The sequence below is a fragment of the Agrobacterium sp. LR_9 genome, from assembly GCF_041954855.1.
In the GTDB taxonomy this organism is placed as follows: Bacteria; Pseudomonadota; Alphaproteobacteria; order Rhizobiales; family Rhizobiaceae; genus Agrobacterium; species Agrobacterium leguminum.
Genome location: NZ_JAVAYA010000007.1, coordinates 1 through 56,752, shown reverse-complemented (window position 1 = coordinate 56,752; position 56,752 = coordinate 1). Strand labels below are relative to the sequence as shown.

The window sequence follows — 56,752 nt, the reverse complement described above, 5'->3', positions numbered from 1 at the left end:
ATTAGAAAAATAACCTAAAATGATTATGCAAGGGGATCGACATGAAATTCTTACGTAAAAAATGGAGAAGTGTCGCAGAACTGTGCCAGAGTGCGGCAGATTGTCATTTGCTGCGAAGCGCTTCACTCTTTTGATGATCACATTGCCTTGATTGGGGAGAGAGATGGCAAAAACTGCAATTTTTCGCGGCGCGGTATGTTTCGCAGTCAGCATCGCGGCGGTAACGCCCTCATTGGCTGGCGGCCTTGAGCGCGGCGGTTACAATATCGACCTGCTGTTCGATCCGTCCGATTATGTTCTCGACAGTTCTGCAACCTTCGTCGCGCCGCAGCGCAAGGTGGAAAATGCGCGGGACAATCCGCTGAAGAGCGGCCCGCTGCCTGCGGCCTGGTCAAGGAGCGCAGATGACTCTGAAAACTTCTGGTCGACCCGGATCGGCGCCAAAGCGGCAATCGGTGATTTCGGCGACTGCATGTTCGACTATTCGCAGCCCTGGGGCGCGCATCTCAATCCCGGTATCTGGCAGGGATCGAGCTACAATATCGAAACCAAGGTCAAGTCGCACAATTACGCTACTACCTGCCGGGTGAAGTTCGATCTTGGCAAAGGCGACTTCTCGATTATAGGCGGTGGTTTCTATCAGGAACTCAGCGGTTATAAATACCGTCAGGTTCTCGGGCCGGCCGTTCTGGGCCTCAATCCGGCCTGGTCCAGCTTCAGCGGCGTTGGCAAACTTGAGATGGAAGGTGACGGCTGGGGCTGGCGCGTCGGCATGGCCTATGAGATTCCCGAGATCGCCTTCCGTGCGAGCCTCGTTTACAACAGCGCCGTCGATCACGACCTGACCGGTTTCGCCGACGTCAGGGCGATCCCGCAGACGCCGCCCTCCATTTCTCCGACGCTTGCGAAATACGGTGGCAAGCTCGTGCCAATCTATGGCTCTGTTTCCATGCCTGACAGTATCGAACTCAAGGTGCAATCCGGTATCGCGCCGGACTGGCTTGCTTTCGGTTCGGTGAAGTGGACGGACTGGAGCCAGATTCAGGTCATTCCTTTCTGCGCGGTCGGCACGTCGCCGTGCGTTCCGAGCGGAGCTGACACGCTCAACACGCTTGACCTGTTTTATCGCGACGGCTGGACGATTTCGGGTGGCGTCGGTCACAAGTTCAACGAACAGTGGAGCGGTGCTGTGAGCCTGACCTGGGATCGCGGTACGTCGACTGTCATCGGCACCCAGACCGACACCTGGACACTGGGCACGCAGATCGTCTACTCCCCGAACAAGAACATCGAGTTCAAGATTGCCGGCGCTCTCGGCCTCCTGACCTCCGGTAGCTCGTCCATCAATGGCGGACCGTGCGGTGCAGGCTTCACCTGCGGCAACGAGGCGGGCTACGACTTCGGCAACGACCTCGTCGCAGCCATCTCGACCGGTGTGAAGGTCAAGTTCTGACATCATCCTTCCGTAGATGCTAAAATAAAGGTCCGGTTTACCAACCGGGCCTTTTTTCATGCGCGACTATGATTCCTGCTCGATAAAATTTTCTAGCCCGAAAGTTTTGTGACGATTTGGCAACACTTTTCTGCAAGCGTGTGGGCGCGTTGGAATGTGAGCATATCTGTCCATTTCCCGCCACAAACAGGGTGCTTGGCTTATGTTTAAAGGCGCGGGAATGAAAGAACATGCAGGCGTTTGATGTGGGCCTGCGGAGTTGCAGAAAGTGAAAACGGGTTTGGATTCAGCGTTTAAGCAAGTAATACGGGAATTTCGCCCGGCTTTCTTGTCTGGCGCTGACCGGCGGATGACGGAATGCCGTTATGTTGCCGGAAATTATGCCTATATCTGTCTCACTGGAAAATTAGGGCAATTGCCGCAAAAGACCACCGGTGGTGCGCTGGAAAGTGCTGCCGGAAAGACGCAGTGTGTTCGAAAAATCGCGACCCGGCGGGGTTCGGCTTTGCAGTATTCCGCAAGTATTGGCTATATGCCGGGAAGAGTTGAGAGAAGTTCGCTGAAATGCTGAAATGTGAAGCCAACGTTTTAAAGCCGCTCCTTATGGGCATGTTGCTTGCGTCGCTCGCAATGCCTGCTGCGGCTTTTGACATCAATGCGGGCGTGACCAAGGAATCCGGCCCCTTCGACCTGTTCAAGTTCGGCTTCAAGGCCTACAAGAACGGCAACAAGGGCGAAGCCGTCGAGGCCTATCGCTACGCGGCTGAAAAGGGCCATACCGGCTCGCGCTGGGCGCTTGCCAATATGTATGCCTATGGCGATGGCGTCGCCAAGAACGACTTCGAAGCTTTCAAGATCTACAGCGAAATCGCCAATCAGGGCGTGGAGCCGGGTTCGGAAGATACCGGCTTTTTCGTCAATGCGCTGCTTTCCCTTGCCGATTATTACCGTCACGGCATTCCCGGCAGCCCGGTGAAGATGGACTTGTCGCAGGCCCGCCAGCTTTATTTCCAGGTTGCTTCCACGTTTGGCGTCGCTGAGGCGCAGTTCCGTCTGGCTGAGATGATTCTCGCCGGCGAGGGCGGCCGCGCCGATGTGCAGCAGGCCAAGAAGTGGCTCAACCAGGCCCGCAAGCACGGCCATGCCGGCGCCATGTCGATTTTCGGCAACCTGATCTTCCAGGAAGGCCAGACGACGCAGGGGCTGGCCTTCATGACGGCGGCGCTCGACAAATGCACGGCGGCGGACTGTACCTGGATACAGAACCTGCAGGAGCAGGCTTTTTCGCTCGCCGGTGAGAACGATCGCCGCGCCGCCATCGCCATGGCGCAGAACATGCAGTTCAACGATCCGGATTGAGGGTGCTGATCGGGGTGGTTTTATCCACCCGCCCGGAGTGGCTCAGCCGATCGGACTGAAATCGAAATAACCGCAGACCGGCACATGGTCGGACGGTTTTTCCCAGGCTCGCACATGTTTTTCGATGCTGACGGATTGCAGCCTGTCGGCCGCTTCCGCTGACAGCATCAGATGATCGATGCGGATGCCATTGTTTTTCGGCCATGCCCCGGCCTGATAATCCCAGAAGGAATAAAGTCCTGCTTCATCCGTCGTCGCACGCGCGGCATCGGTGAAGCCCAGATTCTCCAGCTTGCGGAAGGCCGCACGGGTCTTCGGCAGGAACAATGCGTCGCCTTCCCACACGCGTGGGTCGTGACAATCGAAGGGCTCGGGAATGACGTTGTAGTCGCCCGCAAGGATCAGCGGCTCCTCGAGCGCAAGGCGATCTTCGGCAAAATGCCGCAGCCGTTCCATCCAGGCAAGCTTATAGGGATATTTCACCGGATCGTCCGGCGGATTGCCGTTCGGCAGGTAAAGCGAGCAGACGCGGATGGCGCCGCCATCGACGGAAAAAACGCCTTCGATGAAACGCGCCTGTTCATCGGCATCGTCACCCGGCAGGCCGCGATTGACCTCGTCGGGCTTGACCTTCGACAGCAGCGCGACACCGTTGAAGCCCTTCTGGCCATGGGTCTCGACGTGATAGCCGAGCGCCTCCAGCTCCAGCCGGGGGAAACCCTCGTCGACGGATTTGATTTCCTGAAGGCACACGATATCGGGCGACGAATCCTTCAGCCACTGGCAGAGGTTTTCGATACGCGCCTTGACGCCGTTGATGTTCCAGGTGGCAATCTTCATCGGAGTTTCCCTTTTGCGAGGGTACTTTTACCCGATGCAAAAGCGATTGCCACCGTTTTTGGAAAACGGCCCTGTGGATGTGGTGGAAAGACGATGTCAGATCGAGAAGCTGGTGCCACAGCCGCAGCTTGCCACAGCATTCGGGTTCTTGATCTGGAAGGACTGGCCGAGCAGATTGTCGACGAAGTCGATTTCGGAGCCGGCCATATAGACGACCGAGAGGCTGTCGATCAGCACTTTCGCGTCGCCGCGGGCGATCACGATGTCGTCATCGGCTTTGTCTTCGGCCAGATCGAACTTGTAGGAGAAGCCCGAGCAGCCGCCGCCTTCCACCGAGACGCGCAGCGCCTGTTTGCCGGTTTCGGCGGCGACGATCTGAGCGATTCGCTTTGCCGCAGCTTCAGAAAGGGTAATGTCGCTGTTTTCCATGTCGTTTCTCCTGCCGGGGTCAAGAACCGGAGAGCAATAATCTCGTTGTCACCATTATAAACCGGTCAAATTAACGGTCTATAGCCTGTGTGAAGGCGGTCTGCGCGGCGATGATGCTTTGCGCCGACCTCTGCGATAGGTATGAAGGGTGAATGAAAAGGTCAATGGCCGAGACCAAAAGGAAGTCCCGGCTGGAGAAGACAACAGGTGGATGCATGATCATAGACCAGCGCGCATTGGGTTTCGGAAGCGGCGAGAGGGCGGTTTTCGCCTCGGATCCATGGACCACGCGCGGGCGTCTTTTTCCCGAAACCGGAAGCCTGACGCGCTCGGAGTTCCAGCGCGACCGCGACCGCATTGTCCACACGACAGCCTTTCGCCGCCTGAAGCACAAGACGCAGGTGTTCATCAGCCCTGACGGCGACCACTATCGCACGCGTCTTACCCACACCATCGAGGTGGCGCAGATCGCCCGGGCGCTCGCCCGCGCGCTGAAGCTCGATGAGGATCTCGCCGAAGGCGTGGCGCTGGTGCATGATTTCGGCCACACGCCTTTCGGCCATACCGGCGAGGACGCGCTGGATGCGGTGCTGCTGCCCTATGGCGGCTTCGATCATAACGCCCAGTCGCTGCGTATCGTCACCAAGCTTGAGCGCCGTTACGCCGAATATGACGGCATCAACCTGACCTGGGAGACGCTCGAAGGGCTGGTCAAGCACAATGGACCGCTGGTGAATGCGAAGGGCGAGGGGATCAAGGGACCGGTTCCGCTGCCCATCCTCGAATATTGCGAGCTGCAGGATCTGGAAATCGGCAGCTATGCCAGTCTCGAGGCGCAGGTGGCGGCGATTGCCGATGACATCGCCTATAATACCCACGACATCGATGACGGGTTGCGCGCCGGTTATCTCACCTTCGAGATGCTGGAGGAGGTGCCGTTCCTCGGCGGCCTGATGGCCGAGGTGCGGGCGAAATATCCGGTCCTCGACAAGGAGCGTTTCGCCAATGAGATCATGCGTCGGCAGATCACCCATATGGTGGAAGACGTGATTGGCGTTGCGCAGCAGAATCTCGCCCGTCTGAAGCCGAAGAGTGCGGCGGATATCCGCGCTGCCGATTTCACCGTTGCGACCTTCTCGCCGGAAATGGCCGAGACCGACCGGCAGATCAAGAAACTGCTGTTCGGCCATATCTACCGGCATCCGGAAATCATGCGCATCCGCGCCGGCGCCACACAGATCGTCACCGATCTTTTCCACCGTTATATGGAAACGCCGGCGGAAATGCAGAGCCACTACTGGGTGGACAGCATTTCCGGCATGAGCGTGGCCGCAAAAGCCCGGCATGTGGGCGACTATCTGGCCGGCATGACCGACAGTTATGCACTGCGCGCCCACCAGCGGCTGTTTGACCACACCCCCGATTTGCGATAGGGCAGCGGGCGATCGCGAAGCCGACCCGGTTAAACGGCCGGATATAAACAGAAGCCCTTCGCGCAGGTTGGAACGATGAACATTTTTGCTGATTTCGATACCAGGATCAAAAACGCGCTCGAGACCCTCGATCTCGTGAAAGAGAACCGCGAAAAGGTCGATTTCAGTCGAATTACCGTCGAATCCCCGCGCGATCTGAGCCACGGCGATGTCGCAACCAATGCCGCCATGGTGCTGGCGAAGCCGCTCGGCACCAATCCGCGCGCGCTGGCCGAACTCATCGTGCCGGCTCTTCAGGCCGATGGCGATGTGGACAGCGTCAATGTCGCGGGTCCGGGCTTCATCAATCTCAAGGTTTCGGTCGGTTACTGGCAGCGTCTTCTCGCCGACATGATCGCGCAGGGCGTCGATTTCGGCCGCTCCACCATCGGTGCGGGCCAGAAAATTAACGTCGAATATGTTTCCGCCAATCCGACAGGCCCGATGCATGTCGGCCATTGCCGTGGCGCCGTCGTCGGCGACACGCTGGCGAACCTGCTCGCTTTTGCCGGTTATGGCGTTACCAAGGAATATTACATCAACGATGCCGGCTCGCAGATCGATGTGCTGGCCCGTTCCGTGTTCCTGCGTTACCGCGAGGCGCTCGGCGAAGATATCGGCACCATTCCGTCCGGCCTTTATCCCGGCGACTATCTCGTTCCCGTTGGCCAGGCGCTGGCGGATGAATATGGCATCAAGCTGCGCGCCATGCCCGAGGAAAAGTGGATGCCGATCGTCAAGGACAACGCGATCGACGCGATGATGGCGATGATCCGCGAGGATCTGGCGCTGCTCAACGTTCGGCACGACGTGTTCTTCTCGGAGCGCACGCTGCATGAGGGCAATGGCGGTCCGATCCTCTCGGCTATCAACGATCTCACCTTCAAGGGCCATGTCTACAAGGGCACCCTGCCGCCGCCGAAGGGCGAATTGCCGGAAGACTGGGAAGACCGCGAACAGACGCTGTTCCGCTCCACCGAGGTGGGCGACGACATGGACCGTGCGCTGATGAAGTCGGACGGTTCCTACACCTATTTCGCCGCCGACGTTGCCTATTTCAAGAACAAGTTCGACCGTGGTTTTTCCGAGATGATCTATGTGCTCGGCGCCGACCATGGCGGTTACGTGAAGCGGCTGGAAGCGGTTGCGCGCGCCGTCTCCGAAGGCAAGTCGAAACTGACGGTGCTTCTTTGCCAGCTCGTCAAGCTGTTCCGTGACGGCGAGCCGGTGAAGATGTCGAAACGCTCCGGCGACTTCGTCACGCTGCGCGATGTTGTCGACGAAGTGGGTCGCGATCCAGTGCGATTCATGATGCTTTATCGGAAGAATTCCGAGCCGCTGGACTTCGATTTCGCGAAAGTGACCGAACAATCTAAGGATAATCCGGTTTTTTACGTGCAATATGCGCATGCCCGTTCCATGTCGATCTTCCGGCAGGCGCAGGAAGCGTTTCCGGGGCTTTCTCCTTCGGCTGAGGAGATGGCGGCTTCTGTTGCTTTGATTAGCGATATCAATGAGTTGCAGCTGGTTGCAAAGCTTGCGGAATATCCGCGCCTGATCGAATCGGCGGCCCTTTCGCATGAGCCGCACCGGCTTGCTTTTTACCTCTACGATCTCGCCAGTTCCTTCCATGGACACTGGAACAAGGGTAAAGACCAGCCGGAATTACGTTTTATTAACGATAAAAACCGAGAATTGAGCATTGCCAGACTTGGGCTGGTGAATGCTGTCGCAAATGTTTTGAGGTCCGGCCTTACGCTTTTAGGAGCGGACGCACCTGCTGAAATGCGATAACATATCACCATTATTTGCTCACAATACGCTGGCAAGAGCTGCAATGCGTAGATGGTGGAACACGTAATGGTCGAAAAAAATGTCGCGTATAACCGGGACGCCCGGTCCGAAGGGTTCGCTGACAACGATCCTCTGGCAGAACTGGCGCGTATCGTCGGCTTCGAAGATCGTCCTTCGCATGCGGGTTCCGAGGCTCAGCCATCGGGGACCCGCCGCGAACCCGAATTCAATCTCGAAGATGAGCTTCTGAGGGAATTCGAGGTTTACGACGCACCGCACGCCGATCCGGTCGTTCTTGATCCGGCAAACGATGTCCGTGCGGGCATCCACCCCAAAGATTTCATGCAGCGTGTCGAATCGGTTTTCGCCCGCCGCGAGCCCGAGCTTGCGCCGGCGGATGAACCCGCGCCGGTGGCCGCATCCACACCGGAGGTGAGGGAAGAGCCGCTTCCGGAAGTCGATCAGGCCTATATTCACAACTACGTCGAAACGACCACACAGGACATTCGTGCGGATTTCCGCGACGATGCCTCCGCGGTGGCGGAAGTTTTCGATGTGCATTCGCGCCAGTCGCGTCCCGCCGAGCCGATGGTTTACCAGCCCGTCGCCCAGCAGGTGGCATGGGAAGAACCGCAGGCCGCAGAACCCGTAGAGCCGGAATGGCACACGATGCCGGAGCTTCCGGCCGATGTTTCGAGCAACATTCACGCCGATGTTCATTCCTATGCGCCGGAGCCGCAGGCTTTCGATCTCGCCGATGAGGTGGAAATAGCTGTCGCCGAGGAGGCGCCCGCACCGGTTTCCGTGCGTCCGCCATCGCATGGCGGCCGTTCTTCGCTGGAATTTTCCAGCCTGCGGCTGCCGCTCGCCAACTTCGGCGCGCGCCGGGATGTTTCGGCCGCCGATCCGAAGCGGGTCGAGCCGCGTTCCGAACAGCAGCCTGCCGCAGCCCGTATCGAGCCGCAGGTCGAAGCCGCGCCTGCCGTCGTGCAGGCGGAAGAGACCGCGCCGTCCTTTACGCCTCCGGTCGCCGAGACCTTTGCGCCTGCCGCAGAGTCTCTGGCGTTCGAGGCCGCCAGGAAGCCGGCAGCAAAACATCTCTCGCCGATGGACGAGCTGATTTACGACGTCGCGAAATATTCCATTCCCGGTCGCGGCGAAACACCGCTGGTGCAGGACGTTCCCGCTGCGCAGGCCGCGAAGGTAGAGCCGCCCGTGGTTGCCGCAGCGCCGGTGAAGGCAGCGCCGATTGTCGCTGCCGCGCCCGCAGCACCCGCTGAAGAACTTGATTTCACGGATTTCGCCGGCTTCAACGATGATGATTTCGAGCTTGCGCTCGACGATCTCGATCTTGATCTGGACCTGTCTGAAATTGCCGAGGCGGAAGTTGCGCCTGCGCCCGCACCGCAGCCCGTTCGTCAGCCGCCAGCCGCTCCGGTTGCCGCTGCTGCCGTTGCGCCGCAGCCGGTGAGGGAACAGCCGGCACCTCAGCCGCGCCCGGCTCCCGTTGCCGTTGTCGCACCCGTGGCCGCTGCTGCGGTTCAGCCGCGTCCGGCCGCCGCAGCACCGCAGCCAGCCGCGCCGCAGACGCTGGAAAGCCTGCCTTTCGATCCTTCGCAGATCGGCGAGACGGAAGAGCATCCGGAAAACATCATCGAGATGGACGTGCCGGAACTGCCGGTCGGGGTTTTCGAACCCAAGCCGACCGCGCGCCGCCACGAGGAAGATCTCGATATCGATACCGAGCTTGCGACGCTGTTTGCGCCTGCGGTTGCCGGCGGTCTCGACCGTCATAAGCACGCGGAAAACCGTGGCGCCGCCCAGGCGCGTCCCGCGCAGGCTCCGGAAGAGGCCGATGAATTCGAACGGGCGCTGGAAGAGGATTTCCGCCGCTCCATGCAGGAGGCTGCGGCTTCCCGTGGCAGCGCCCAGCGCGATGCCGAAAACACCTATGTCGACCATCAGGCGGCCTATCGTGAGGAAGATGAACGCGGCGGTCGCCGCTGGATCATGCCGGTTGCCGCTGCAATCGGTCTGGTGCTGATCGGTGGCGGCGTTTACGCGCTGGTCTCCGGCGGTTCGTCCAGCACCGGTTCCAATGGCGCGCCGGTCATCATCTCCGCCGATAACGATCCGATGAAGGTCGTTCCGGAAAATCCGGGCGGTCGCGTTGTGCCGAACCAGGACAAGGCGGTTTATGACCGCGTGGCGGGCGGCAGCGCTGCCGATCCGAAGCAGCCGGCACTGATTTCCAGCAACGAGCAGCCGGTGGATGTGGTTCAGCGTACGCTGATCCCCGAACAATTGCCGCTTGAAGGCGAAAACGACGCGGATATGGAAGCCGCCGGCACGCCGGTTGGTGAAACGGAAGATCCGCGCCTGCTTTCGCCGGAAGAAAAGGCCGCACAGACCGAAGGTTCGGCTGCAACCGGCGTTTCGCCGCGCAAGGTCCGCACCATGATCGTCAAGCCTGACGGCACGCTGGTTGCCCAGGAAGTCGAGGTGCCGGCAGCCCAGCCGCCGAAGGCCGACAAGGTCGAGGAGCTTGCAGCACCGCAGACCGCAAAGCCGGGTGAGGGCGCTCCCGCCGTCATCGCCGCATCGCGGGTTCCGGTTGCGCCGGAACAGGCTCAGCCCCAGGCAAATACGCCTGCCGCCGCCGCCAAGCCGGCAGCGCAGTCGGCAGCACCGCTTCCTGCGGCGCGTCCGTCCTCGCAGCCCGCCAATGTGGTGGCAACGGTGACCAACCAGGGCAATGTCCGCCCGGCGGCAACTGCTCCTGCGCAGCAGCAGGCCGCGCAGCAGCAGACGGCAGCCGCAACGCCTGCGGCCACCAGCACGCCTTCCGCCGGTGGTTACTACATCCAGATCGCCTCGCTGCCGAGCCAGGCGGAAGCCCAGAAGTCCTACCAGAACATGTCGGCCAAGTTCGGCTCGGTCATCGGTGGACGCGGCGTCGACATCAAGGCCGCCGAAATCGCCGGCAAGGGCACGTTCTACCGCGTCCGCATCCCGGCGGGCGACAAGAACGAAGCCGTGGCGCTGTGCGAAAAGTTCCGCTCGGCCGGCGGTAGCTGCCTCGTGGCGCGGTGATAGAGGCCAATAGGGCTTGTAAGATTGGGGTTGCCGTCTAAGGCAACCCTTCTTTGGGTGGGGAAGGGTTTTCCCCACACGCGACGTCATCCTCGGCCTTGTGCCGAGGATCTGCAACGTTTCGCCAGCCGGTCGGTTGCAGATGCTCGGGACAGGCCCGAGCATGACGGCGGAGAGTTTGACACTCCTCCCCACGCCTTTCGGTACAAGGCCATTTCCCATTCCATTTCCTGCGAGCGTGACACCATGACCGATTGCAAAGCTATGATCCTCGGATGCAGCGGGCTTTCGCTGACTGCCGACGAGATTGCCCTTTACCGCGATGAGCAGCCCTGGGGCTTCATCCTGTTCGGGCGCAATATTGGCGAGCCGCAGCAGATCACCGATCTCGTCGCCGCCATGCGCGATGCCGTCGGGCGGCCAGATGCGCCGGTTCTTATCGATCAGGAGGGCGGACGCGTGCAGCGTATCAAGCCGCCGATCCTGCAGGCCTATCCGAACGCCCGCATTCTCGGCGAAATCTATGAGCGCGACCGGGGGGCGGGTCTGCGTGCTGCCTGGTTGATGTCGCGCCTGCATGCTTTCGACCTCATGAAATTCGGCATCAATGTCGATTGCCTGCCGGTGCTCGATGTGCCGGTGGAAGGCGCCAGCAATGTCATCGGTAATCGCGCTTATGGCTACACGCCGACAATGGTGGCCGAGATGGGGCAGGCGGCGGCCGATGGGCTGAAGGCGGGCGGCATGCTGCCTGTCATGAAACATATGCCGGGCCATGGCCGTGGCATGGTGGATTCGCACCATGAACTGCCGGTCGTCGATGTGCCGCTCGATGAGCTGGACGCGCATGATTTCGTGCCGTTCCGGGCGCTGAACCGCGAATTGATGGCGATGAGCGCGCATCTGGTATTCAACGCCGTCGACCGCGAACGGCCGGCGACGACCTCGCCGAAGGTGATCGAGGAAATCATTCGCGGCCGGATCGGATTTGACGGCCTGCTGATGTCCGACGACAGTTCCATGAATGCGCTGAAGGGCACGCTCGGTGAAAGAGCTGCGAATATTGTTGCGGGCGGCTGCGATATAGTCTTGCATTGCAACGGTGTGATGGGTGAAATGCTTCAGGTCGTGAAGGAGGTTCCCGTTCTTTCCGGCCGTTCGCTGGAACGGGTGCAGGCCGTGGAAGCGGGTTTCCCCGTTGCGGACCCTTCCGATGAAGCGGAGCTGAGAGCCGAATTCAACGCCATGTGGGCCGTTTCCTGACAGTCGGGCGGCGGCCCGTTACTCGGGACGACAGGCCGGACGCCCGGCGGATGGAACAATGGCCGCAGACAAGTCTCGCAATTCGACACCGATGGACAAGCTCTGGCAGGATGTGACGCCGGAGCGGTTGACGGGCGAGGCCGGGCTGGTCATCGATGTCGCGGGTTTCGAAGGCCCGCTCGATCTGCTGCTGCATCTTGCCCGCACGCAGAAGGTCGATCTGTCACGCATTTCTGTGCTGGCGCTTGCCGAACAATATCTGCAATTCGTGGAAAGCGCGCGCCGTGTGCGCATTGAGCTTGCGGCCGATTATCTCGTCATGGCGGCGTGGCTCGCCTTTCTCAAATCCAAGCTCCTCATTCCGCAGCAATCGAAGGATGACGGTCCCTCGGGCGAGGAAATGGCCGCGACGCTGGCGTTCCGGCTGAAACGCCTGGAGGCGATGCGCGAGGCGGCGGAACGCCTCGTCAACCGCGCCCAGCTCGGCCGCGATGTTTTTGCCCGTGGCGCGCCGGAGCATATTCCCCATATCAACCGCTCGGCCTATGAGGCGAACCTCTACGATCTCCTGAGCGCCTATGCCAATCTGCGGCAGCGGCAGGCGATTACCCAGGTCACGATTGAAAAGCGGCAGGTCTGGTCGCTTGTCGAGGCGCGTGAGCTTCTGACCCATCTCCTCGGCGATGTCGGAGAATGGACCGTGCTCGATCAATATCTGCTGCAATATGTGCCTGATCCCGCCATGCGGGTGACGGCAATAGCCAGCGCCTTTGCCGCGTCGCTGGAGCTGGTGCGCGAGGGCTCGCTGCAAATCCAGCAGGAGGGCGCTTTCCAGCCCATTTATATGCGTAAGGGTGGACGAGACGACCGTGCGGTGAATGCCGAAAGGACTGACAATGATGAATGACGATGAAACCGCCGAGGTCACCATCGCGGCCGACGGGGCCGAGCCCAAGCCCACGGTATTTTCCGAGCGCCAGTTGAAGGAGGCCGAGCGGATCGCCGAGGCCCTGGTCTTTGCCTCGTCCGAGCCGGTTTCCGTGGCCTTCATCGCCGAGCGCCTGCCGCGCGGCATAGATGTCGTCGCCATTCTGCAGCATCTCAAGGTTCTTTATGCGGAGCGGGGCGTCAATCTCGTGCAGGTGGGCGGGCAATGGGCCTTCCGCACCGCCGGCGATCTTTCCTTCGTCATCCGCGCCGAGGAAAAGGAGCCGAAGAAGCTGTCGCGCGCGGCGCTGGAAGTTCTGGCGATTATCGCATATCATCAACCGGTGACACGCGCCGAAATCGAGGAAATCCGCGGCGTTCAGACCTCGCGCGGCACGCTTGACGTGCTGATGGAGGCGGGCTGGGTCAGGTTCCGTGGCCGCAGGCGTACCCCCGGCAGGCCGGTGACGATCGGCACCACGGTTGAGTTTCTCGACCATTTCGGCCTTGAAGAATTGCGCGATCTGCCGGGCCTCGAGGAGCTGAAGGGGGCAGGGCTGCTTTCGGGCCGTATTCCCTCCAATTTCGGCGTTCCTCTGCCGATGATGAGCGACGAATTGCGTGAGGACGAAGACCCGATCACGCAGCTCGATCTCGAGGAACTGGGCCTGCTTGCGCCGGGCGGCGGTGATGGCGACGACTGATATCGCCATCCTGTTGGCGGGGCCACGAAAACTTTATGCGCACTCGCTGTTGAAGCGACGATTTGTCGTTTGAAAAAGCCTTTCAAACGTCTTACATCGTCTGAAAGCGAAATTCAGGAGTTTCAGTTATGGGTTCTTTTAGTGTGTGGCATTGGCTCATCGTGCTGGTGATCGTTCTCGTCCTCTTCGGACGCGGCAAGATCCCGGAATTGATGGGCGATGTCGCAAAGGGCATCAAGAGCTTCAAGAAGGGCATGGCTGACGAAGACCAGACGCCGCCGCCGGCCGATGCCAACACGAAGACCGTCGACCACAAGGCTGACGAGATCAAGTAAGCGGCCTGTCGCCGCTTGGTGTGGGACTGGCGCTAGAGCGCCGTGCGTTCTTTCGGACGCACAAGAACGCTCTACCACTTGTATGTTGCGCATCGTTCCGGTCGAAAATCGATTCCGATTTTTGGGGCCGATGCGCTAGGGTCTCGGGAGCATATTGATGTTAGATATCGGCTGGAGCGAGCTTCTGGTGATTGCGGTCGTGTTGATCGTGGTCGTCGGGCCGAAGGACTTGCCGCCCATGATCCGCGCTTTCGGCAAGACGATGGCCGGCCTTCGCAAGATGGCGGGGGATTTCCGCACCCAGTTCGACGAGGCCCTCAAAGAGGCCGACATGGACGATGTGCGCCAGACCATCTCCGATGTCCGCAATCTCAACCCCACCAATTCGCTGCGCGATGCGATGAACCCGCTTCGCCAGCTTGGCAATGAGATCAAGTCCGATCTGCAGAAGGCGACCACCCCGCCGGACGGCCTGTCTTCCACCCAAGCGCCCGTCACAAGCGAGCCGGTTGCGCCGCTGGTGAGCGTGCCCGAGCCGGAGATGAAGCTGCCGTATGCGCCGCCTGTTGTCGCCGCATCCGCCGCGCCGGTCGCCGCAGCCGTCGCTGCGGAGGAGAAGCCGAGGCGCGCGCGGGCGAAATCGATTGCGACCGTGGAGGCCGAAGCGGTTGCCGCCAAGCCCAAACGCGCCGCCCGCAGCAAGGCCGCGGCGGCAACGCCCGAAACCGCCCCGGTCGTTAAAACTGCCGCGAAAACCGGTGAGCCCGCCGTTTCCAATCCCACCGTGAAGGCCGTCGCCAAAAAGGCTGCCGTCAGGAAGTCGGCCGTAGACAAGGCGGTCGTGGCCGAGACCAAGCCGGCGAAAACGGCAAAAACCAAGGCCGCAAAGCCCAAAAAGGATGAAGCATGAGCGGGGATATCGAGGACAAGCCGCAGCCGCTTATCGAGCATCTCATGGAGTTGCGCACGCGGCTGATCTGGGCGCTCGGCGCGTTCTTCGTCGCCTTCATCGCCTGTTTCGCCGTTGCCAAGCACCTGTTCAACCTGCTCGTCATTCCTTACAAATGGGCGGTTCTGTGGGCGGGCCTCGATGTCACGAAATCGTCGCTGATCTACACCGCGCCGCAGGAATTCTTCTTCACGCAGATCAAGGTCGCCATGTTCGGCGCGATGGTGATCTCGTTTCCGGTGGTCGCCTCGCAGCTCTATAAATTCGTGGCGCCCGGTCTCTATAAGAACGAACGGGCAGCCTTCCTGCCGTTCCTCATCGCTTCGCCGATCCTTTTCCTCATCGGTGCGGCGCTCGTCTATTTCTTCTTCACGCCCATGGTCATGTGGTTCTTCCTCGCCATGCAGCAATTGCCCGAGGACGGCGAGGTGGCGATTTCGCTGATGCCGAAGGTATCGGAATATCTGAGCCTCATCATGACGCTGGTTCTCTCCTTCGGTCTGGTATTCCAGTTGCCTGTCGTCACCACGCTTCTGGCGCGCGTTGGGCTTTTGACCAGCGACTGGCTGCGGGAAAAGCGCAAGTTCGCGATCGTCCTCGCCTTCGTGGTCGCCGCCGTGCTGACGCCGCCGGATCCCATGTCCCAGATCGGTCTTGCGCTGCCTGCGATCATTCTCTACGAGATTTCCATCTACATGGCTCGACTCGTGGAGAGGAAACGTGCGGCAGAATCCGCAAGCACGGAGCTGGAGGAGACCTGACATTCTTGAAGGTCTCGCCGCTCACGACATTTCCTCGCGCCGGGCTTATGCCCGGCGTTTTGCTGTAAAACGCGACGATGCAACAACGGTCTGGAACGACGATGCACGACATTAAATGGATACGCGAAAACCCCGAAGCTTTCGATGCGGCGCTTGCGCGCCGAGGTGCTGAGCCCGCCGCCAGCGGCCTGATCGCGCTCGATGAAAAGCGCCGTTCCGTCATCCAGTCCCTGCAGGATATGCAGTCGCGCCGCAACGCCGCCTCCAAGGAAATCGGCGCCGCCATGGCGCAGAAGAACATGGAGCTTGCAGAAACGCTTAAAGCCGAAGTCGCCGATCTCAAGGACAACATGCCGCGCGCGGAGGAGGAGGACCGTCAGGTCACCGCCGAGCTCAACGATGCCCTGTCGCGCCTGCCCAACATGCCCTTTGACGACGTGCCCGACGGCAATGACGAGCATGACAATGTGGTGGCCCGCGTGGTCGGCCAGAAGCCCGGATGGAACCACGAGGCCAGGGAACACTTCGATATCGGCGAAGCGCTCGGCTATATGGATTTCGAGCGCGCCGCCAAGCTTTCCGGCTCGCGCTTCACCGTGCTGACCAGCCAGCTTGCGCGTCTGGAACGGGCGCTCGGCCAGTTCATGATCGACCTGCACACGGGCGAACACGGTTATACCGAAGTGTCCTCGCCGCTGATGGTGCGCGACGAGGCGATGTTCGGCACCGGCCAATTGCCGAAGTTCACCGAGGACCTGTTCAGGACCACGGATGGCCGCTGGCTGATCCCGACGGCGGAAGTGACGCTGACCAATCTCGTCTCAGGCGAAATTCTCGATCAGGAGAAGCTGCCGCTGCGCTTCACGGCGCTGACGCCGTCCTTCCGTTCGGAAGCGGGCTCGGCCGGCCGCGACACGCGCGGCATGCTGCGCCAGCACCAGTTCTGGAAATGCGAGCTCGTCTCCATTACCGATGCGGAAAGCGCCGTTGCCGAACATGAGCGCATGACGGCCTGCGCCGAGGAAGTGCTGAAGCGCCTTGGCCTGCATTTCCGCACCATGACGCTCTGCACCGGCGACATGGGCTTCAGCGCCCGCAAGACCTACGATCTGGAAGTGTGGCTGCCTGGCCAAAACACCTATCGCGAAATTTCGTCCTGCTCGGTCTGCGGCGATTTCCAGGCGCGGCGCATGAATGCGCGTTATCGCGGCAAGGACGACAAGGCGACGAAGTTCGTGCACACGCTGAACGGCTCCGGCACGGCTGTCGGCCGCTGCCTGATCGCGGTTCTCGAAAATTATCTGAACGAGGACGGTTCCGTCACAATTCCAGACGTGCTGCTGCCCTATATGGGCGGTCTGAAGCGCATCGAGAAGGCGGCTTAAGAGAGCGCGGCATCGTGCTATTGGAAGGAGAGTCTGCCATTTACTCCGACCGTCATCCTCGGGCCTGTCCCGAGGATCTGCAACCTATCAATTTATTTGGACGTGATTAGATCCTCGGGACAGGCCCGAGGATGACGTTGAGTGAACTGCACACTTCACCGCCGGAGGAGAGGATGCTCCGTCACTGAAGACATGAGAAGCGGAGAGAGAAACATGCGGATTTTGCTGACCAATGACGACGGTATCCACGCCGAAGGTCTGGCCGTGCTGGAGCGTATCGCCCGCACGCTGTCCGACGATGTCTGGATCGTCGCACCGGAGACCGACCAGAGCGGTCTCGCGCACTCGCTCACCCTGTCCGAACCGCTACGTCTGCGAAAAGTTTCCGACAAGCATTTCGCGCTGCGCGGCACGCCGACCGATTGCGTCATCATGGGCATTCGCGAAGTCCTGCCGGAAAAGCCCGATCTCGTGCTCTCCGGCGTCAATGCCGGCGCCAATATGGCCGATGACGTGACCTATTCCGGCACCATTGCCGGCGCCATCGAAGGCACGCTGCAGGGCGTGCGCTCCTTTGCGCTCAGCCAGGCCTTTAGCCACGTCGACGGCCGCGTCGTGCCATGGGAAGTCGCCGAGACCTATGCGCCGGACCTCTTGCGCAAGCTGATGAATGTGGAACTGCCCGATGGCACCTTCCTCAATCTGAATTTCCCCAATTGCGCGCCCAAGGATGTGCAGGGCGTTTCCGTGACCGGACAGGGCAAGCTCGATTTCGGCCTGACGGTGGAAGAGCGTCAGGATGGCCGCGGTTTTCCCTATTACTGGCTGCGCTTCGGCGAGCGTCTCGGCACCTTCCGCGAAGGCACCGATATCCACGCTTTGAAACATGGCAAGATTTCCGTCACACCGCTTAAGCTTGACCTGACGGACTACACGGTGAAGGATCGGGTTGCGCAAGCACTTGGATTCGGAGTAGCCGATTGAAATCCGCAATGGTCGAAAAGGAAGGTTTTGCCGCTCTCGTTCTCCGCTTAAGGGGCGAGGGAATTTCCGATCTCGACCTTCTGACGGCGGTCGAGCAGACGCCGCGCTCCAAATTCGTGCCGCCGCAATTTGCGGCGGACGCCTATTCCAGCCGCACGATTCCCATCGACTGCGGCGCCTTCATGGAAGGCGCCGACATGGCGGTGAAAATCCTTGCCCGGCTGCAACTGAAACCCGGTCAGCGCGTGCTGGAAATCGGCACGGGCAGCGGTTTCATGACCGCGATCATCGCTCGCCGGGTAGAGCGGGTCTTTTCGCTGGAGCGTTACAAGACGCTGGTGCAGCAGGCGCAGAACTGTCTCGACGATCTCTCCATCCGCAACGTTGTCATCCGTCAGGCGGATGGCAGCAACGGCCTGGTGGGCGAGGGCACCTTCGACCGAATCGTTTCCACCGCCGCCTTCACCACCATGCCCCGCTTCTTTGCCGAGCAGATCGTTTCGGGCGGCATGATGATCGCGCCGATCATTCTCGAAGACGAGCGTTGCGTGATGACGCGCTTCTCCAAGACTGGCAGCCGCTTCGAGAAGGAAGAGCTGTTCGAGGCGCCTTACCTGCCGCTCAGCACTCATATTGCGCGTCATTTGTGACAAAATGAAAATTTTGGAGACATTCTATTTTTGTCTCCTAATGTTCTGAATTGCCGCAACTATCTGATTTTTAATATCATTATTGTATCAACATGACGCATCCGGTTTTCGTCATGGTTATCGAAGTGTCAAAAAAGCGCTGAACGGCTTAACGTTTTAACGGCGTGGTAACACTAACGCGCTTTAATCATAAACATCGACGCATGGTTTTCCCCACCTCGGGAAATGGGCCTTGCAAGAAGTGAAATTTGTGCCGGATCGGTCTCGATGCGGCGGGTTGGCGTCAGTGTAGATCGAGTCATGCGTATGAGACATTCGTCTAAAATCGGAAAATCAGTCGCAAAAATGTTCGCAGCGGCATTGCTGGCAAGCGTCGCAACGGGCTGTAGCTCGGATGCAACGCGGTTCAGCGGCCTCTTTTCCAGTGGACCGGATCAGATGACCACGGCGTCAATTCCTGCCCGTCAGGGCGGCGGTGCTTACGGGCAGGCCCCGGTTCCGCAGGGCGACATGAATGGCGGTTACGCCTCTGCCGCGCCGCAGGGTGGCTATGCCAACCAGAACATGGCGGGCAATTCCTATCCGCAATCGGGTGGTTATGGCGGCGTTCAGCCTTCCACGGCCCGCTCGGCTTCGGCCTCTCCGGTGCAGCGTTCCGAGCTGTCGGCGCCGACGGCGGTGGCAAGCCGCGATCCGTCGACCCACAACGAAGCCATGGCCCAGCCTTTCCCGTCCGCTCAGCCCAAGGCCGCACCGTCTCTTGCAGCGCCCGCCCGGCAGGCTGCCGCTCCCGTCACCGACAATCTGACCACCGCAACCGTTCGTTCCGACAAGAACGGCTGGCACACCGATGGCGCTTCCTCCGTGACCCTGCGTCCCGGCGAAAGCATCGCGACCCTCTCCAACCGCTACGGCGTTCCGGAAAAGGAACTGCTGCGCGTCAACGGTCTGAAGACCGCTTCCGCCGCGCAGGCCGGCCAGTCGATCCTCATTCCGAAGTTCGGTCAGGTCCGCAATGCCGCCAAGGACGCGGCCGGCGATATCGCTCTCAACCGCAATGGCGACCAGCCGACACCGCTGCGTAGCCCCGAGGGGAACGTGGCCGTGCTGCCGTCGCAGGCCGCCGCCCGTGACAAGGTTTCCTCCGAAACCGGCAAGCTGACGCCTCCCGGCGGCAAGCCGCTGCCGCCCACCGGCGGCCACAAGGTTCAGCCGGGCGATAGCCTGGCGAAGATTGCCCGCGAAAACGGCGTGTCGGTCTCTGCCCTCAAGGCGGCAAACGGTCTCAGCAACGAAAGCATCCGCGTCGGCCAGACGCTCAACATGCCTGGCGCTTCGACGGATGCCATCAAGACGGCTTCCGTTCCCGCCAAGGAAGCGGCCAAGCCGGTCGAAACCGCATCCGCCAAGCCTGAGCCCTACAAGGCACCGGCTGCTGCCGCGGCTCCGACTGCACCTGCCACACCGGCCACCGCCAGTGTCAGCGACATCGAGAAAAAGGCCGACATGGCCTCCGTCGCACCTGAATCCACGGGCATCGGCAAATATCGCTGGCCGGTTCGCGGCGCGGTCATCAACAATTTCGGCGATAATGTCGAAGGCAGCCGCAACGATGGCATCAACATCTCCGTTCCGGAAGGCACGCCGATCAAGGCCGCTGAAAACGGCGTGGTCATCTATGCGGGCAACGGCCTGAAGCAGCTCGGCAACACGGTTCTCGTCCGCCATGACGACGGCAAGGTCACCGTTTACGGCAACGCCGCCAATCTCGACGTGCAGCGCGGACAGAAGGTCCAGCGCGGCCAGACCATCGCCACATCGGGCATGACCGGCAGCGCCAAGCGTCCGCAGGTTCACTTCGAAGTTCGCAAGGATGCGACGCCGGTGAACCCCTCCAGTTTCCTTGAATAGGTATTGCGTCTCAAGGAATGATGAAGCCGGGTGAAGAGCCCGGCTTTTTCATTTTTGGGGTGGGGGATCACGGGAGATTGCGTCGTCGTTGCGGCAGGCGTTGTGGGTTTCGGCTTCATGGCACATCTCCTCCGTCATGCCGGACCTGATCCGGCATCCAGCGCGCGTCGGCGCGGAAAGAAGGACTCCTTTCAGCCCAAGGACTTGGGCTGGCTGGATACCGGCTCAGGGCCGGTATGACGGAAGTGGGGAGGCGGCCTGGGCGCCGACGCCGCTCCGTTCTGACGCCTGTTTATGCCCTCACCAGTCCCACCGTCCTCTCGATGAAATCGGCAATGGCGCCGGTATCGTCGAGATCGAAAACCGGCAGCGCCGTGTCTGTCACCGCATGGTCGGCGGCAATGGCGACGATATGCGGATCGAGCGGCGCAAGCGGTTCGGTCTTGGCGGCCTCCAGCCGGCGTGCTTCGATCTTCGGCACGGGCTCGTATTTGTAGCCTTCGATCAGCACCAGATCGCAGGGGGCGAGGCGGGCGAGAATATCCTCGAAGGAGGGTTCCGGTTCGCCGCGCAATTCATGCATGATGGCGAAGCGGGTGCCGGAAACGATGGTAACTTCATGTGCGCCGGCCTGCCGGTGACGCCAGCTATCCGCGCCGACCTTGTCGATATCGAAATCATGATGGGCGTGCTTGATGGTGGAGACGCGGTAGCCGCGCGCCGTCAGCTCGGTGACGATACGGACCGCAAGGCCGGTCTTGCCCGAGTTCTTCCAGCCGGCGATGCCGAAGACCTTTTGTGCTGTCATGATTGCAGGTTCTCCAGATAGCTGCGCGCCAGCGCCAGTTCATCCGGCGTGTTGATGTTGAAGAACGGATCAAGGCTGCCCTTTGCCGTTTCCAGCGGCGGGAAGGCCACGCCGAGGGTGACATGGCGGGCGAGATAGGCGCGGATGCGCCGGTTCGCATCGTTCTTCAGCCACGCCTCGAGATCGTCGGCCAGCGCCAGCGGCCACAGCGCAAAAACCGGGTGAAGCTGGCCGCTGGAGGCGGCGATGACGATTGCATTGTCCGACAGGTGTTCGCAAAGCCGCGCCACGAGATCGTCCGGGAAAAACGGGCTGTCGGCGGGCGCCGTCAAAAAGTGGCTCGCCGCATCCCCGCGGTGCTGGAAATGGCGCATGCCGGCCAGAATACCCGCGAGCGGCCCGGCATGGCCGTTCAGCGTATCGGGCAGCAGCGGCAGGCCGAAACTCTCCGCCCAGCCATTGGCTGCGTTGATGGTGACATCTGAGACCTGCGGCGTGATGCGGCTGATGACATGCGAGATGAGGGGCGCATTGCCCAATTGCACCATCGCCTTGTTGCTGCCCATGCGCCGCGAAAGCCCGCCGGCGAGCACGAGACCGGGTATTTCGAAAGGGGCCGTCATTCCCGCTTTTCCTGCAGCCTTACGACATAGGTGGTGAGGAGGGCGACAAGGCCGGTCGCCAGCATCACCAGAAGAAGCGGCCAGGTTCCGTCCTCTCTGGACAGGACCGAGGAGGCGAGCACCGAGAGGGCGGCGCCGCCGCCGATGGTCATCGCGCCGCCGAGGCCGGAGGCGGAACCGGCCAGATGCGGCTGGACGCTGACCATGCCGGCATTGGCGCTTGGCAGTGTCACGCCGTTACCGACACCGATCAAGGCGAGCGGCACGAAAAACGCATAGGCGCTTTCCGCCCCGGCGGAGATGAGCACCATGGTCGTGGCGATGCCCGCAATGGCGATGACATTGCCCGACAGCATCATGCGGGTAATGCCGATTTCGCTCGCATAACGGCCGGAGATGAAGTTGCCGAGCATGTAACCGCTGGCCATGAAGAAGAATTGCAGGCCGAGCATGGCCGGCGCAAGCCCGTAAAGCACGCTGCCGACAAAGGGCGCACCGCCGAGGAAGGAGAAGAACATGCCCGATGAGAAGGTCGAGGTCAGCGCGTAACCCCAGAACAGCGGCGAGCACAGCAGTTCCGGCCAGGCGTGAAACTGCTGCGAAAAGCTCGCCGATTTATTGTGGTTGGTTTCGCCGAGATCGAACCAGGCGAGCACCAGAATACCAACGCCGAGCAGGGAGAGGAGGGCGAAGCTCGATTGCCAGCCGGAAATGTCGTTAAGCAGGCCGCCAACCGTCGGCCCCACCATCGGCACCACGGACATGCCCATGGTCACGTAACCGATCATCGAGGCCGCCTGTTCCATCGGCACCATGTCGCGCACGATGGCGCGCGCCAGCACGAAGCCGGAAACGACGGCCGCCTGCGCGACGCGCCCGATCATGAAGACGGTGATATTGGGCGCGAGCATGCAGACGAGCGTTGCGACGATCATGATGGCGATGCTGGCCAGCATGACCGGGCGGCGTCCGAAGAGATCGGAAAGCGGGCCGATGATGAGTTGCAGGCAGGCGGTGGCGGCAAGATAACCCGAAACGGCAAATTGCATCACCGCGTAGTCGGTCTCGAAATAAACCGCCATGGCCGCAAGCGAGGGCAGGAACACATTCATGCACAGCGCCGCGACGCCGGCGATGACGACCAGCGTGATGATGTGGGGCGGGGTGGTCCTGTCCAGAAAACGGCCGCTGTTCATGTCATTCTCCCGCCTCTTCCGTAACGGCAGCTTTCGTTACGGAAGCCGGCCGTACCGTGGTTGCGGCGGTGGGTGTGGCGGCTGCGCGCTTGGCCATCTGCGAGCGCTTGCGCAGGCTTTCGCGGTAGAAGGTATAAAGGCCGGAGCCGATGACGATCATGGCGCCGACGATGGTGTAATTGTCGATCTTTTCGTTGAAGAAGAACACGCCGATCATGAAACCCCAGAGCAGACCGGTATAACGGAACGGCGCGACGAAGGAGATTTCGCCTGATCGCATCGACAGTATGATCGCCTGATAGCCGACCAGCACCAGAATGGCCGAAGCCGCCAGATGCGATACGATCATGAAGTTCATCGGTTGCCAGCCGCCGAAGGGCACGATCAGCAGGCCGCCCACCGCCATGTTGACGAAGGCGGTGATGACGGTGATGGCGAGGGAGGGCACATCGGCATACATTTTCCGGGTCAGCAGATCGCGCGCAGCGGTGACGGCGAGCGATGCGACGACCAGAAGCGCACCCGGCGTGAAGCCTTCCGGGCCGGGCCTGATGATAACGAGCACGCCGATAAAGCCGACGATGATCGCCACCCAGCGCCGCCAGCCCACGGGCTCACGCAGAAACAGCGCCGCACCCAGCGTCACCACCAGGGGCAGGGACTGCAATATGGCCGAGGCATTGGAAAATTCGATAAGGCCGAGCGCCGTCAGATAGAGCACGGCCGCAGTCACCTCGCAGAGACAGCGCAGGATGATGATGGGGCGCAGGAGGGTTTTCAGCGGCCGAAGCGCGCCGAAATGGCGGGCGGCGATATAGATCAGCACCACCGTCATGATGCCGCGGACGAACATAATCTGGCCGGTGTTGATATAGGGGGTGACGGATTTCGTCAGGGCGTCATTGGCCGTGAAGCTTGCCATGGCGAGCGCCATGAATAGGGCGCCGCGCGTATTGTCCGTCAATGCCATTCCAAAATATCCCAGACCATGCGCGGTTTTCCCGGCCGCCCTTTCGGGGCGGTTTGGGCCGCCTTTCCGGCGTGACCGCGCATTCCTCCATGTAAAGAGACGTGGCACGGCACAGCCGGCATTTCAACCGTTTATATGGGTGGGTGGACGAGAAACAGTTTCAGCCGTCGCTCAGCCGCCGGTCACGCTCATATGGCGGGAGACGGCAGGCCGGTTGTGGGTGCGGTCGATGATGAAATCATGCCCCTTCGGCTTGCGCAGAAGGGCTTCATCAATGGCGCTGGAAAGATAGGCGTCGCTGTCGGAGGCGCGCAGCGCGGTGCGCAGATCGGCGGCGTCATCCTGGCCCAGGCACATATAAAGCGTGCCGGTGCAGGTGAGGCGGACGCGGTTGCAGCTTTCGCAGAAATTATGCGTCATCGGCGTGATGAAGCCGAGCCGGCCTCCGGTTTCCTTCACCGTGACGTAACGGGCGGGGCCGCCGGTCTGGTAATCGCTGTCGATGAGCGTGAAGCTCTTTTCCAGATCGGCGCGCAACTGCGAAAGCGGCAGGTAGCGGTCGGTCCGGTCTTCCTCGATCTCACCCATCGGCATGGTTTCGATCACGGTCAGGTGCATGCCGCGACCATGGGCGAAACGCATGAGGTCGGGAATCTCGGCGTCGTTGAAGTCCTTCAGCGCCACCGCGTTGAGCTTGACCTTGATGCCCGCGGCCTGGGCGGCGTCGAGCCCCTCCATGACACGGTCGAGATCGCCCCAGCGGGTGATGTGGCGGAATTTGTCGCGGTCGAGCGTATCGAGCGACACGTTGATGCGGCGCACGCCGCAATCGGCAAGCTCGACGGCGAATTTGGCCAGCTGTGAGCCGTTTGTCGTCAGCGTCAGCTCTTCCAGCATACCGGTTTCAATGTGGCGGCCGAGGTTCCTCACCAGCGACATGATGTTCTTGCGCACCAGCGGCTCGCCGCCGGTCAGCCTCAGCTTGCGCACGCCGCGCGTTATGAAGACGGAACAGAGCCGGTCGAGTTCTTCGAGTGTCAGAAGGTCCTTCTTCGGCAGGAAGGTCATGTGTTCGGACATGCAATAGGTGCAGCGGAAATCGCAGCGGTCGGTGACGGAAACGCGCAGATAGGTGATGGCGCGGCCGAAAGGGTCCACCATCGGTGTGCTGTTTTCCGTCAGGGTTTTCGCTTTTTCAAGCGAGCCGGAGAAACCGTTCACGTCTCCATCCTCAATGCGCCTTGCGCCGGGCACACACGCCAAATGTGTGCTCTATTAGCTGATGTAGTGGCTTGCCTATCGTGAGGCAAGTCCGTAATTCTGACGCATATGACGAGCTTGCGGAAGTGAAAAATGAGCTATGCCTGGCCGACCGAGCTGCTTGTGTCGAAAGACCGGCGCGAACTGACCGTTTCCTTCGATGATGGAAGCGTTTACCGCCTTCAGGCCGAGATGCTGCGCGTGCTTTCGCCCTCGGCCGAGGTGCAGGGCCATGGGCCGGGACAAAAGGTCACAGTGCCCGGCAAACGCGATGTTACCATCCGTTCCATGGTCGCCACCGGCAATTATGCGGTTCGCATCGTTTTCGACGATGGCCACGATAGCGGCATCTACACCTGGAAATATCTGAAGGAACTGGGTGAGACCGGGGACGCGCTGTTTGCGGATTATGAGCGGCAGCTCGCCGAAAAGGGCTTGAGCAGGGAACCGCGATACCGGTAGAGAAAACACCGAGGGAGACGCCCTCGTGAGAATGATGGCAAGGGGTTGAAGAACTGGTGCGTTTGGCAACGTTGTTGCATCCGCGCTTCGTCACCCCGGACTTGATCCGGGGTCCAGCGCGATCAAGCCCTTGATCGCGGGAGAGTCCTTTCACGGCGCAGACGCGCCGTGGCTGGATGCCGGATCAAGTCCGGCATGACGGAGGAAATGTTCTTGCGCGTTGCCGATAATCGGACGAGGGCAAAGCTCTTGTCTCACTATTTAAACGGGGTGGCGTGTGGCTGTAGAAGCGAACGGAAATGATCTGGCCCAGGTGGTCGTGTTGCTGGCGGCAGGCGTTGTCGCCGCGCCGATCTTCAAGCGCATCGGCCTCGGTTCGGTGCTCGGCTATCTGGCCGCCGGCCTGGTGATCGGGCCTTACGGTCTCGGTTTTTTCTCCGATTCGCAGGCCATTCTGCATATAGCGGAACTCGGCGTGGTGATGTTCCTGTTCATCATCGGCCTTGAAATGCAGCCGTCGCGGCTGTGGTCGATGCGGCAGGATATTTTCGGGCTGGGGGCGCTGCAGGTGCTGGTCTGCATGGCGGGCCTGACATTGATCGGTGTCGGTCTCGGCTTTCCCGTGATCATGTCCTTCGTCGCCGGTACCGGTTTCGTGCTGACATCGACGGCGATCGTCATGCAGATGCTGCAGGAGCGCAACAGCATGTCGAGCCTGAAAGGCCAGCGCATCATCGCCATCCTGCTGTTCGAGGATCTGGCCATCGTGCCGCTGCTGGCGCTTGTCGCTTTCCTCGGTTCGGGCGGCGAACATGTCACGGCGTCGGAACGCTGGGCTTCCGTCGGCATCGCGCTTGCCGCCGTCGGTGCGCTTATCCTTGCCGGGCGTTATCTTCTCAACCCGTTCTTTCGCCTGCTAGCGGCTTCCGGCGCGCGGGAGGTGATGACGGCCGCGGCGCTGCTGGTGGTGCTGGGTTCGGCGCTTCTGATGCAGGTCAGCGGCCTTTCCATGGCCATGGGCGCCTTTCTCGCCGGCGTGCTGTTGTCGGAATCCTCCTTCCGCCATCAGCTGGAGGCGGATATCGAGCCGTTTCGCGGCATTCTGCTCGGTCTGTTTTTCCTGGGCGTCGGCATGGCGATCGATCTTGCCGTCATCGCCTCCAACTGGCAGCTCGTGGTCATCAGCGTCGCAGGCTACATGCTGCTCAAGGCCTTCCTGATCTATGGCGTGGCGCGGGCGCTCGGCACCACCCGGCGCGAAAGCCTGGAACGGGCGGTGCTGATGGCGCAGGGCGGCGAATTCGCCTTCGTGCTCTATTCTGCCGCCGTCAGCGCCGGCATTCTCGACCGGGAGGCGAACGCCATACTGACGGCGACCATCATCATCTCCATGGTGCTGACGCCGCTAATGGTCATCCTGCATGACCGGCTGGTGCCGGCGGCGGTTCCCAATACCGACGATCTCGACCTGCCTGAAAATGTCGAGGGCAGCATTCTCCTCATCGGCTTCGGGCGTTTCGGCCAGATCGTCAGCCAGCCGCTTCTGGCGCGGGGCTATACGCTGTCGCTGATCGACAAGGATGCGGACTTCGTGCGCGATGCGGCGGAATTCGGTTTCAAGGTCTATTATGGCGACGGTTCGCGGGCGGAAATCCTGCATGCTGCCGGGGCGAGCACGGCGCGTGCCGTGCTTATCTGCGTCGACGACAAGGAGGCGGCCGTCAGGATCGCGGAAATCGTCAAGCACGAATTCCCGCTGGTGCCCGTTCTTGCCCGTGCTTACGACCGCGGCCATGCCATCGATCTGCTGAAGGCTGGCGTCGATTACCAGATTCGTGAGACGCTGGAATCGGCGCTGAATTTCAGCGAGGAAGTGCTTGGCGCCATGGGTGAGGAGCGGGAAGACGCCGCGCGTCTGGTGGAAGAATTCCGCGACCGCGACGAGGAACGTTTCGCCATGGAAGTCGTCGGCGGCATCTATGCCGGCCGTTCGCTGATCCGTGGCAATGCCCAGCCGGCCGACCTTGTTGCCGCCCGCACCGCGCGCGAGCGGGCCGAGCGGGAAAAGGCGGAAGCGGCAGAGGAATAGGACGCCCCGGTCTTTCGGCGGCGACAGAGGGAATTGGCAGGGATAGGACATGACGATCATTCGCACGGTTGAGGAATTGAAGGCCATCTATGACAGCACGAGCGAGGCATCGATCGCCAAGGTGACAGGCACGCTGACGGCCGAATACCGGCTGATGATCGAGACTTCGCCGTTCCTGGCGCTGGCGACGGTCGGGCCGGAAGGCATGGACTGTTCGCCGCGCGGCGACAAGGGCGGCGTGGTCCGGGTGGCCGATGAGAGGACCGTGCTTCTGCCAGACTGGCGCGGCAACAACCGTGTGGATTCGCTTCTGAACATCGTGCGCGATCCGCGCGTGGCGTTGATGTTCCTGGTACCCGGCTCGAATACGACGATGCGCATCAACGGCCGTGCTGTGGTCTCCGTCGATCTCGACCTGCTGGAAAGCTTCGAGATGGACGGCAAACATCCGCGCACCGTCATCGTGGTGACAATCGATGAAGTCTATTTCCAGTGCGCCCGGGCGCTGATGCGCTCGGAACTATGGAACCCCGATAATTTCGTCGACCCGGCCTCGCTTCCGACACCCGGTCTTCTGCTCAAGGCGGCCAAGGCGGAATTCGATCAGGAGACCTATGACCGGGAATGGGCGGCGCGGGCGGCGAAGACCATGTGGTGAGGTGCAGTAACGACGCGACCATCGGGCCGTTGAGGCAATCCTCGCAAGGCTTACGCCATTGGCGAAAGCGGAGCGTCTCACTCCGTCACCCCGGACTGGATCCGGGGTCTAGCGCGATCAAGTCCTTGATCGCAAGAGGCTTTTCTCACGGCGCAGACGCGCCGTGACTGGATGCCGGATCTAGTCCGGCATGACGGAGGAGATAGTGGTGCACACACCACCATCCTCACGTCCGATAAATCAGCCAGTTCTTGCCGGTATAATTCTTCTGCATGCCGTCCTCGTAATAGACGGAGCGGTTCCGGCCGGTTTCCTTGGCATGGTAGAGCGCGGTGTCGGCATGGCCGTAAAGTTCGCTCGGGTTGGTGGCCTGTGCGGCGGAAGCGAAACCGAGGGAGATCGTCACCGTGCCGTAGTCGGCGCCCGATCTCGAATTGCGGAAGGGCGTGCTTTCCAGCGACAGGCGGATGCGCTCGCACATCACCATCACCTCTTCCGGCGTATTGCCGTCCAGAATGATGGCGAATTCCTCGCCGCCGCTTCTGGCGACAAAACCATCCTTGCGGACATTGGCGCGGATGACCGAGGCGACGGTGGCGAGAATCTTGTCGCCGACCGGATGGCCGAAAGTGTCGTTGATCCGCTTGAAATGATCGATATCGAGCAGGACGAGCGTGGTATATTGCAGGCCGATGGAGCTGTCATAGATGGATGCCAGCCGGTCGTCGAAGGCGCGCCGATTGGACAGGCGCGTCAGCGAATCCGTATTGGCGATGCGCTTGTACTCATCCAGCTCCAGACGCACCTGATGCATTTCCTCGGCATGGCGGTTGACATCGTTGAAGGTCTTTTCGCCGTCGATGATCTTCGAGCCGGTGGCCTCGGCCAGCAGCGAAATCGCATTCCTCAGAATATTGCTGCTGGCGGCATTCTTGTCGTCGATGCGCTGACGCGTTTCGCCGAGAATCCTGTTGTAGTTCTCGATGGAGGATTGTTCGCGCCTCAGCGTGCCCAGAAGGCCCTCCAGTTCGCGTCTGAGCTTCTCATGGGCATCGTCGATGGACCGGGCGGGATTGCCTTCCCCGTAACGTAAGGACAGCTCGTCCAGATCCTCCTGCGTGACCCGGTTTCCAAGCGCGGCCAGATCCTTCGTCAGGGCAGGGTTCGAACCGATATAGGCTTCGTAAAAGAGGCTGTAGTTACGCGGGATCGGCGAAACACCCATGCTCCGCATGGCATAGGCAATCTGCCCGGCAATGTCGGGCCCCGTGGTTTTGGGCGTGGATGCCGTGTTCATCAAGAAACTCCAGTGAGTCTGCTTATCGACTATGATTATTATTATGAAGGTCGTTTTGGAAAGCTTAATTTAAGGGAAACTAATTTTTGTGCCCGGAAACTTCATTTTCGTCACTTTTTATCTTATTTAATTGATAAATATAAGTAATTTTCATTCTGAAGAATTCCGGAATTTTTTCCCTCTACTATCCGCCTTGGTGACAGCATCGCATTTATTCTGTCAATCCCAATAACGGGATTCGTGTGATTTATTTTGGCACAACAATATGTAGAAATAATTCCGCGGCGGAAAGCCATGGTGGTTTTTGAATTCGTGGAAATCCCGCCTATAGGCGGTTTTTTTTATCATTCGTGTCGGGATACAGGAACGTTACAGTCTTATCTTCCGTTCCCGTGCCATGCGGCACGCGGCCGTGCCGTTTAGTGACGGCGCGGCAACCGTTCGGTAAGGTTCAGGAAGAGCTCAGTTATGCTGCCGGCCCAAGTTTGGCCGTATCGCCTGCGTGTCAGGATCTCAGCCTGATAACCGGGCATTCCGCCCCGGCCGCCGCCGCCGGCGCGTTTGGCGGGCGCACGATCAAGCCGTCGGAATGGGCCAATATCTTCATCATCGATGAATCCTGCTTCGCATGGGCATCCGCCACCAGCAGGCCGTTTTCGTCCGTGCTGAAACGGGCGCGCAGATAATCCTGCCGGTGATCATTCGCTTTCAACGGCGTGGCGGTGCGGGCGGTCGTCGTGCGTTGCAGCGGCGCGCGGCGGGCGATGCTGCGGAGCAGCGGTTCGAGGAACAGCAGGCCGCAGACGAGGCTGGCAACCGGATTTCCGGGCAGGCCCAGAACCTGCATGGCGCCGATGGACCCGACCATCAGCGGTTTCCCCGGACGCATGGCGATGCGCCAGAAATCGAGCTGCATGCCTTCTGCCTTCAAGGCTGCCTGCACGAGGTCGTGGTCGCCGACGGAGGCGCCGCCGAGCGTCACAAGCACATCGACCTTCGCCGCGACCGCCTTGCCGATGGCGGCGCGGATCAGCCTGTCATCATCGGCAATGATACCGAGATCGAGAACCTCGGCACCCGCCTGCCGGGCGAGGGCTGCGACGCCGAAGGTGTTGGAGGCGATGATCTGCGCGGGCTGCGGCGCGCTTCCCGGCGGCAGCAACTCATCGCCGGTGGCGAGGATGGCGATGCGCGGCCTGCGATAGACGGTGAGCGCGGCATGGTTCATCGCCGCGGCGAGCGTCAGGTCGGTGAAACCGAGTTCCCGCCCGGCCTTCAGGGCCGCTTCGCCTTCGGTAAAATCCTGTCCGCGCGGGCGGATATGTCGCCCGGCGGTGACATCGAAGGCGGTGCGTATTTTTCCGCCCTCCAGCACTTCGGCATCTTCCTGAATGAGAACGGTGTCCGCACCCTGCGGCACGGGCGCGCCGGTGAAGATGCGCACGGCCTGGCCTTCACCCACCGTGCCGGTAAAAGCATGGCCGGCGGCGGCCTGACCGATGACGGTGAGGACCGAGCCGATCTCCGCCGCATCGGCGCTGCGCAGCGCATAACCGTCCATGGCCGAGGCATCGAAGGGGGGCTGGGTGAGGCGTGCACTGAGATCGGCCGAAAGAACCCGGCCATCGCATTCGGTAAGCGGCAGGGTTTCGCTTTCGGTCACCGGAACCGCTGCCTCCAGAAGGCGTCTTATGGCCTCATCCACGGGCAGCAGCGGTTTCATTCACGTCTCCTGTCGCCGGAAATCGCCGGATTTGCCGCCGCTCTTTTCGAGAAGGCGGATATTGACGATTTCCATCGCCTTGTCGGCGGCCTTGGCCATGTCATAGATCGTCAGGCAGGCGATGGATACGGCGGTCAGCGCTTCCATCTCCACGCCGGTCTTGCCAGACAGTTTCACCAGCGCTTCGACCCGCAGACCGGGCAGGGCGGCGTCTTCGGTTATATCCACCGCCACCTTGGTCAGCATCAGCGGATGGCAGAGCGGGATGAGATTTGCCGTCTGCTTGGCGGCCATGATGCCGGCGAGGCGTGCAGTGCCGATGACATCGCCCTTCTTGGCGTTGCCCTCGCGGATGAGCGCCAGCGTTTCCGGCTTCATCTTCACGAAACCTTCGGCGACGGCAACACGGACGGTCTCGGCCTTGTCGCCGACATCGACCATATGCGCTTCGCCGCCGGCATCGATATGGGTGAGCTTTCCCGCCTCGCTCATCGATGCATTATTCCGCTGCCAGAATGCCGGATTGGCCGGTCAGCAGCGCTTTGGTGGCCGCTGTCACATCGTCCTTGCGCATCAGGCTTTCGCCGACGAGGAAGGTGCTGATGCCGCTTTTTTCGAGGCGCTTACAATCCTCGAAGGTGAAGATGCCGCTTTCGCCGACCAGCAGCTTTTCCGCGGGCACGAGGCCTGCGAGCTTCTCGCTGGTTTCGAGGCTGACTTCGAAGGTGCGCAGGTTGCGGTTGTTGATGCCGAGAAGCGGCGAGGCGAGCTTCAGCGCCCGTTCCGTTTCTTCCTCATCGTGCACTTCCACCAGCACATCCATGCCGAGCGCGAAAGCCTCGTCCTCAAGGCGTTTCGCCTCGTCGTCGGACAGCGAGGCCATGATGAGGAGGATGCAGTCCGCGCCCCAGGCGCGGGCCTCATGCACCTGATAGGTCTCGAACATGAAATCCTTGCGCAGCGCCGGCAGGGCGCAGGCATTGCGGGCGGCGGTCAGGAATTCCGGGGCGCCCTGAAAGCTTGGGCTATCCGTCAGCACCGAAAGACAGGCGGCGCCACCGGCTTCATAGGCGGCGGCCAGCGCCGGCGGATCGAAATCCGGGCGGATGAGGCCCTTGGAGGGGCTGGCCTTCTTGATTTCGGCGATCAGGCCGAACTTGCCTTCGGCCTGCTTTGCCCGGAGCGCCCTGTAGAAACCGCGCGGCGCGCTCTGGTCGGCGGCCATGGCCTTCAGGTCGGCCAGCGAAACCTTCGCCTTGGCGGCGGCGATTTCCTCGCGCTTGTAAATCTCGATCTTTTTCAGAATGTCGCTCATGATCTCGCTCTCATTCCTGAACCTCGTTGGATACGGCAACCAGACGGTCGAGCGCGGCAGCGGCCTTGCCGCTGTCCAGCGCCTCGCTGACGATCGCCATCGCCTGAGACAGTGTCTCCGCCTTGCCGGCGATAACCAGCGCTGCGGCCGCATTGCACAGCGACACGTCACGATAGGCGTTGCGCTTGCCGGACAGAACCTCGCGCAGCGCCGCCGCATTGGCAATGCCGTCTCCGCCCTTCAGATCTTCCATGGAAGCGGGCTCGACACCGAAATCCTTCGGCGTCAGGTCGAAGGTGCGGATCTTGCCATTTTCCAGTGCCGCGACGTGGGTAACGCCCGTGGTCGTCACCTCGTCCATGCCGTCGCCATGCACGACCCAGATGCTTTCCGAACCCAGATCGCGCAGCACTTCGGCAAGCGGCACCAGCCAGCGCGGCGAAAAGACGCCGAGCAGTTGCCGTTTGGCGCCGGCCGGGTTGGAGAGGGGGCCGAGCAGGTTGAAGATGGTGCGCGTGCCGAGTTCGACGCGGCTTGGACCGACATGGCGCATGGCAGAATGGTGAAGCTGCGCGAACATGAAACCGAGACCTCCCTCGCTGATGCAGCGGGCGATGAGTTCCGGACCGATATCGAGCTTCACGCCGAGTGCAGAGAGCGCATCCGCCGTGCCGGATTTGGAACTCAGCGCCCGGTTGCCGTGTTTGGCGACCGGCAGGCCCGTGCCGGCGACGATGATCGAGGCGAGCGTCGAGATATTATAGGTGCCGATGCCGTCACCGCCGGTGCCGACGATATCGATGGCATTGGCGGGGGCCGAAACCGGCAGCATGCGGGAACGCATGGAGGAGACGGCGCCGACGATTTCGTCCACCGTTTCCCCGCGCACGCGCAGCGCCATCAGGAAACCGCCGATCTGCGACGGCGTGGCTTCGCCCGACATCAGAATGTCGAAAGCCGTACGCGCATCCTCGCGGTTCAGGCTTTCTCCATTGGCGACCTTGGCGATCAGCGGCTTCAGTTCGGCCATCTTGTCGCCCCCCGGGTTAGAAGCCGACCATCGCCTGATCGGCGAGGGCCTGATTGATGGTGACACCATAGTCATTCTGCAGGCGGTTGACCATCTGGTCCAGCATGTCGTCGCCGGCCGCGCGGGCAATGGCGGCGAACTGCTGGTCGTCATTGGCGAGCGCGTCGGCAGGCGCATTGGTGTCGACCGAGGTGACCTTGAAGAGGATACGGCTGGAACCGTCGGCATCGGCCGCCGTGCCCACCTTGCCCTCCGCGCCGGAGAAGACCGCCGCGATGGTCTGCTGGCCGAAAATGGCGTCTTCGCTGTTGCGGCGCAGGCCGGATTTCTGTTCGACGGCAAGGCTCAGCTCACCGGCCACGGCTTCCAGCGTGTCGCCCTTTTCGACACGCGCCTTCAGTTCCTCGGCCTTGGCGGCAAGCGCGTTGCGCTGCTGCTCCGCCGTCCAGTCGGCCACAACATCGTCGCGAACTTCGGCAAGCGTGCGGTCGCGGGCGGCGATGATCTGGTCGACATCGAACCAGATGTAGCCTTCACGGCCGAGATTGATCGGCAGCGCTTCCGTGCCGGGTTCGGTCTTGAAGACCTCCTGCGCGAGCTGCGGGGAGGGCAGGCCCTGAACCGCATCGCCCTTTTCATCGAGGCCGGAAGCGTCGATGGCGGCGATGGTGACGGGTTTCAGGTTCAGCTGCGTTGCCGCATCGGCGAGCGAAGAACCGCCGGCGCGCAGATCCTCGTAACGGTCATGAACATTGGTGATTTCTTCCGCAGCGGCGGCGGTGGCGAGGTCCTTGCGGATATCTTCCTTCGCCTCTTCCAGCGTGCGGGTCGTTTCCGGCTTGATGCCGGTGACGCGCAGGAGAACCGGGCCGAAGGAACCCTGGACCACCGGCGATACGCCACCGTCCTTCTGGATGGCGAAAGTGGCGTCGGCAATCGACTGGTCGGGGATGGTATCCCTGGTGAATTCGCCGAGCGTGACGTCGGAAGCGGTCTTGCCCTGATCCTTCACCACCTGGTCATAGGTGGTGTTGCCGAGGCGGATCTGCTCGGCGGCGGCCTCTGCCATTTCCTTTTCGGGGAAGGTCAGCTGCTCCACCGTGCGGCGGCCGGCGGTGCGGAAGCTGTCCTTGTGGCTGTTATAATAATCGGCGATCTGGGCGTCGGTGACGGCGGCCTGATCGGCGATATCGGACGGCTCAAGCTTCACATAGGTGAACTTGCGAAACTCGGGCGCACGATATTTCGTCTTGTTGGTTTCGAACCAGGGGGCAAGCACGTCGTCGCCCGGCGCCTTGACCGGCGGAATGACGGCGTTCGAAAGAATGACGTAATCGACGGCGCGCTGCTCGTTGCGATATTGCTTCAGCGCATCCACCAGCACCTGCGGCGCGGCAAAACCGTCGGAAACGGCTTCGACGATCTGGCTGCGGACGGCGACCTTACTGCGTTCCTTGATATAGTCATCCTCGCGGAAACCGGAATTGCGCAGGCGCTCGCTGAAGAGATTGCGGTCGAACTGGCCGTTGACCGCCTTGAAGGCCGGGTCTTCGGCGATGAGATTGGCGAGGCGGTTTTCCGAAAGGCCGAGATTCATCTTCGAGGCCAGCTCGTCAAGCGCTGCACCGGCCGCAAGCTGGCTGAACACCTGGCGGTCGATGCCGAAGGCCTTGGCCTGCTCGGTCGTCAGCCTTGTGCCGAACTGGCGGCTGAGATCGGAAATCTGGCGCTGATAGGCGAGGCGGAATTCCTCCGGGCTGACCGTCTGGTCGCCCACCGTCATGACGGCGTGGGAATTGGCGGTGACAAGCGATGCGGAAACGCCCCAGATGCCAAAAGAGACAACAAGCAGGAGAAGCAGCAGCTTGGCTGCCATGGTTCGAGAAGCATTTCTCAGGGAATCGAGCATCGTTATGCAAACCTCACAGGAACGTCATTGCGGTCGCCGGCTGTCCGGCCCGCAACGTATCGGCGTTCCTTAAATCAATCCAAACGGAAATTGAAGGGAATTTCCCTTGGAAAAACGGGGTTTTGAAAACGCTTGTGTGATTGGAGGCGGGATTTTCCGCCATCGTCTTCGCCGCCTTACCCCCGCGAAGCGCAAAATAAAACCGCCCGGAAGGTCCAGGCGGTTGAAAAGAATCACTTTTAAGCGGCCGTCTGCCCGGCCCGTCGCGCTCAGAAGGCGCGGTCGCGCCGGATCATCGCCTTGAATTCCTCGTCTTCACGTCGCATTTCGGCGACCACGGAGATCATCGATGTCACGAACATAACGCTGATCAGGGCAAGAAGCATTGTCAGAAATGTGAACATGATATCGTCTCCGGGAGTTTCGAGAAAATTCTCTCCGTTATCAGTAGTAATTCATATACTGATAACGGGAGGTCAGCTGCGGATAGTCCGGGCCCAGTTTTTCAGGCTTCTGTTCATAAAGGCTAAACGTCGTCGCTACCATTGCGATAACCAGTACTGTCCAGGCGGTGCTGATGACGCTGATTTTCGCCGAAGTAGACTGTTTTTCTCTTACAAACATCTGTCCGTTCCTTTGGTTCTTTCTTAACGCGCCATGTCCAAACATGTTCCGCGTCAACCGTAAAAATCGATTAGCATCGCGCCTGTGAAACTTCCTTGAATGGTTCGTTCATCTGGCGTTCAGGAAACTGGCTAAGGCCGTCATTCGAGAAAAATATACTCGGCAGCGAATGAAGCGATGATCGAAAGGACGATCATGAAGGCCAGCATTTTCAATTCTCCGGATGCTTAACGAGTGAGGGCCGTTTCGGTTTCCCGATGTCGTGCATTTAAACAAAATAGCTGTGAAACCGCACTGAACGGCCCATTCATCGCGGGTTCACGCCGCAGCCGCGCTTGTGAGGGGTGGTTATAAAGTCTTGCGCCGCGTGCCTCTCCATGACAAAAGGCGGCACATATGCTGAAGCGTCGAGACGCGCCCACCATCTGAGAGCGATATGACGATTGCCTTTTATCCAGGATCCTTCGATCCGATGACCAACGGACATCTGGATGTGCTTATTCAGGCGCTGAACGTGGCGTCGAAAGTCATCGTTGCGGTCGGCATTCATCCCGGAAAAGCGCCGCTGTTCAGCTTCGAGGAGCGGGCAGGGCTGATAAAGCGAGCGCTTGCCGAACATCTGCCGGGCGAAGCGGAGCGCGTGGAAGTCGTCTCTTTCGATAATCTCGTCGTCGATGCCGCCCGCCAGCACGGCGCGCGCCTTCTGCTGCGCGGCCTGCGCGACGGCACCGATCTCGATTATGAAATGCAGATGGCCGGGATGAACCGCCAGATGGCGCCCGATATCCAGACCGTATTCCTGCCCGCCGGCACCTCGTCGCGACCCATTACAGCCACATTGGTCCGGCAGATCGCCGCCATGGGCGGCAATGTCGACGCCTTCGTGCCGAAAGCCGTGCTTGAAGCCCTCAACGCCAAGCTGAAGCGCTAACTTCAGCCTCACATTCTGGAGCCAATCCGATGAAACTCGTTCGATTTGCCTTTGCCGGCGCCATGTTTGCAGGCGCGCTCGCCGCCAGCACCTTCGCTTCCGCCGCCGAACTCCTGACCGTGCAGCTGAAGGACGGTCCCGTTGTCATCGAACTGATGCCGGATGTCGCGCCCAAGCACGTGGCGCAGATCGAGGCGCTGGCCAAGAAGGGCGCTTATGACAATGTGGCCTTCCATCGCGTCATCGATGGCTTCATGGCTCAGACCGGCGACGTGCAGTATGGCAATATGGAGAAGGGCTTCAGCGCCCAGCGTGCGGGTACGGGCGGTTCCGACCTGCCGGATATTCCGGCCGAATTCTCCAAGGTTCCGTTCACGCGCGGCGTGGTCGGCATGGCCCGCTCACAGGATCCGAATTCCGCCAATTCGCAGTTCTTCATCATGTTTGCCGACGGCCCGTTCCTGAACGGCCAATATACCGTGGTTGGCAAGGTCGTGTCCGGCATGGAAGCCGTCGACAAGATCAAGCGCGGGCAGGGCAGCAACGGCGAAGTTTCCAACCCCGACCGGATGATCAAGGTCACCGTCGGCAAGAAGTAAGGTAGGGCAATAGAGCCCGAACAGAGGAGAATAGTCATGGCCGAGATCAAGGATCCGGAGAACACCATCATCATGGAAACGACGACCGGCAAGGTCGTGATCCAGCTGCTTCCGGAAGTTGCGCCTGGTCACGTTGCCCGCATCAAGGAACTCGTCTCGGAAGGCGCTTACGATGGCGTCGTCTTCCACCGCGTCATCGAAGACTTCATGGCCCAGACGGGCGACGTGAAGTTCGGCAAGAAGGGTTCGGAAAGCTTCAACCCGGCACGCGCCGGCATGGGTGGCTCCGACAAGCCGGACCTGAAGGCCGAGTTCTCCGCCATTCCGCACGTGCGCGGCACCTGCTCCATGGCCCGTTCGCAGAACCCGAACTCCGCCAACTCGCAGTTCTTCATCTGCTTCACGGATTCTCCGTGGCTCAACAAGCAGTACACCGTCTGGGGCCAGGTCATCGAAGGCATGGAAGCCATCGACAAGATCAAGCGCGGCGAGCCGGTGAAGGACCCCGATTCGATCGTTTCCATCAAGCTCGCTTCTGCGGCGTGAGGATAGCGTATAAAGTGTTTACCCGCTCCGCAGGAAACTGCGGGGCGTTTCACATTGATGACAAGGGTGCCAACCTCTCAGCCGTCATCCTCGGGCTTGTCCCGAGGATCTAACGATCCCCGACGGCTACGTGGTTAGATCCTCGGGACAAGCCCGAGGATGACGTCTCGTTAGACGAAGCCTTGTCACTACCCACCACCCGCCCCATTGAGGGCGGGTTTTGATATTTTCGAGAGCCCTTGCAATGCGTGTAGACCTGTTCGATTTCGATCTGCCCGAGGAGAATATCGCCCTGCGCCCGGCGAACCCGCGCGACAGCGCGCGCCTGCTGGTGGTCGACCCGAATGAGAACCGCATGGAAGACCATCGCGTCTTCGATCTGCCGTCCTTCCTGAAGCCTGGCGATGCGCTGGTGTTCAACGATACCCGCGTCATTCCCGCCCAGCTGGAAGGTGTGCGGCTGCGCGAAGGCGCGCCGGAGACGGCGGTTTCGGCCACGCTGCACATGCGCGCCGATCAATCCCGCTGGAAAGCCTTCGCGCGTCCCGGCAAGCGCATCAAGCAGGGCGACCGCATCCGTTTCGGTTACGAGCGCGACAATGCCTGCGGCCTTGCGCATCTGGAAGCCACCGTCGAGGAGAAGGGCGAGGAGGGCGAGATCACGCTGCTGTTCGACGTCTCCGGCCCGGTGCTGGATGAGGCCATAGCCTCCGTCGGCCATATTCCCCTGCCGCCCTATATCGCCGCCAAGCGGCCGGAGGATGCGCAGGACCAGACCGACTACCAGACCATCTATGCCCGCGAAAAGGGAGCCGTTGCCGCCCCCACCGCCGGGCTGCATTTCACGCCCGACCTGTTCGAAGCTCTTGATAAGGTGGGCATCGAGCGGCATTTCGTGACGCTTCACGTTGGGGCAGGCACTTTCCTTCCGGTGAAGTCCGACGATACCGACGATCACAAGATGCATTTCGAGATCGGCCATGTGTCGCAGGAAACCGCCGACCGGCTGAATGCCGTAAAGGCACGCGGCGGGCGCATCGTCTGTGTCGGCACGACATCGCTGCGCCTGATCGAAAGTGCGGCCGATGAGAATGGCGTTATCCACCCATGGTCCGACGCCACCGGCATCTTCATCACGCCGGGATACCGCTTCCGCGCGGTCGATATTCTGATGACCAATTTCCACCTGCCGAAATCGACGCTGTTCATGCTCGTTTCGGCTTTCTGCGGTCTCGAAACGATGCGTGACGCTTACAGGCACGCCATCGAAACCGGATACCGCTTCTATTCTTATGGCGATTCCAGCCTGTTGTTCCGGAAAAACTGATGCACGACAAATTCACCTTCACCCTGAAAGCCACGAGCGGCGGCGCACGCCTCGGCGAAGTCGCCATGCCGCGCGGTATCATCCGCACGCCCGCCTTCATGCCGGTCGGCACCGTCGGCACCGTCAAGGCCATGTATCTCGATCAGGTGCGGGAGCTTGGGGCCGATATCATTCTCGGCAATACCTATCACCTGATGCTGCGGCCGGGTCCGGAGCGAGTTGCCCGCCTTGGCGGCCTGCATGAGTTGATCCGCTGGCCGCATCCGATCCTTACCGACAGCGGCGGTTTTCAGGTGATGTCGCTTTCCGGTCTGCGCAAGCTGGACGAGCAGGGCGTGACCTTCAAGAGCCATGTGGACGGTTCGCTGCATCATATGTCGCCGGAACGCTCCATCGAAATCCAGGGCATGCTCGATTCGGATATCCAGATGCAGCTCGATGAATGCATCGCGCTGCCGGCCGAACGCAAGGAAATCGAGCGCGCCATGGAAATGTCGCTGCGCTGGGCCGAGCGCTGCCGCGTCGCCTTTGGCGAGCAGCCCGGCAAGGCCATGTTCGGCATCGTGCAGGGCGGCGACCAGCCGGACCTGCGCATTCGTTCGGCCGAAGGGCTGAGAGAGCTCGATCTCAAGGGTTATGCCGTCGGCGGCCTTGCCGTCGGCGAGCCGCAGGATGTGATGCTGGGCATGCTCGATATTACCCTGCCGGTGCTGCCTACCGAAAAGCCGCGTTATCTGATGGGTGTCGGTACGCCTGACGATATTCTGAAATCGGTGGCGCGCGGCATCGACATGTTCGATTGCGTGATGCCGACCCGCTCTGGCCGCCACGGGCTGGCCTTTACCCGTCGTGGCCGCGTCAATATCCGCAATGCCCGCCATGCGGAAGATATGCGCCCGCTCGACGAGCAGTCCAATTGCCCGGCCTCGCGCGATTATTCCCGCGCCTATCTGCATCATCTCACCCGATCCAACGAGGCGTTGGGCGGCATGCTGCTCTCCTGGCACAATCTTGCCTATTATCAGGAGCTGATGCAGGGTATCCGCAAGTCGATCGAGGAAGGCCGTTTCGCCGATTTCTATGCGGAAACCATCGAAATGTGGGCGCGGGGCGATATAGACCCCATCTGACGCTTCCCGAATTTTTCTCCTGTTTCGGACGCTTTCCTTGGCACACGCGCCTTACGTTCTTTTCCGGGATGATACGACCGGCACGGTGACAGCCTTCACCGAGCCGGAAGAGATCATCGTCGCGGATGAACCGGCGTCGTTTTTTGCTGCGCTGAAGCGCATGGAAGAGCTGCGCCGGGCCGGGAAATACCTCGCCGGCTATATGTCCTATGAAGCGGGCTTCCTGTTCGAGCCGAAGCTTGCGCCTTTTGCGGACGAGCCTCGCAACGTGCCGTTTCTCAATTTCGGCGTCTTTTCCGGTCCGCAGCCGGATGAGGGGCGGTTCGCGCGCCCGGCAAATCTGCCGGATGCGGATGCGTTTCTGTCCGGTCCCGTGCCGGCATGGAGCCTTCAAGACTATTGCCAGCGTTTCGCGCGGCTGCACGGGCATCTGCGTCGCGGCGACTGTTACCAGGGCAATCTGACCATGCCCGTTCATGCCCGCTGGAGCGGCGATCCGCTGCCGGCCTTCTGGTCGCTGATCGAGCGGCAGCCGGTGAAATATGGCGCGCTGGTCGATCTCGGCGGCCCGGTCATCCTGTCACGCTCACCGGAACTGTTCTTCTCGGTTGACGGGCAAGGTTTCATCGAAACCCATCCGATGAAGGGAACGACGCCGCGCGGAGCCGATGTGGCAGAAGACCGGGCGATTATCGCGGCGATGCTGGCGGACGAAAAGACGCTCGCCGAAAACCGTATGATCGTCGATCTGCTGCGCAACGATATTTCCCGCATTACAGAAGTCGGCAGCCTTGATGTGCCGCGGCTGTTCGATATCGAGACCTATCCGACCGTGCACCAGATGGTGAGCCATGTGCGGGCGAAACTTCTGCCTGACGTGACGGTGGAAGATATCTTCGCCGCCCTGTTCCCCTGTGGCTCCGTTACCGGCGCACCGAAAATGTGGGCGATGAAAATCCTGCGCGAGTTGGAAGCGACGCCGCGCGACGCCTATTGCGGCGCAATCGGCTTCATGTCTCCAAGTGGTGAGATGCGGTTCTCCGTGGCGATCCGCACGCTCAGCCTGTTTGATGACGGCCGCGCCGTCTTCAATGTCGGCGGCGGTATCGTGTTCGATTCCGTTGCCGAAGCGGAGTATGACGAGTGTCTGCTGAAATCGAAATTCGCGGTGGGGGACAGGTTGCTTCGAGCTTAGTCGCCTCCCTCATTCCTGTGCTTGTCACAGGAATCCAGCCCGCCCAAGTCCTTGGGCTGAAAAGACTCCTCCCGCCGCACGGACGTGCGTCGACTGGATTCCTGTGACAAGCACAGGAATGAGGGAGGTTGGAGGAAGCTCCGAGGTAGGCAGCCAAATGTGTGCCCTTAGGAAAGCCGGCTACGGTTTTCGCTACCAAACGTCCTCAGCGCCCGATCACCTCAAACACCCCATTCTCCACCAGCACTTCCTTTGCCGCCGCATGGCTCAGAAAGCCCGCTGGGCTGGCACTGGCGCCATAGGCGCCCGATTGCAGGATGGCGAGGAGATCGCCGGCCTTGAGCTTCGGCAGCGCCGCATTACGGGCGAGCGTATCGAGCGGCGTGCAGAGCGGGCCGACGATGGTTGCCGTTTCCTCATGCGCCGCCAGCATCATGGCCGGTGCGACGATGGGATAGTTGCGCTTGACGATCTGGCCGAGATTGCCGGAGGCGGCGAGGTGATGATGCATGCCGCCATCCGTCACCACGAAGGTAGTGCCGCGCGAGGTCTTTACCGAATTCACCTCCGCCACATAGATGCCGCCGGGACCGGCGAGGAAACGGCCGGGTTCGACGATGACATGGGCGTCGGTTATCAGTTCATGCGCCTTCAGAAGCGCCTTGAGGTCGGGTATGGCGGCGCTGACTTTTTCAAGATCGAGCGGCGTTTCGCCTGCGAAATAGGGAATGCCGAGACCGCCGCCGAGATCGATGGTTTCGAGCGGCTTACCGAGCATCTCGGCCAAGCGCGCGGCAAGGGAAATGCCGTGTCTCCACTGGGAGACAAGCATGTCGGCATCGAGGATCTGCGTGCCGCCGTAAATATGAACGCCGACGAGATCGATATATCGGGCGTCCTTGAAGAGCGGCAGGACATTTTCCAGCTCTTCCTCATCGAAACCGAAGGCCGTGGCCTTGCCGCCCATGCGCATCGCGCCGGCCTGTGCATCCGGCACCGGATTGATGCGGATCGAAGCCCTAACCGGCTTGCCGATTGCCTCGATGCGGGTGATTTCCTCGGCGCTTTCGATGTGGATTTCGCCGATGCCGCCCTCGATCACTTCGCGCAGCTCGGCCATGCCTTTGCCGGGGCCGGCGAAGATGATGTTTTGCGTTGCGACACCGGCCTTGATCGCGGCGCGGTATTCACCGACGGACGCGATTTCCGCACCCGCACCTTCCTGCCGGAAAAGCGAGATGATGGCGGGCAGGGGGTTGGCCTTCACCGAATAATAGATATCGGCAAAACCGCCGAGCGCGGTTTCGAGATCGCGATAGGCGCGGCGCATGGCGGCGGCGTCATAGAGGAAGCAAGGCGTTCCGGTCCCGGCGACAATATCGCGCACCGGAAGTCCGCCGATCATCAGATCGTTCTCGCTTGTGTCGAATAACGCGGCTGCAAAAGCCGGGCCGTGGCTCTGGGGCTTATCCGTTGGCGCCATTGTCCGTCCGTTCGCGCACCAGCGCGCGGTAATCCACCTTGCCATTGGCCGTGACCGGCAGCCGTTCCACCAGTTCTATGGCGCGCGGGATCATGAAGGGGGCGAGCATTTCGGCGGCCTTCTTCAGAGCCGCCGTTACATCGATATTCTGGTTGGCGGCAGTCGCCACGGCATGGACCTTTTCGCCCGCAAAGGGGTCCGGCAGGCCGATGACGGCGACCTGCTGGAAAAGGCCTGTCGACATCAGGCTTTCCTCAACCTCGGTCGGGCTGATGCGATAGCCCGACGATTTGATCATGGCATCGTTGCGGGCGACGAAGCTGAAGAAACCATCCTCGTCCTCCACCGCCAGATCGCCGGAATAACACACGGTCTCGCCGCCCAGCGCCGCCGGAATGAAGGGGTGCGGGCGCAGCACCTTTGCCGTATCCTCCGGCCGGTTCCAGTAACCCAGCGAGACGGTCGGGCCGCGATGGACGAGAATGCCGGGTTCACCCGGCTTTGCCCTTTGTCCCTCGGCGGTGACGATGAAGATTTCGCATTCGGGAATGGCCTTGCCGATGGAGGTCGGGCGGCGGTCGATTTCATCGGGCGGCAGGAAGGTGGAGCGGAAGGCTTCCGTGAGGCCATACATCAGATAGATTTTCGTATCCGGCAGCTTCTCGCGCAGCGCTTTTACGGTTTCCTGCGGCACGCGTCCGCCGGAATTGGTGATGTAACGCAGATGCGGCAGAGGCGTCTTTGTGAGCGACGGGGCCGCTTTCGTCAGGATCGCCCAGATCGTCGGCACGCCGGCGAGACCCGTGATGGCATGGTCGCGCAGATCACGGACGATCTCATCGCCCAGCCGAAAGGTGGAGATGATCGTGGCCGCACCCTGTTCAACCGCCGTCAGCAGCTGGTTAAGGCCATAATCGAAGCTGAAGGGCAGGAGGGAGAGAATGCGGTCCTTGGCCGTAATCTCAAGATAGGTACGCACGATGCGCGCGCCGGCCAGAAGATTGCGGTGAGACAGCATCACGCCCTTCGGCGAGCCGGTGGAGCCGGAGGTATAAAGAATGGCGGCCAGGTCTTCGCCGATTGCCGTTGAAGGCCGGGCGGGTGTGTCGGCGCGGGCCTCTATCTCTTCCGCCAGCAGCACCGTGACGTCGGGAAGGTCTTCCAGTGCCGCTTTCAGCTCATCCATCATCGCGGCGTCGCTGATGACGATTTTTGCGCCGCAATCCTTAACGATATGGCGGATCTGCTGCGCCTTCAGCAATGCGTTCACCGGCACGAAGACGCCGGACGCCATGCTCACGCCAAAGATCGACCAGCATTCCTCGATGCCGCGCGGCAGATAGATGACGACGCGGTCTCCGCGTTGCGCTCCGGCTTCCTGCAATGCCGCCGCGCAACGGGCCGCCGCTGCGGCAAATTCGCGATAATTCAGCGATCGGTCCCTGTGGACGAGGGCCTGATCGTCGCTCGCCGCGCGGGCGGTAAGCAGGTGGTGCAGCAGGAAATGGGGTGTCATATCCCCCGTTCCCTGAGGACGAAGGCGATGAGATCGGCCGGCGTGCCGAGATTGTCGGGCGTGAAATGTTCGTCATCGAGAATGATGCCGAAACTTTCGCCGAGGAAAATCATCAGTTCCAGAAAGCCGAGCGAATCGATTACGCCGCCTTCGAGAAGCTGCGTATCGGCGGAAAAGGGGGCATAGGCGGGAAAACGGTAGGAGAGGTAGGAATAGATGGTATCGGCAACGTCGATTTCACTCTTTTTCGCTGCAAGCATGCTCGTTCTCCGATTTCCCCGCGTCTTTCCCAATGACCTGCCCGGAACGGCGCTTTTTCTGTAAAGGCCAAGATTCCGTCAAGTCGCGCACGACTCACTAAAATACCTACGGTGGCAATAACACCAACTCTGAGTATGCTTCGTTAATAAATCGTGGGTTCCATGCGCCTTTTACTTGTATCGGTGCAGATTTATGTGCGGCAAGCCCGCCGGCCTTTCGCTCTGCGCCCATTGCCGCCATGGTCAGCGCAAGCCGGCCATGGCCAAGAAGGTGGCGGGCGATTGCGGATATGTGCCTTTGCGCGACCTGCCGGTCTTCACAATGGATGAGGCGCGCGGATGGCAATCCTTTGGTCGTGGTTTTCAGGAAGACCAGTGGGTAATGGCGGTTCTCCGCCTCCATCACGGCCACGATGCAGCCGAGACGGGCGTGGTCTTCCAGCAGGTCGCGCATTTCGGCGGAGAGTATTTCCGGTTTTATCTCGCCTGGCGGGCGCAGCCGTGCGCTTGCCGGGCGAATCGCTGCAAAGGGCAGCGGATAAAAAAGCGTGCAATCGGTTACCGTCGCAAAGCCCAGCCTCTCATTCAGCTTGCAGGCTTCGGGAGAGGGGGTGAGATCGGTGAAGATTTCGTCCTCATTGGAGGATGCCATCTGCAACATGCGCGGGGCGAACCAGCGACAGGAAGGCTCCACATACCAGCTGGACAGGTTGACGACGATCCTGCCGGTCTGCGGCAGACGGCTTTTGATCGTCAGCAGAACGCCTGCGGCATCGTCGCCCTTCATCAGCAATTGTCCGATCGGACCGAGTTCGCGCCGCTCGTGATGTTCGCTGACGAGCGACAAACCGCGCGACCAGAAGGCCTCGGTTTTTTCCGGGAAGCCTTTCGCCAGAAGAGCGACGGCGGCAACGCGGTTTCCGTTGTCGATCGGTACGATTTTCAGGGTCGCTCTCCGCAGGTCTGGCGTCGTTCTGGGCGGGGAGGGATTTTCAACTCCGCCGCGTAGTATCGGCTTACGACGATAGATTTACCGTCCCGTTAATCGCAATGGCTGCAGCGGGTTGGAGGCGATCACATTTCTATGAATGGCGGGCGCGCGCGGTTACGCGCGTCCGCCTCTGTCTTATCCAATCAATAAACCACGACGCCGCGAATGCTTTCGCCCTTGTGCATCAGGTCGAAGCCCTTGTTGATGTCTTCGAGCGGCATGGTGTGGGTGATCATCGGGTCAATCTGGATCTTGCCTTCCATGTACCAGTCGACGATCTTCGGCACATCCGTGCGGCCGCGCGCGCCACCGAAGGCGGTGCCCATCCAGTTGCGGCCGGTGACGAGCTGGAACGGACGCGTGGAGATTTCCTGGCCGGCACCGGCAACGCCGATGATGACCGACTTGCCCCAGCCGCGATGCGAGGCTTCCAGCGCCTGGCGCATGACTTTGGTATTGCCGGTGCAATCGAATGTGTAATCGGCGCCGCCGATCAGGTCGCCATTGCGCTTCGTCATGTTGACGAGGTACGGCACGATATCGTCGCCGACTTCCTTCGGGTTTACGAAGTGGGTCATGCCGAACTTCTCGCCCCAGGCCTTGCGGTCGGGGTTGATGTCCACGCCGATGATCATGTCCGCGCCGGCAAGGCGCAGGCCCTGCAGCACGTTGAGGCCGATGCCGCCGAGGCCGAAGACAATCGCCGTGGAGCCGATCTCGACCTTGGCGGTGTTGATGACCGCGCCGATACCGGTCGTCACGCCGCAGCCGATGTAGCAGACCTTGTCGAAAGGTGCGTCGGGATTGATCTTGGCGAGCGCAATCTCGGGCAGAACCGTATAGTTCGAGAAGGTCGAGCAGCCCATATAATGATGGATCTTGTCCTTGCCGATGGAGAAGCGCGACGTGCCGTCCGGCATCACGCCCTGGCCCTGAGTGGCGCGGATGGAGGTGCAGAGATTGGTCTTGCGCGAGGTGCAGGAGTAGCATTCGCGGCATTCCGGCGTGTAGAGCGGAATGACATGGTCGCCCTTCTTGACCGAGGTGACGCCCGGTCCGACATCGACGACGACGCCCGCGCCCTCATGGCCGAGAATGGCCGGGAACAGGCCCTCCGGATCGGCGCCCGACAGGGTGAAATCGTCTGTATGGCAGATGCCGGTCGCCTTGACCTCAACCAGTACTTCGCCGGCGCGCGGGCCTTCGAGTTGAACGGTCATGACCTCAAGCGGCTTTCCGGCCTGAATGGCAACTGCGGCGCGAACGTCCATATCTTATCTCCTGGCATTGTTTTGTGATTGAACAGGGCTGTTTTGCCCGAGCTTGGCTTGAGGGACAAGGGGCGAGCCCAAGTTTGTGTTTTCGGAAGAAACCGTGAATGCAAACCCCATACTGCCGTTAGGCGGTCATACGATTTTATTGTCGAGACCTAATTTACTAATAAATAAACTAAGCATATGAATTTGCTTCATATTTTTAGGTTCCGATTGAGTTTTGATTTACGGTTTGCGTGTTAATTGACCCCTGTATTTCAGGGGTCAGGCGAAGTTGCTCGAAAAGCGGCGCCGCCGGCGACCAACGAGCAATTTTCGAGCCACCGGCGTGAGCCGGACATTTTTTAGCGTCGCAGAAAGCAAGGCCTGTCGCTTTTCACAGCGCGCCTTTCCCATGGCGATGAGCGACATGAAACGGTGTTTTGATGACGAGCAGGCGGATTAAAAAAGCGGCATGGAAATGGAGCATGTTTTCATCGCTCCTCAGGGACCGCGCGGGTACCTTCGCCATCATGACCGCTCTGCTGCTGCCGGTCTTTATCATTTTGCTGGGGCTGCTTTTTGAGGGTGGCAGGGCGCTGGCCTATTACAACCAGTCAAAGCGGGTCATGGCCATGGCATGCGAAAGAGCCACCAAGCCGACACGTACCTACACGTTGCTTGACACTGTCCGGCGCGACAATGTGACCGCGGCCTTCGATGCGATGATTCAATCCACGAAGCAGAAGGTCCTCTCGCGCGACGTGCAAGTGAAATGGACTGAGACAAAAATCAATGCCGAGTTCAGTTACGGGCTGATTTTCTCGGAGATGTTCAATCTCGAGAAGCTGAAATATCGCCTTGCATACTCTTGCGAGGGCATCCCGCCCTATCCCGAGGATGATGCGGTCATCATTGACAATATGTTCGAGAGCAACGCTCTCGGCGTCGAGCGGGTTCTGAAAAACGGCGTCACCAAGGAAACCCCCGGCGGTTGCTGGGGTGTCTATCCCTATTCGGAGATCGGATGGGATGGCGGGACCGGCCCCGGCGTCGAGTTGCAGGATTGGAGCAGCCCCTGCTGCCGCCGCAATCACAACTGGCAGGGCTATCCGGCGGGAATGCAGAGCAAGAAACTCAACGAGGCCCCCACCGCCAACGACAAAGCCTGTACTTTGAAGGAGGTCGATAAGGCAAAGACCACCGACAAAATCGAAATCGACAAGAATCCGGGCACCGAGCTCTCATTGCCAACCCGTTATGTCATGGAGCTCGATAGTGACTGGGGGCCGCCTGCGCCCGGCAAGAAAAAAAATATCGAAGCCAATAGCTCGATCTACAAGGATGTCGAGCTTCATCCCGGAATATATAAGATCATGGTTTGGTATAATGGGCGCCGGGCCGTCGAGGACGTGGAGAAAACAAACGGAATCAAGATCTCGCTCCAACAGCTCCTTCCTGACCTGAAACCCCAGCAGCGGGTGTGGGAGTTGACCCAGGATAAAAACAGTATTGCCTGGACGCCGAGGGATTACAGTTTCAGGGTCAAGGCCTACTCGATCTATCGGGTGACGATTGAGGCAACCGGCCTGAGCGACAGCTTTGGTGGCATCATCACCGGTTTCCAGCTCATCTACGTGGATCGAATGGAAGAGGGCTGAGATGAAGTCCTTACTTTCCCCGCGTCAGGATAAAAGCCGTGGTGGCCCGAGCAGATGCCGGGTCGCGCATGCCAAATGTTATCGGCTGCTCGGCGACCGAAAGGCAGCAACGGCGGTTGAGACGGCTCTGCTGTTGCCGCTGTTTTTTGCGCTGATTTTCGGGACGCTCGAAATCGGCCTGCTGATGCTCTATTATCTTTATCTCTCGTTCGCATCGAATGCGGGTATCGAATATCTCCGCAAGGCGGCGTCGGACGGTAAACCGGCGACCGAGATTGCGTTGCGCAAGGCAATCGCCTCCAATTTCATTGGAGGGACTGACGAAATCACTCTCAAGATCGCCCTTTTGCCGATTCCTGACGACGATATTGCCGAAGCCAAAGTGCCCATACCGATCGTGAACGATTTTCGCCCGCCCGCCGATACCGCCGGGCAGTACATTCTGGCCATCGGTTACAACTGGAATTTTTTGATGCCGACGACGCGTTTCCTCGTGCCGGACACGGGCGGCATTCATCAGTTGCGCAACATTTCCCTGGCGATCACTGCCGTGCGGGTGACGGAATGAAAAAAACGACATGGTTTTTGCGTCTTGCTGGTTTCGGCCGTTGCCGTTCTGGCGCCGCGGCGTTGGAAATGGGGCTTTTGGCGCCGCTGCTTGTCCTTATGCTTGCAGTGATCATTGAGGTCGGGCGGGGTTGGCTCAGCTATGACCGGTTCATGACGATAGTCGACGATTCAGCGCGCTGGGCGGCAAGATTCCCCGAATTCGAGGAACGGGTGCGCACGGGGGTTCCGAGTTTCGTCGTCCTTTCCGGCAGCGGCATTCTCCAGACGGGCAAACTCGACCTGACGCTGAGAAGCGTCAAACTGGTGGACAAGATCGCCCGGCTGCAATTTCCCGCCCACAATTTTCTGGGATCTGCCGAAGATGTGCCTTGGGAGAAAACCGTGATCGCCAACGGTTTCGTCGCTCAGGACGCTATCATTGTTGTCTCTGGGCGGTACAGCTATCGGCCTCTGATCGCTGCGGTGGCCGATATCACGCTCAAATTCGAATATGTTGCGGCCGTCAACCCGTTCTTTTCCCAGCGATATCCTTACCAGAGCGGCAAATCGGATTTCGCAAAGTGGAACCTCAAGCGCTCGCCATTCAAACCGAACTGATCGGCCTCAGACAGCCTCTGTCGCGACCTGGCTTTCGCCGAGCCACGCCGCACAATCCCGCAATGCCCGCGCTGCAATGAGCTGGCGTTTCATGATCGTCTTGTCCTTGCCGCGAAAACGCTTCACGCCCTCCGGCTTGACGATGGAGCCTGGCTCCAGTTCCGGGAACAGGCCGAAATTGATGTTCATCGGCTGGAAGGAGCGTTTGCCCGGCTCATCATCGGAAGAGAGGTGGCCGCCGGTGATGTGGTTGAGGAGCGAGCCGAGCGCGGTGGTGGCCGGCGGCAGGCTTGGGCTCTCACCCTTTTGCTCGGCGGCGGCGAAGCGGCCGGCGAGAAGGCCGACGGATGCGCTTTCCACGTAGCCTTCGCAGCCGGTGATCTGGCCGGCGAAACGCAGGTCCGGCCGCGATTTCAGCTTCAGCGAGCGGTTGAGCAGGATCGGGGAATCGATATAGGTGTTGCGGTGCAGACCGCCGAGGCGGGCGAATTCCGCATTTTCGAGGCCCGGTATCATGCGAAATACATCCGCCTGCACACCGTATTTCAGCTTGGTCTGGAAACCGACCATGTTGTAGAGCGTACCGAGCGCATTGTCCTGTCGCAGCTGCACGACGGCATAGGCCTTGACCGTGGGGTTATGGGCGTTGGTCAGTCCCATCGGCTTCATCGGGCCGTGGCGCAACGTCTCGCGGCCGCGCTCGGCCATGATCTCGATAGGCAGGCAGCCATCGAAATAGGGCGTGCCTTCCCATTCCTTGAAACCCACCGTATCGCCGGCGATCAGCGCGTCGATGAAGGCGTTGTACTGCTCTTCGTTCAGCGGGCAGTTGATGTAATCCTTGCCGGTGCCGCCGGGGCCGACCTTGTCGTAACGCGACTGGTACCAGCAGATATCCATATTGATGCTGTCGCGGTGGACGATGGGAGCGATGGCGTCGAAGAAGGCGAGCGCATCCTCACCCGTCTCGGCCTGGATGGCGGCTGCGAGATCCGGCGAGGTCAGCGGGCCGGTGGCGATGATCGAGCTGCCCCATTCCTTCGGCGGCAGGCCGTTCACCTCTTCGCGGATGATTGTCACCAAAGGGTGACTTTCCAGCTCTTTCGTCACGGCCTCGGAAAATCCGTCGCGGTCGACGGCGAGTGCTCCGCCGGCCGGCACCTGGTGCCTGTCGGCGCAGGCCATGATCAGAGAACCGGCAAGCCGCATTTCGGCATGGATGACGCCGACCGCATTGGCTGTCGCATCGTCGGAGCGGAAGGAGTTGGAACAGACCAGTTCCGCCAGCGTATCGCCCTTATGCGCATCCGTACCGCGCACGCCGCGCATTTCATGCAGGATGACGGGCACACCGCTTTGCGCGATCTGCCACGCGGCTTCCGAACCGGCCAGTCCGCCGCCCACGACGTGAATGGGAGAAGTGGTCTTGTCTTGCATGCTGGCGTCCATGTGCCTCCGCGGGGCAAAGGCTCCCGTCCGGCGGCTGTCTTTCGAGTGATTGTTCCGCACGGGTCCCGAAGGACGCGGCATTGTTTGCGGATGCACTAGCATGCATGGCCGGGGCAGCCAAATGTTTTTGAGGATAGGCATGTGAGAGAGGATGTGGTCTTTATGCCCCCGAGCCGCCCGAATGTAACGAGCGATCTCGTTTCCGTCCTGGATGTGTAATTTGTTGTGATGGTTGGCAGCATTTTAGTAGTGGACCATCTTCCTCCGTCATTCCTGCCTTGAGCCGGAATCCAGCCAGCCCAAGTCTTTGGGCTGAAAGGACTCTTCCCACGGCGCAGACGCGCCGTGACTGGATGCCGGATCAAGTCCGGCACGACGGGAGAGGAGCGTAGCGAACCAGCCACCGACAAGAAAGGGGGGCGGTGCCGCATGGCATGGTTCGCCGGGCCGATGTTCGTCAATCGCCGACTGGCGAGAATTTCAAGTATATCCTGCCAGAATCAAAAACGGCGCCAGAGGCGCCGCTTTTTTTACCTGTCGCTCAATCGTCGCGCCCTGGAGGTCGGGCAGCGGGACGATCGTTTACGCCTTAGCGGAACGAACGGGCTGCTACGTTACGGATGTCGTAACGGGTCAGGCCGATGTCGCTCAGAGCCTGGTTGGAAAGGCTGCCAAGTTCGTTGATCGTGCGGCGGTAGGAGATCCAGTTCTTTGCGATGCGGATGGGGTTCATGGTCGTTTCCTCAATCTATCTCTGTTGATTTCGTCTGCCGGCTCAGCGTTTCTCTGTGCTCTCGGCTGTTGAGGTTTATATATAGACATTGAGCCATGTTGTGCAGTGCAGAATTTAGGCTACTGCCATGCATTTGTGCACTATGTCGGCTAAATTTGCGGCTTTGAATATCATCTGAGCAAAATATGAGCGGAAATGCCTGTGTTTCAGGCGGTTTTGACGGGTTTGGCAGCCTTTGGCGGCGCTAAAGGCGCTTTCCGGTGTGAAAATGCGCGTCGGGAGGGGCTCGGACGCTATCCGGGCGCTGCGTAAATGGTCGGCCATCGATGCATTTTTCATCTGCCGACCCTGCGGGCGGTTGTGGCAATGCCGCTTCGACCCGGAGAACCGCCCAAAACGAAAAAAGGCCGGAGGCGGGAGCCTCAGGCCTTTTTGGGTAGGTCGTCTCGCATCCGCCGCAATGAGCGGCGGGGCGTATAATCAGAAGCCGACGGCGGTCTTGGCGACGCGGCGGATGTCCTGACGGCCAATGCCGAGGTCACTTAGTTCGCGGTCGGTCATGCGGCCGAGTTCGGTTACGGTCTGACGATACTTGCGCCAGTTGGTGAGCGAGCGTGCAATGTTCATTTTCATCTTCCTCTTCGTGCTGTTCAGTCTCTGCGGCCAGTCTTGGGAGGCTTTGGTCCGGGGCTGAACTCGATCTCTGTATGACCATGAATATAATCGGTTTAATCAAAACAAAAACAGACAAAGCAAGATGTCACCTATGCACGCATTGCAATGCAAGCCGGTAAAACAGGCCGATTGCGGCGATTCATGCATAATTTGTGACCAATTTGTGCGCTTTTGGTGGTCGCCTGGGGCTTCGGCAGAGCGAAGGCGTGAGGGATGACCGAATAAGGGGCGGGGCAGGTTGCGGAAGCCCATCAATTGCTGGTCTGGAGCAGGGGCCGGCAATCCATTAACAGGGCTGCGGCGCGCGCTATATATAATGTCAATGTAGCCGCATAAATATTGCCTGTTTTCTCCGCCCGCCTGCATGCGATGCGCCGGGCGATGTGGATCGGGAAGGCGATGGGAGGCGGATGTGGTGCGGCTTGCCGTTTCCGCCCAGAATCGCCTCTGTCCGGCTGTTGCGCCCTGTTCCCCGGCGCGGGTGGCGACTAAGCGGAGAGCGTGGCTGGCTCCTGCCACCGGCGCGGGGGGTGAGAAAAGTCCGGAGGAAACGAGAGGCGGCGATAAGGCGTGCTTGACCCTTTCTGAACATTGTGACATACCGCCGCCCAACGTGCGGGTATGGCGGAATTGGTAGACGCATTGGTTTTAGGTACCAACGCTTCGGCGTGGGAGTTCGAGTCTCTCTACCCGCACCACAAGCAAGGCATGGCTGCGCCACGCTTGCGCCAGAGTGCATCTTTATAAGATGCGGGGAGCTTCGGGGTTCATTTCTCCCCTTTGGTCTTTTTTCCGGTGCAGGCTAAACGGCGTCCGGCAGGGGCTTGTGTAAAGAAATAAGGGAAGCCACGGCCGGGCAACGATGTTTCCGGCGCAGTGCTCGAAAGTAAACCAACGGCTGTCTGAGCACCGCCGCCATGATGTGAAGGTTAGGAAAATGCAGGTTATCGAAACGCTCGCTGAAGGGCTGAAGCGCGAACTCAAGGTCGTTATTCCGGCTGCCGACATGAAGGCCCGTCTGGACGAGCGCCTGGTTGACGCCAAGGACAAGGTTCGCATCAACGGTTTCCGTCCCGGCAAGGTGCCGATGGGCCACCTGAAGAAGATGTACGGCAAGTCCATCATGGCCGACCTCGTCAACGAGCTGGTTCGTGAAAAGCCGACCGAAATCCTTTCCAGCCGCGGCGAAAAGTCTGCGACGCAGCCGGCCATCTCCATGACCGAAGACGAGCAGGAGGCCGAAAAGATCCTGTCGGCTGAATCCGATTTCGAATTCACCGTTGCCTACGAAATCATTCCGGCCATCGAACTGAAGGCCAATGACGGCATCAAGGTTACCCGCGAAGTTGTTGAAGTCTCCGAAGACGAAATCAACGAGCAGATCCTCAAGATCGCCGAAAGCGCCCGCACCTACGAGCCCAAGAAGGGCAAGGCCGCCGATGGCGACCGCGTCACCATGAACTATCTCGGCAAGGTTGACGGCGTTGCCTTCGACGGCGGCGCGGCCGAAGATGCCGAACTGGTTCTCGGTTCGGGCCGCTTCATCCCCGGCTTCGAAGACCAGCTGGTCGGCGTCAAGGCTGGCGATGAAAAGACCATCACCGTGACCTTCCCGGCCGACTACCCGGCTGCGAACCTTGCCGGCAAGGAAGCCAACTTCGACATCACCGTCAAGGAAGTTGCTGCTGCCGCTGCTGTTGAAATCAACGACGAACTGGCCACCAAGCTCGGTCTCGAATCGGCTGAAAAGCTGAAGGAAATCGTCAAGGGCCAGATCGAAAGCCAGTACGGCAACATCACCCGCCAGAAGGTCAAGCGTCAGATTCTCGACCAGCTGGACGAAATGTACAAGTTCGACACGCCGGCTGGCCTCGTCGACGCCGAGTTCGACAACATCTGGCGCCAGATCAACACCGATCTCGCTCAGTCCGGCAAGACCTTCGCTGACGAAGACACAACTGAAGAAGAAGCCCGCGAAGAATATCGCAAGCTGGCTGAACGCCGCGTCCGTCTCGGCCTCGTTCTCTCCGAAATCGGCGAAAAGGCCGGCGTTGAAGTGACCGAAGAAGAAATGCAGCGTGCGCTGTTCCAGCAGCTGCAGCAGTTCCCGGGCCAGCAGAAGGAAATCCTCGATTTCTTCCGCAACACCCCCGGCGCTTCCGCTTCGCTGCGCGCTCCGATCTTCGAAGAAAAGGTCATCGACAAGCTGCTCTCCGAAATCTCGGTAACGGACAAGACCGTTTCCAAGGAAGAGCTTCTGGCTGACGACGCCGAAGAAGCAACGGAAACCAAGAAGAAGGCCCCGGCCAAGAAAAAGGCCGCTGCCAAGGCTGACGACGCCGCTGAAGGCGAAGAAGCCGCTCCGAAGAAGAAGGCTCCGGCCAAGAAGAAGGCCGCTGAAGGCGACGCCGAATAATCTTCTTCAGTGCAAGCTGATTGAACAAGGGGCCGTAGCGAAAGCTGCGGCCTTTTTGTTTTGGGGCGTCCGGGTTCTGGGCGGTCGCGCGGGCTTCACTACCTTCGTTTCGATCACAATGCAGTGCAGCATGATTTTTTGCTGCATCTGCTCTTGTTCATCTCCCGTTCATCTGGCACCCTGCGCAGCATGATTTGCCCCGGCCGCTGCATGCGGTCGTTCGGGCATTGTGTGCCGCTCTTGCGCGGCCTTATCGCTGCCAAACCATTGGCCTTAAGCTTTTACCGTGCCTGCCGGGTTCTCCCGGTGCGCCCTTAATTTGCAAGGGGACAAGATATGTCGCCACGAACGGGTTTTACCCTTCTATTGTCTCTTTTCACCGCCGCTGGTACCGCGGCCCATGCCGATGAGGCCGGGCTGATCTGGAAGCCGGTGAAGAATTCCGACCGTTCCTATACGGCGCGTATCGGCGCGAAACTGCCGGTCGATACGCCCATTCGAGCAGGGCTGGAGATGGGCATGAGCGCTTCCAAAACGGGGCAGGTGGTGGATGCGCCGGTGCGGGTGTGGGGTAATGTCACGCTGCTGGCCGAACAGTTGCCAGGCGTCTCGCTCGCTCGCGATGTCGGCGTCATCTTCAATGCGCTGACGGGGTCGAGCAGCGTTTCCGTGACCTCGCAGCAGAAGCGCATCGTTACGCCGGAGCTGGATATCGAGGCGAACCGCAATTTCACCGTGCGTTATGACGGCACGGCGCAGCAATGGAACGGGGTGGATGTGTCGCAGTCGCTGCGCCTTTCCCGCTCCGAGACCGGCACGGCCTTTGTGCTGACGGGGGCGAGCCGTAACAGTTTCAACGAGTTCAGCAGCGGCGTGGCGGTGGAGCAGAAACTGGGCGATCACCTGACTGTGCGGGGGACGCTCGATCAGGGTTATGCGGATCATTTCCGGCCGGGGGTGAGTGCGCGGTACAGTATTCGGTGGTGAGGGGGGTGGGCTGTCTGCGCCGGGGTCGTCTCTAGATAAATGGGAAGCTGCAGATGAATGTCTCTCTTCCGTCATGCCGGACCTGATCCGGCATCCAGCCACGGCGCGTCTGCGCCGTGAGGGGAGTCTTTTCAGCCCAAGGACTTGGGCTGGCTGGACC

53 protein-coding genes and 1 tRNA gene are annotated in these 56,752 nt (G+C 60.5%); 31 read left to right on the top strand and 23 right to left on the bottom strand.

Annotation, left to right across the window (positions count from 1 at the left end; all coding sequences use genetic code 11):
• The first annotated feature begins 163 nt into the window (after positions 1–163).
• From RAC79_RS10625 to exoR, 3 genes are all read left to right on the top strand, one after another.
• Positions 164–1,453 (top strand): outer membrane protein transport protein, encoded by a 1,290-nt coding sequence (locus RAC79_RS10625; protein ID WP_142845138.1) that lies wholly within the window; start codon positions 164–166, stop codon positions 1,451–1,453.
• A 268-nt stretch (positions 1,454–1,721) separates the two neighbouring features.
• Positions 1,722–2,024, top strand: coding sequence for a hypothetical protein (locus RAC79_RS10620; protein ID WP_223215637.1), 303 nt, complete (start codon positions 1,722–1,724; stop codon positions 2,022–2,024).
• Complete coding sequence (gene exoR, locus RAC79_RS10615) at positions 2,018–2,812, top strand: exopolysaccharide production regulator ExoR (RefSeq protein ID WP_003509731.1); 795 nt, start codon at positions 2,018–2,020, stop codon at positions 2,810–2,812. Before RAC79_RS10620 ends, exoR begins: the two co-directional genes overlap by 7 nt.
• A 42-nt stretch (positions 2,813–2,854) precedes the next feature.
• On the opposite strand, the gene xth is transcribed toward exoR, so the two are convergent.
• Both xth and erpA read right to left on the bottom strand, forming a co-directional pair.
• The gene (gene xth, locus RAC79_RS10610) at positions 2,855–3,652 is read right to left on the bottom strand and encodes an exodeoxyribonuclease III (protein WP_104679411.1); all 798 of its coding nucleotides are present in this window, start codon (positions 3,650–3,652) and stop codon (positions 2,855–2,857) included.
• Positions 3,653–3,748: 96 nt separating this feature from the next.
• Positions 3,749–4,081 (bottom strand): iron-sulfur cluster insertion protein ErpA, encoded by a 333-nt coding sequence (gene erpA, locus RAC79_RS10605; RefSeq protein ID WP_065656001.1) that lies wholly within the window; start codon positions 4,079–4,081, stop codon positions 3,749–3,751.
• A gap of 215 nt (positions 4,082–4,296) precedes the next feature.
• On the opposite strand from erpA, the gene RAC79_RS10600 reads away from it, so the two are divergent.
• The 13 genes from RAC79_RS10600 to RAC79_RS10540 all read left to right on the top strand — a co-directional run bounded on the left by RAC79_RS10600 (position 4,297) and on the right by RAC79_RS10540 (position 20,309).
• The gene (locus RAC79_RS10600; protein ID WP_059760463.1) at positions 4,297–5,514 is read left to right on the top strand and encodes a deoxyguanosinetriphosphate triphosphohydrolase; all 1,218 of its coding nucleotides are present in this window, start codon (positions 4,297–4,299) and stop codon (positions 5,512–5,514) included.
• A gap of 75 nt (positions 5,515–5,589) precedes the next feature.
• Entirely contained in the window at positions 5,590–7,347 is a 1,758-nt protein-coding gene (gene argS / locus RAC79_RS10595; RefSeq protein ID WP_174039225.1) for an arginine--tRNA ligase, read from the top strand.
• Positions 7,348–7,413: 66 nt separating this feature from the next.
• On the top strand, positions 7,414–10,440 hold the full coding sequence (locus RAC79_RS10590) for an SPOR domain-containing protein (protein ID WP_174039224.1): 3,027 nt from the start codon (positions 7,414–7,416) through the stop codon (positions 10,438–10,440).
• A gap of 246 nt (positions 10,441–10,686) precedes the next feature.
• On the top strand, positions 10,687–11,703 hold the full coding sequence (gene nagZ, locus RAC79_RS10585) for a beta-N-acetylhexosaminidase (RefSeq protein WP_065655997.1): 1,017 nt from the start codon (positions 10,687–10,689) through the stop codon (positions 11,701–11,703).
• A gap of 58 nt (positions 11,704–11,761) precedes the next feature.
• Complete coding sequence (locus RAC79_RS10580; protein ID WP_174039223.1) at positions 11,762–12,610, top strand: ScpA family protein; 849 nt, start codon at positions 11,762–11,764, stop codon at positions 12,608–12,610.
• Complete coding sequence (gene scpB / locus RAC79_RS10575) at positions 12,600–13,334, top strand: SMC-Scp complex subunit ScpB (protein ID WP_174039222.1); 735 nt, start codon at positions 12,600–12,602, stop codon at positions 13,332–13,334. The genes RAC79_RS10580 and scpB overlap by 11 nt, the downstream gene beginning before the upstream one ends.
• 128 nt (positions 13,335–13,462) lie before the next feature.
• Positions 13,463–13,669, top strand: a complete 207-nt coding sequence (locus RAC79_RS10570; protein WP_003509722.1) for a twin-arginine translocase TatA/TatE family subunit — start codon at positions 13,463–13,465, stop codon at positions 13,667–13,669.
• Between the two features lie 157 nt (positions 13,670–13,826).
• Entirely contained in the window at positions 13,827–14,579 is a 753-nt protein-coding gene (gene tatB / locus RAC79_RS10565; protein WP_174039221.1) for a Sec-independent protein translocase protein TatB, read from the top strand.
• Complete coding sequence (gene tatC / locus RAC79_RS10560; RefSeq protein WP_065655994.1) at positions 14,576–15,379, top strand: twin-arginine translocase subunit TatC; 804 nt, start codon at positions 14,576–14,578, stop codon at positions 15,377–15,379. The genes tatB and tatC overlap by 4 nt, the downstream gene beginning before the upstream one ends.
• A gap of 101 nt (positions 15,380–15,480) precedes the next feature.
• A complete protein-coding gene (serS, locus tag RAC79_RS10555; protein WP_174039220.1) occupies positions 15,481–16,764 on the top strand; it encodes a serine--tRNA ligase in 1,284 nt (427 codons plus the stop codon).
• 213 nt (positions 16,765–16,977) lie between these two features.
• Entirely contained in the window at positions 16,978–17,748 is a 771-nt protein-coding gene (surE, locus tag RAC79_RS10550) for a 5'/3'-nucleotidase SurE (protein WP_065655992.1), read from the top strand.
• The gene (locus tag RAC79_RS10545) at positions 17,745–18,398 is read left to right on the top strand and encodes a protein-L-isoaspartate(D-aspartate) O-methyltransferase (RefSeq protein WP_003522731.1); all 654 of its coding nucleotides are present in this window, start codon (positions 17,745–17,747) and stop codon (positions 18,396–18,398) included. Before surE ends, RAC79_RS10545 begins: the two co-directional genes overlap by 4 nt.
• A gap of 345 nt (positions 18,399–18,743) precedes the next feature.
• Positions 18,744–20,309 (top strand): LysM peptidoglycan-binding domain-containing M23 family metallopeptidase, encoded by a 1,566-nt coding sequence (locus tag RAC79_RS10540; protein ID WP_174039219.1) that lies wholly within the window; start codon positions 18,744–18,746, stop codon positions 20,307–20,309.
• Positions 20,310–20,601: 292 nt separating this feature from the next.
• Here RAC79_RS10540 and mobB read toward each other — a convergent pair whose 3' ends face one another.
• The 5 genes from mobB to moaA all read right to left on the bottom strand — a co-directional run bounded on the left by mobB (position 20,602) and on the right by moaA (position 25,127).
• Complete coding sequence (mobB, locus tag RAC79_RS10535) at positions 20,602–21,117, bottom strand: molybdopterin-guanine dinucleotide biosynthesis protein B (protein WP_003522733.1); 516 nt, start codon at positions 21,115–21,117, stop codon at positions 20,602–20,604.
• Positions 21,114–21,740: a molybdenum cofactor guanylyltransferase MobA gene (mobA, locus tag RAC79_RS10530; protein ID WP_142845143.1), complete on the bottom strand. Its 627-nt coding sequence runs from the start codon at positions 21,738–21,740 to the stop codon at positions 21,114–21,116. Before mobA ends, mobB begins: the two co-directional genes overlap by 4 nt.
• Complete coding sequence (locus RAC79_RS10525; RefSeq protein ID WP_142845144.1) at positions 21,737–22,936, bottom strand: multidrug effflux MFS transporter; 1,200 nt, start codon at positions 22,934–22,936, stop codon at positions 21,737–21,739. Before RAC79_RS10525 ends, mobA begins: the two co-directional genes overlap by 4 nt.
• A 1-nt stretch (position 22,937) precedes the next feature.
• Positions 22,938–23,906: a DMT family transporter gene (locus RAC79_RS10520; RefSeq protein WP_142845145.1), complete on the bottom strand. Its 969-nt coding sequence runs from the start codon at positions 23,904–23,906 to the stop codon at positions 22,938–22,940.
• Between the two features lie 171 nt (positions 23,907–24,077).
• A complete protein-coding gene (gene moaA / locus RAC79_RS10515; protein ID WP_142845146.1) occupies positions 24,078–25,127 on the bottom strand; it encodes a GTP 3',8-cyclase MoaA in 1,050 nt (349 codons plus the stop codon).
• Positions 25,128–25,259: 132 nt separating this feature from the next.
• Between moaA and RAC79_RS10510 the strand changes: the two genes are divergently transcribed.
• The 3 genes from RAC79_RS10510 (at position 25,260) to RAC79_RS10500 (ending at position 28,375) form a co-directional block, all read left to right on the top strand.
• A complete protein-coding gene (locus RAC79_RS10510) occupies positions 25,260–25,628 on the top strand; it encodes a gamma-butyrobetaine hydroxylase-like domain-containing protein (RefSeq protein ID WP_142845147.1) in 369 nt (122 codons plus the stop codon).
• Between the two features lie 277 nt (positions 25,629–25,905).
• Positions 25,906–27,717, top strand: coding sequence for a monovalent cation:proton antiporter-2 (CPA2) family protein (locus tag RAC79_RS10505; protein WP_078053073.1), 1,812 nt, complete (start codon positions 25,906–25,908; stop codon positions 27,715–27,717).
• A 49-nt stretch (positions 27,718–27,766) separates the two neighbouring features.
• Positions 27,767–28,375: a pyridoxamine 5'-phosphate oxidase family protein gene (locus RAC79_RS10500; protein ID WP_174039217.1), complete on the top strand. Its 609-nt coding sequence runs from the start codon at positions 27,767–27,769 to the stop codon at positions 28,373–28,375.
• A 226-nt stretch (positions 28,376–28,601) separates the two neighbouring features.
• Here RAC79_RS10500 and RAC79_RS10495 read toward each other — a convergent pair whose 3' ends face one another.
• From RAC79_RS10495 to RAC79_RS10460, 8 genes are all read right to left on the bottom strand, one after another.
• A complete protein-coding gene (locus RAC79_RS10495; RefSeq protein ID WP_065655983.1) occupies positions 28,602–29,672 on the bottom strand; it encodes a GGDEF domain-containing protein in 1,071 nt (356 codons plus the stop codon).
• 505 nt (positions 29,673–30,177) lie between these two features.
• Positions 30,178–31,395, bottom strand: a complete 1,218-nt coding sequence (gene glp, locus RAC79_RS10490; RefSeq protein WP_174039216.1) for a gephyrin-like molybdotransferase Glp — start codon at positions 31,393–31,395, stop codon at positions 30,178–30,180.
• Positions 31,396–31,887 (bottom strand): cyclic pyranopterin monophosphate synthase MoaC, encoded by a 492-nt coding sequence (gene moaC, locus RAC79_RS10485; protein WP_065655981.1) that lies wholly within the window; start codon positions 31,885–31,887, stop codon positions 31,396–31,398. It lies immediately after the preceding gene.
• A gap of 7 nt (positions 31,888–31,894) precedes the next feature.
• Positions 31,895–32,710: an indole-3-glycerol phosphate synthase TrpC gene (gene trpC, locus RAC79_RS10480; protein ID WP_065655980.1), complete on the bottom strand. Its 816-nt coding sequence runs from the start codon at positions 32,708–32,710 to the stop codon at positions 31,895–31,897.
• A 10-nt stretch (positions 32,711–32,720) separates the two neighbouring features.
• Positions 32,721–33,740, bottom strand: coding sequence for an anthranilate phosphoribosyltransferase (gene trpD / locus RAC79_RS10475; RefSeq protein ID WP_174039215.1), 1,020 nt, complete (start codon positions 33,738–33,740; stop codon positions 32,721–32,723).
• A 16-nt stretch (positions 33,741–33,756) separates the two neighbouring features.
• Entirely contained in the window at positions 33,757–35,649 is a 1,893-nt protein-coding gene (locus tag RAC79_RS10470) for a peptidylprolyl isomerase (protein ID WP_081307891.1), read from the bottom strand.
• Between the two features lie 269 nt (positions 35,650–35,918).
• Positions 35,919–36,053, bottom strand: a complete 135-nt coding sequence (locus tag RAC79_RS10465; RefSeq protein ID WP_256387174.1) for a hypothetical protein — start codon at positions 36,051–36,053, stop codon at positions 35,919–35,921.
• Between the two features lie 40 nt (positions 36,054–36,093).
• Positions 36,094–36,273 carry a hypothetical protein gene (locus tag RAC79_RS10460; protein ID WP_174039214.1) on the bottom strand — a complete coding sequence of 60 codons (180 nt, stop codon included), beginning with the start codon at positions 36,271–36,273 and terminating at the stop codon, positions 36,094–36,096.
• Positions 36,274–36,709: 436 nt separating this feature from the next.
• On the opposite strand from RAC79_RS10460, the gene coaD reads away from it, so the two are divergent.
• The 6 genes from coaD (at position 36,710) to RAC79_RS10430 (ending at position 42,001) form a co-directional block, all read left to right on the top strand.
• A complete protein-coding gene (gene coaD / locus RAC79_RS10455; protein ID WP_174039213.1) occupies positions 36,710–37,204 on the top strand; it encodes a pantetheine-phosphate adenylyltransferase in 495 nt (164 codons plus the stop codon).
• 29 nt (positions 37,205–37,233) lie between these two features.
• Positions 37,234–37,803: a peptidylprolyl isomerase gene (locus RAC79_RS10450; RefSeq protein WP_004442095.1), complete on the top strand. Its 570-nt coding sequence runs from the start codon at positions 37,234–37,236 to the stop codon at positions 37,801–37,803.
• Positions 37,804–37,839: 36 nt separating this feature from the next.
• Positions 37,840–38,349 carry a peptidylprolyl isomerase gene (locus RAC79_RS10445; RefSeq protein WP_065655977.1) on the top strand — a complete coding sequence of 170 codons (510 nt, stop codon included), beginning with the start codon at positions 37,840–37,842 and terminating at the stop codon, positions 38,347–38,349.
• Positions 38,350–38,593: 244 nt separating this feature from the next.
• A complete protein-coding gene (gene queA / locus RAC79_RS10440; protein WP_174039212.1) occupies positions 38,594–39,676 on the top strand; it encodes a tRNA preQ1(34) S-adenosylmethionine ribosyltransferase-isomerase QueA in 1,083 nt (360 codons plus the stop codon).
• Positions 39,676–40,806 (top strand): tRNA guanosine(34) transglycosylase Tgt, encoded by a 1,131-nt coding sequence (tgt, locus tag RAC79_RS10435; protein WP_142845155.1) that lies wholly within the window; start codon positions 39,676–39,678, stop codon positions 40,804–40,806. The genes queA and tgt overlap by 1 nt, the downstream gene beginning before the upstream one ends.
• 37 nt (positions 40,807–40,843) lie before the next feature.
• Positions 40,844–42,001 (top strand): aminodeoxychorismate synthase component I, encoded by a 1,158-nt coding sequence (locus RAC79_RS10430; RefSeq protein WP_142845156.1) that lies wholly within the window; start codon positions 40,844–40,846, stop codon positions 41,999–42,001.
• Between the two features lie 205 nt (positions 42,002–42,206).
• On the opposite strand, the gene RAC79_RS10425 is transcribed toward RAC79_RS10430, so the two are convergent.
• The 5 genes from RAC79_RS10425 to RAC79_RS10405 form a co-directional block, all read right to left on the bottom strand.
• A complete protein-coding gene (locus tag RAC79_RS10425) occupies positions 42,207–43,484 on the bottom strand; it encodes a type III PLP-dependent enzyme (protein ID WP_161987882.1) in 1,278 nt (425 codons plus the stop codon).
• The gene (locus RAC79_RS10420) at positions 43,468–45,000 is read right to left on the bottom strand and encodes an AMP-binding protein (protein ID WP_174039211.1); all 1,533 of its coding nucleotides are present in this window, start codon (positions 44,998–45,000) and stop codon (positions 43,468–43,470) included. Before RAC79_RS10420 ends, RAC79_RS10425 begins: the two co-directional genes overlap by 17 nt.
• Entirely contained in the window at positions 44,997–45,260 is a 264-nt protein-coding gene (locus RAC79_RS10415) for an acyl carrier protein (protein ID WP_174039210.1), read from the bottom strand. Before RAC79_RS10415 ends, RAC79_RS10420 begins: the two co-directional genes overlap by 4 nt.
• Positions 45,261–45,366: 106 nt before the next feature.
• Positions 45,367–46,107, bottom strand: coding sequence for a hypothetical protein (locus RAC79_RS10410; protein ID WP_174039209.1), 741 nt, complete (start codon positions 46,105–46,107; stop codon positions 45,367–45,369).
• Between the two features lie 287 nt (positions 46,108–46,394).
• Positions 46,395–47,522, bottom strand: coding sequence for an S-(hydroxymethyl)glutathione dehydrogenase/class III alcohol dehydrogenase (locus RAC79_RS10405; protein WP_003525152.1), 1,128 nt, complete (start codon positions 47,520–47,522; stop codon positions 46,395–46,397).
• A 470-nt stretch (positions 47,523–47,992) separates the two neighbouring features.
• On the opposite strand from RAC79_RS10405, the gene RAC79_RS10400 reads away from it, so the two are divergent.
• From RAC79_RS10400 to RAC79_RS10390, 3 genes are read left to right on the top strand one after another with little or no spacing between them, the layout of a single operon-like run.
• Positions 47,993–49,165 (top strand): TadE/TadG family type IV pilus assembly protein, encoded by a 1,173-nt coding sequence (locus RAC79_RS10400; RefSeq protein WP_236780862.1) that lies wholly within the window; start codon positions 47,993–47,995, stop codon positions 49,163–49,165.
• Position 49,166: 1 nt separating this feature from the next.
• Positions 49,167–49,733, top strand: a complete 567-nt coding sequence (locus tag RAC79_RS10395; protein ID WP_174039207.1) for a TadE/TadG family type IV pilus assembly protein — start codon at positions 49,167–49,169, stop codon at positions 49,731–49,733.
• The gene (locus RAC79_RS10390; RefSeq protein WP_125146650.1) at positions 49,730–50,332 is read left to right on the top strand and encodes a TadE/TadG family type IV pilus assembly protein; all 603 of its coding nucleotides are present in this window, start codon (positions 49,730–49,732) and stop codon (positions 50,330–50,332) included. The genes RAC79_RS10395 and RAC79_RS10390 overlap by 4 nt, the downstream gene beginning before the upstream one ends.
• A gap of 6 nt (positions 50,333–50,338) precedes the next feature.
• Here RAC79_RS10390 and trmFO read toward each other — a convergent pair whose 3' ends face one another.
• From trmFO to RAC79_RS10375, 3 genes are all read right to left on the bottom strand, one after another.
• The gene (trmFO, locus tag RAC79_RS10385) at positions 50,339–51,781 is read right to left on the bottom strand and encodes a methylenetetrahydrofolate--tRNA-(uracil(54)-C(5))-methyltransferase (FADH(2)-oxidizing) TrmFO (protein WP_174039206.1); all 1,443 of its coding nucleotides are present in this window, start codon (positions 51,779–51,781) and stop codon (positions 50,339–50,341) included.
• Positions 51,782–52,370: 589 nt separating this feature from the next.
• A complete protein-coding gene (locus RAC79_RS10380; protein WP_003495735.1) occupies positions 52,371–52,514 on the bottom strand; it encodes a DUF1127 domain-containing protein in 144 nt (47 codons plus the stop codon).
• 480 nt (positions 52,515–52,994) lie between these two features.
• On the bottom strand, positions 52,995–53,141 hold the full coding sequence (locus tag RAC79_RS10375) for a DUF1127 domain-containing protein (protein ID WP_004433052.1): 147 nt from the start codon (positions 53,139–53,141) through the stop codon (positions 52,995–52,997).
• Positions 53,142–53,804: 663 nt separating this feature from the next.
• Between RAC79_RS10375 and RAC79_RS10370 the strand changes: the two genes are divergently transcribed.
• From RAC79_RS10370 to RAC79_RS10360, 3 genes are all read left to right on the top strand, one after another.
• Positions 53,805–53,887, top strand: a tRNA-Leu gene (locus RAC79_RS10370).
• A 239-nt stretch (positions 53,888–54,126) separates the two neighbouring features.
• Positions 54,127–55,605 (top strand): trigger factor, encoded by a 1,479-nt coding sequence (gene tig, locus RAC79_RS10365; protein WP_078053057.1) that lies wholly within the window; start codon positions 54,127–54,129, stop codon positions 55,603–55,605.
• A 336-nt stretch (positions 55,606–55,941) separates the two neighbouring features.
• On the top strand, positions 55,942–56,592 hold the full coding sequence (locus RAC79_RS10360) for a hypothetical protein (RefSeq protein WP_142845161.1): 651 nt from the start codon (positions 55,942–55,944) through the stop codon (positions 56,590–56,592).
• Positions 56,593–56,752: the final 160 nt, after the last annotated feature.

Excerpts from the sequence above, each read along its gene's own strand:
- RAC79_RS10465 (WP_256387174.1), bottom strand. The coding sequence starts at position 36,053 with ATGTTCACATTTCTGACAATGCTTCTTGCCCTGATCAGCGTTATGTTC.
- RAC79_RS10495 (WP_065655983.1), bottom strand. The coding sequence starts at position 29,672 with ATGAACACGGCATCCACGCCCAAAACCACGGGGCCCGACATTGCCGGG.
- trpD (WP_174039215.1), bottom strand. The coding sequence starts at position 33,740 with ATGGCCGAACTGAAGCCGCTGATCGCCAAGGTCGCCAATGGAGAAAGC.
- RAC79_RS10540 (WP_174039219.1), top strand. The coding sequence starts at position 18,744 with ATGTTCGCAGCGGCATTGCTGGCAAGCGTCGCAACGGGCTGTAGCTCG.
- erpA (WP_065656001.1), bottom strand. The coding sequence starts at position 4,081 with ATGGAAAACAGCGACATTACCCTTTCTGAAGCTGCGGCAAAGCGAATC.
- serS (WP_174039220.1), top strand. The coding sequence starts at position 15,481 with ATGCACGACATTAAATGGATACGCGAAAACCCCGAAGCTTTCGATGCG.
- RAC79_RS10470 (WP_081307891.1), bottom strand. The coding sequence starts at position 35,649 with ATGCTCGATTCCCTGAGAAATGCTTCTCGAACCATGGCAGCCAAGCTG.
- RAC79_RS10525 (WP_142845144.1), bottom strand. The coding sequence starts at position 22,936 with ATGAACAGCGGCCGTTTTCTGGACAGGACCACCCCGCCCCACATCATC.
- moaC (WP_065655981.1), bottom strand. The coding sequence starts at position 31,887 with ATGAGCGAGGCGGGAAAGCTCACCCATATCGATGCCGGCGGCGAAGCG.
- xth (WP_104679411.1), bottom strand. The coding sequence starts at position 3,652 with ATGAAGATTGCCACCTGGAACATCAACGGCGTCAAGGCGCGTATCGAA.
- mobA (WP_142845143.1), bottom strand. The coding sequence starts at position 21,740 with ATGACGGCCCCTTTCGAAATACCCGGTCTCGTGCTCGCCGGCGGGCTT.
- RAC79_RS10600 (WP_059760463.1), top strand. The coding sequence starts at position 4,297 with ATGATCATAGACCAGCGCGCATTGGGTTTCGGAAGCGGCGAGAGGGCG.
- tgt (WP_142845155.1), top strand. The coding sequence starts at position 39,676 with ATGCACGACAAATTCACCTTCACCCTGAAAGCCACGAGCGGCGGCGCA.
- RAC79_RS10360 (WP_142845161.1), top strand. The coding sequence starts at position 55,942 with ATGTCGCCACGAACGGGTTTTACCCTTCTATTGTCTCTTTTCACCGCC.
- glp (WP_174039216.1), bottom strand. The coding sequence starts at position 31,395 with ATGAAACCGCTGCTGCCCGTGGATGAGGCCATAAGACGCCTTCTGGAG.
- RAC79_RS10395 (WP_174039207.1), top strand. The coding sequence starts at position 49,167 with ATGAAGTCCTTACTTTCCCCGCGTCAGGATAAAAGCCGTGGTGGCCCG.
- tatB (WP_174039221.1), top strand. The coding sequence starts at position 13,827 with ATGTTAGATATCGGCTGGAGCGAGCTTCTGGTGATTGCGGTCGTGTTG.
- RAC79_RS10420 (WP_174039211.1), bottom strand. The coding sequence starts at position 45,000 with ATGACACCCCATTTCCTGCTGCACCACCTGCTTACCGCCCGCGCGGCG.
- RAC79_RS10625 (WP_142845138.1), top strand. The coding sequence starts at position 164 with ATGGCAAAAACTGCAATTTTTCGCGGCGCGGTATGTTTCGCAGTCAGC.
- trmFO (WP_174039206.1), bottom strand. The coding sequence starts at position 51,781 with ATGGACGCCAGCATGCAAGACAAGACCACTTCTCCCATTCACGTCGTG.
- queA (WP_174039212.1), top strand. The coding sequence starts at position 38,594 with ATGCGTGTAGACCTGTTCGATTTCGATCTGCCCGAGGAGAATATCGCC.
- RAC79_RS10425 (WP_161987882.1), bottom strand. The coding sequence starts at position 43,484 with ATGGCGCCAACGGATAAGCCCCAGAGCCACGGCCCGGCTTTTGCAGCC.
- nagZ (WP_065655997.1), top strand. The coding sequence starts at position 10,687 with ATGACCGATTGCAAAGCTATGATCCTCGGATGCAGCGGGCTTTCGCTG.
- RAC79_RS10405 (WP_003525152.1), bottom strand. The coding sequence starts at position 47,522 with ATGGACGTTCGCGCCGCAGTTGCCATTCAGGCCGGAAAGCCGCTTGAG.
- tatC (WP_065655994.1), top strand. The coding sequence starts at position 14,576 with ATGAGCGGGGATATCGAGGACAAGCCGCAGCCGCTTATCGAGCATCTC.
- RAC79_RS10580 (WP_174039223.1), top strand. The coding sequence starts at position 11,762 with ATGGCCGCAGACAAGTCTCGCAATTCGACACCGATGGACAAGCTCTGG.
- mobB (WP_003522733.1), bottom strand. The coding sequence starts at position 21,117 with ATGACAGCACAAAAGGTCTTCGGCATCGCCGGCTGGAAGAACTCGGGC.
- tig (WP_078053057.1), top strand. The coding sequence starts at position 54,127 with ATGCAGGTTATCGAAACGCTCGCTGAAGGGCTGAAGCGCGAACTCAAG.
- RAC79_RS10510 (WP_142845147.1), top strand. The coding sequence starts at position 25,260 with ATGAGCTATGCCTGGCCGACCGAGCTGCTTGTGTCGAAAGACCGGCGC.
- RAC79_RS10570 (WP_003509722.1), top strand. The coding sequence starts at position 13,463 with ATGGGTTCTTTTAGTGTGTGGCATTGGCTCATCGTGCTGGTGATCGTT.
- RAC79_RS10590 (WP_174039224.1), top strand. The coding sequence starts at position 7,414 with ATGGTCGAAAAAAATGTCGCGTATAACCGGGACGCCCGGTCCGAAGGG.
- RAC79_RS10390 (WP_125146650.1), top strand. The coding sequence starts at position 49,730 with ATGAAAAAAACGACATGGTTTTTGCGTCTTGCTGGTTTCGGCCGTTGC.
- RAC79_RS10380 (WP_003495735.1), bottom strand. The coding sequence starts at position 52,514 with ATGAACCCCATCCGCATCGCAAAGAACTGGATCTCCTACCGCCGCACG.
- argS (WP_174039225.1), top strand. The coding sequence starts at position 5,590 with ATGAACATTTTTGCTGATTTCGATACCAGGATCAAAAACGCGCTCGAG.
- RAC79_RS10375 (WP_004433052.1), bottom strand. The coding sequence starts at position 53,141 with ATGAACATTGCACGCTCGCTCACCAACTGGCGCAAGTATCGTCAGACC.
- scpB (WP_174039222.1), top strand. The coding sequence starts at position 12,600 with ATGATGAATGACGATGAAACCGCCGAGGTCACCATCGCGGCCGACGGG.
- coaD (WP_174039213.1), top strand. The coding sequence starts at position 36,710 with ATGACGATTGCCTTTTATCCAGGATCCTTCGATCCGATGACCAACGGA.
- RAC79_RS10500 (WP_174039217.1), top strand. The coding sequence starts at position 27,767 with ATGACGATCATTCGCACGGTTGAGGAATTGAAGGCCATCTATGACAGC.
- exoR (WP_003509731.1), top strand. The coding sequence starts at position 2,018 with ATGCTGAAATGTGAAGCCAACGTTTTAAAGCCGCTCCTTATGGGCATG.
- RAC79_RS10520 (WP_142845145.1), bottom strand. The coding sequence starts at position 23,906 with ATGGCATTGACGGACAATACGCGCGGCGCCCTATTCATGGCGCTCGCC.
- RAC79_RS10415 (WP_174039210.1), bottom strand. The coding sequence starts at position 45,260 with ATGCTTGCAGCGAAAAAGAGTGAAATCGACGTTGCCGATACCATCTAT.
- surE (WP_065655992.1), top strand. The coding sequence starts at position 16,978 with ATGCGGATTTTGCTGACCAATGACGACGGTATCCACGCCGAAGGTCTG.
- RAC79_RS10445 (WP_065655977.1), top strand. The coding sequence starts at position 37,840 with ATGGCCGAGATCAAGGATCCGGAGAACACCATCATCATGGAAACGACG.
- RAC79_RS10460 (WP_174039214.1), bottom strand. The coding sequence starts at position 36,273 with ATGTTTGTAAGAGAAAAACAGTCTACTTCGGCGAAAATCAGCGTCATC.
- RAC79_RS10400 (WP_236780862.1), top strand. The coding sequence starts at position 47,993 with ATGTTTTCATCGCTCCTCAGGGACCGCGCGGGTACCTTCGCCATCATG.
- trpC (WP_065655980.1), bottom strand. The coding sequence starts at position 32,710 with ATGAGCGACATTCTGAAAAAGATCGAGATTTACAAGCGCGAGGAAATC.
- RAC79_RS10450 (WP_004442095.1), top strand. The coding sequence starts at position 37,234 with ATGAAACTCGTTCGATTTGCCTTTGCCGGCGCCATGTTTGCAGGCGCG.